This is a genomic window from Weissella sp. MSCH1 (assembly GCF_045799135.1).
Lineage (GTDB): Bacteria > Bacillota > Bacilli > Lactobacillales > Lactobacillaceae > Weissella.
Map to the genome: position 1 here is coordinate 1 of NZ_JBJMBA010000037.1, position 57671 is coordinate 57671.

Sequence of the window (57671 nt, forward strand, 5' to 3'; positions counted from 1 at the left end):
TGGTTAGGACGTTCGCCTGTCACGCGAAAGATCACGGGTTCGAATCCCGTTGTGACCGTTATAATGGCTCGGTAGCTCAGTTGGTAGAGCATACGATTGAAGCTCGTAGTGTCGGCGGTTCGATTCCGTCCCGCGCCATTGGAAGTGAATAACATTTACATCCAAAATAGGGGTATAGTTTAACGGTAGAACGACGGTCTCCAAAACCGTTGGTGGGGGTTCGATTCCCTCTACCCCTGCTTGACGATAATGGCGGTAGTGGTGAAGTGGTTAACACATCGGTTTGTGGTACCGACATGCGTGGGTTCGATTCCCATCTACCGCCCTTGAAAGTTATAACTTTCATATCATCAGATTAATATTAGATATGCCGTTGTGGCGGAATAGGCAGACGCGCTGGACTCAAAATCCAGTTCCCGCAAGGGAGTGTGGGTTCGACCCCCACCGACGGCATCGGAATCTTCGGGTTCCCATCAAGCTTAGGCTTTTATCTAATACTAATCATGCCGTTGTGGCGGAATAGGCAGACGCGCTGGACTCAAAATCCAGTTCCCGCAAGGGAGTGTGGGTTCGACCCCCACCGACGGCATCAAACATGAAAAACCTTGTGAAATTAAGGCGAGAGAAATGCTTCTCGATCCTTGAAATCACAGGGTTTTTCTTTTTTATCCTTGTGAAATTTCACAAACTTTTTGGCCCAAAATGGCCTATTTTAGTACTTTGTTGCAGCGTTGTTGCACAAAACGTGGTTATAAAGCCGTTCTTTTCGTAACTTTTGATTTTTAAAACGACTGTATCCGTTGGTACATAAGGGATTTGGCCATGTTCGACATACCCAAAAACCTCTGCAACACAAAATACAAAATAATTTGTATATGAAATGTATGTTTGATGACTCGTTCGGATTTGGTGGTTATATATGCAAATTTTTAGGATTGGTTTTGTGTTGCACGGTCATGCCTGAAAAACTATGCTTCACAAGCAATAACTGGTGTACGAGTGGTTTGTTATAATGTTCAGAAAAGGAGTTTTGAGAAAATGGTTGAATTAACAAATCGAAATGCAACTCCATCGGTTGTAGGTTTTCATTTTCAAGACTTGGTTGGTCTTATGCTGCTTCTCGATTTGGAAAAGGTTAAGAATATCAAAACAATCACAATTGAAGGCGAAGAAGATATAGAAATCAAAAATGTAGATTCCACGTTAGAATACTATCAATTAAAAGCTACGACAAAACCGTTTGAAGCGAAGATGACGAAGCCATTGAAGGATGCGCTTGTTTCGCTGAATGATGACTCAGTTCGTGCGACGGAGAATGGCCAAGACGTTGCGATGTTAGCTTACGTCTCAAATTCCAATAAACCATTAGGAATACAGAAAAATTCTGAGATATTTGCACAATCATATGGCAATTATCTTTTTGCAGATTTGCCAATTGAACAGCAAAAACAAATTACTAGATATTTACCAGATGGTTCAGTGATAGATTTAGATAAATTTCATGTTATGAAAGTCCATTTTGCAGGCTCCGATGAGCAAACAAGGCGAATAGAAGTGTCGAATAAGGTAACCGAGTTTGTAGGAGCGGCGGGACCGTCCGCTATTCATATGCGTGACCTGGAAAATGAATTGATTGCGCTAGTATCTCAGTCTGCAGAAGAAAAAAGAGCAGTCGTTTCTAAGGAAGACTTGCTTGCTCACGCGGTTGTGACTGAAATCTTTCAGACCCCTAATTGGGACGATTTTTTTGATCGATATGATGTTGATCCTGGTAACGAGGCGTATATAAAAGCAAAATACTCGGAGATGAATGAATTTATTTTGTCTAATTTCACTGTAGTATCGGTGATTAGACGGGACTACAATGATTTTATTAAGGTTAACCCGAACCTTCCCAGAAGAGAAAGGAAAATTAAATTTGTGAATGATCAAGTGGAATTGGTTAAATCTCGTCTGAGATTGACCGAAGAAAGAGACAACGATATCGCAAAATTGATTAGCGAAGTAGTAATTACAAGTGCTACTACTTATGACAAAGTGAAGGAGGTTGTTGGATTATGAGAATAGTAAAGCTACAAATTGATGATAAACAAGCAACCTTCGGGCAGAATACATTATTTCACAGCGGTAAGAACAGTTCTGGTAAGACAACGTTTATCCGACTGATTTTATTCGCGTTAGGTTTTACAATTCCAAGTACGAAAGGCTTGGACTTCACTAAGCTGGTGACTCGTATAGAATTAGTTGACGATGTTAAAAAAATTGTCCTGGTTCGCGAAGGTGTGAATGTGTCGCTATATGAGGGTGATGAAACTGTAAGAGAGTATAATGTACAGTATGAGCGACACGAACTATTGTCACATTTTACGGGTGTGACGAATGAAGCGCTATTGGATTCATTGTTAGGTACATTTTATTTTGATCAAGAAAAAGGCTGGACGCTGCTAAATCGTGGTGACACAATTGGACGAAATCATTTTAGCGTTGAAAAGTTTATTCAAGGCCTTCTGGACATTGATGAGTCGGAACTGAGAGATCGACTGACTCAAATTGAAACGGACTTACGAGGCTATCGACTTCTTGAAAAAAACATCCAGTTTAAAAATGATATTGCTGACAACCAAGATGATATTGATTGGACGTTGGTGGATGGATTGAATGACGATTTGCGCGCAATCGCCTTGCAAAAAGGTGTGTTTAAGAATGAAATTAATAGGCTTTCTGAAGCGAAGCGAAGTAATCAAAAATTGTTAGACATGATTGACGGCTTTGGACTTCAAGTGAATCATAAAGGTGAAGTGTTTTATCTGAGAAAAGATGAAATCGTTGGCGTTGAAGAAAACAACGGGTTGATTAATGCAAGAATCACAATGTTGAATCGACAATTGAGTGATTTGTTAGCACGAGAAGCAGAAACAAAGAAAAGGTTGAACTTGCAGACAGCCTTGTTTGATGTAACGACACAACTTGATAGGTTCAAAAATTCAGTTGCCAATTTAAATGTCGATGAAGCAACGATAAAGGGCATTATTAAGAGCTTGATGCAATCTCGAAAGAAGATAAAGGAGAAAATGCGGACAACATTACGGGATAATGGTGAAGTGAATAAGTTGTATTCACTGATTATTCGATATACAAGTTTTTTGGGAGTTGACGCTTACGTGGATCAAACGAAGGATTTTGTATTTACCGATAATTTGAAAGCATATAGTGGCGCTGTTCTGCACTTGTTAGTATTTTCATTTCGCCTAAGCTATTTGAAGTTAATGCAGGAAAAAACAGGAATAGTTTTACCGATAATTTTGGATTCTCCTTTTGGTAAAGAGGTTACCAAAGAGAATGTAACACTGATGTACAAATTGATTGCACAAGAATTTCCAGAGAATCAGGTAATTACTGCATCTATTGAAGATATTGAAGACATTACAATGGTCGATAAAAAATACTTCTTTAAAGACACCATGTTTAAATCATTGGATGATACTACTAAGTAGTATAAAATAACCCCTGACTCTAAGCCGTTTTTACGGTCAGAATCAGGGGTTATTTAGGTTAATCAAAGATAGACATTGCGAGTGCATCTTCGGCCTCTAGTTGGCTGTTGACATACACTTCCATAAACATTTGACCATTGCCTATAAGCACGTCCGCGGGCGCAAACTGTGAGTTCCCTACTGATGGTATGTCGCAAACAATACAAAATGAACCGTTTGAAACGTGGTATTCTCAGTTCAAGCGGATAATAATCTCGTGACGAGTGGATTTGATTAAGTGACAACAGAATAGGTAAGCAAATTACCGTAATTTCCACGCTCTGTCATGTGGTAGTTACGTGTTTCGATGTAGTCACGTACTAAGCTAAATTTTTAACTTTAGAAATCACGTAGTTAAGAGTGATTAGTACCAAATCCATAATTATGAAAATACTAATTCCAATCATAAAGTTTTTCGGAATAGACATTGTGTACATGGTAAACCGAATATTCCATGTAATTGGAATAAACAACATTGTTGTATCAAAGAGAGGTGTTCTAGCAATCAGAGAAATAACGATTGCTGCTAAACTAATAATGTAAGCAAATACCTCAGAAAAGTTTCTCGTTAAAATATACGAAATGGCTGATACCATGAACAAATTCAAAATATTAAAAGCAATTAAGTAAGAAAATGATTTATTAAATATCAAACCTAAGAATAAAATCATTAATGTGGTAATGAAAACATGGTATATCCAATTAAAAACTATTTGAGCGCTTCCCCACTCAAAGTAGGGATTTGAAAGGTGGTTAGTAATTAAGAAATTACCAGCTTTTTTATCTTGCCGAACTGACTGAATAACTGAATTTGATAACAGAAAAGGCGCAACAATTCCAGAAAAAAAGTCGATTACTAAGTATCCTTTCGTATAGTCAAGCATTGTAGATCCTGTAATAAGACGATACAATACGAGCATAATTCCTACTAAGAAATACGTACCGATAGTTACTGGTAGAATAAAATTTTTTTGTTTAAAAAATTCTACAGAAAAAATATTTTTTAACATTTACTTTTACCTATTCCTGTTATCTAAAAATTTAAGAACTATCTCGTAAATTAAAATAAATACAGTAAAAACTAGCAAACAGAATATCCATAACATAGAGTCATACTCATTTGTGGGCATTCCGTTACGGGATACTCCTGAGATATTAGCAATGGTCGATGAAAACAATGACCAAGGAGAATATAATGTTGGCAGCATTACAGAAAGTATGCCAAACGAAATTTGTAAAAGTCCTGCGATTAATACCCCAGCTACATGTATAGACATAAAGACTAAAGGAATCATCCAAAAAGCATATATCATAATGAATATAACAGGAATGAGAATAAGTTTGACATATCCGAAACCAGATGTGAGGGGTCCAAACAACAAATACAACAGAGCATAGCTCACTACTTCATAGATAATTAACGTTTTAAAAAACATCCAATATAAAGTTATAGTTAGAGCATGTGCGTATTTATAAATATTAAGAATTGATGTTCGAACGTGGAAACCATCACCTGCTTGTCGCTCTTGAACTATCTTTTCGTACACCAGTGCAAATGTTAATACAAAAATCCAAATAGTTGAAAAATTGTTTTGTACAGTAGCGAGCATTGTGGATGGTAATACAGAGTTGCTCCCCACAAACCAAATAACAGTAAATAAGGCTGCCAATAGGCCACCAAAAATTAAGGTCCGTTGCAAGCGTGCATGCCGTACTTTCAAGAGTTCCATGGAAATATAGTTGTACATAAACCCTCCCAGTAAGTTATCGATTGTATTGCTGATAGATTGATCGTAATTCTTCGGGAGAAGATACACCATTATCACTAGAAAATACTACATTACCTTTTTTAAGAATTGCAAATGAGTCGAATAGTGAAGATAACTCCGTAATTTGGTGTGTTGTAATCATTATCGTCATGCCTTCTTTTTTTAACCTAGCGATGATTTCTTTAAACTCTTCAACCCCATTAATATCTAACCCATTGGTTGGTTCATCTAGAATTAGAAATGATGGATTATGAATAATTGCCATTGCAATGCCTAGTCGCTGGCGCATGCCCAAAGAAAAGTTCTTAACTTTCTTTTTATGATTAGTATCATTAAGACCAACTTTTACAAGGGTTGCATCAATAGAGACATATGGTAAATCGTACAGCTTAACCATAATCATCAAATTTTCTCTAGCTGTCAAATTGGGATATAAAGCAGGTGATTCAATTAAAGCCCCAAAATCTTTTGAGACCTGCCGACTTAGTGGTTTTCCGTTGTATAGAAGTGACCCACTGAAATTTTTGTTCATTAAAAGAATACTTTTTAATAGGGTTGTTTTTCCGGCACCGTTATCTCCAAGCAATCCAAAAATTTGATTGGAGGGGATATTAAGTGAAACACCATTCAATATATTATTATGATGTTTTGAGACGTATATATTATCCAGTTGTAGTAAATTATCCATGTAAAATTCCTTGCGTATAAAGTAAAAAAAGGCAGTAAAGTGTTTATACTTTGCTGCCTTTTTTATCTATGACTGCTTATTAACATTAAACTAATGTTGAATCATAGTCTGCACATCTTCGCACATCACGACAATAATAGATATTCATTAATACAGGCTAAGGTATAAGTTCAACAATATATTATTGAATATGTAAGTGAGTGACGAGTAATTTTTGAATATGCTAATCCATCAGTCCTGTGTGACGAATACATAATCAACGAGTGTATTCATCACATACCTTCTACCTAGACAGCTGAAGATGAACTGATTACGCAATTGCAAGATGCAGTTTTGTTTTGGCAACCTTCCAACCAACCGGTCTTGCATCCAGGTGTGCAAAGAAAGTGACTAGTGATTTTTGACTCTTCCAAGCCAGTGGCGTTGTTCGTTGAGTCAACAAGACCCAAATCAAAATCAGTGAATTCAGACATTTTGAATTCCTCCTAAAAATTTATTGTGTCCGTAGTAAGATTCGAATTAAATATCGCTCTCCCTTTCGACAAATTCATACTAGCACTTGTAAAGATTACGTCAATATGTATTTTTTGACGAATTGATAATAAAAATATAAATAAAAGAATGAAAATAACAACATTTGTCATACTTACGTAACTTTGTTAAATTACCAAACAGTAAGTTAAAAAGAGGTAACCAATAGTGAAAGTATCGTTTCAAAAAGAAAATCAATTGATTAGAACCCATGTAAATGATGGATATGTATATATTAACAATGAGTTTGATGAGAAGATCATTACATATTATCAAAATCACAAAATATTGATGGAACAGTTACGAGTAGCAAATAAAAGTTTATTTAATAGTGTTACTGGGTATGACAAAACTAAAGTGAAACCGAAAAAAACTACCAAGATTGTAAATTCGTTGTCGAAATATTATCTGCGTTCGTTAACGAGAAGTACACCATTTGGACTTTTTAGTGGTGTTTACAGTTCAAAGTGGCCAACGAATTATCAGAGAAAAGAAATTTCCATCAGCTTCGAATGGTTATATAAATATCTAGAACAGTTTGTAAAAAAACATCCGGAAGAATTTTATTTTTCGACTAGTAGTTTTATTACTGAGGACAGTGAAAGAGTGATTTTGAATTATGGAGAGACTGGTAATGTTACACTCAAAAATTCAAGAGCTTTGAAATTATTACAGGAATTCACACTTGAATCACCGAAAAAATATAAAGAATTGATTACCTGGTTAGAATATAAATATGATTCAGAGGATTCTGAATTCTTTGATGGGTACCTGAGAAAGTTAATTGATAACGGTGTTCTCATTGTTGAAAAAATTATTTCAAAGGAGTCGACGATATTTGATTTAGAAAATAACCTTAAATCAATTAGTAACTGGAATGAAGAAAATTCAAAATTAAAAGAGTTGACGACGTTAATTCGATTATATGAACAATCTAAACTAGGTGAAGGTGTCAATCTATTCAATGATATCGATGACCTAATGCAGTCGATGGTACCTGTTGCAAAAGACGATTTGACCGTTAATCTTTACGGAAAGTATGGACAGGTAAATGAACTCAATGATGAGGTGATTTCTAATCTTAATCGTTTATTCACACATTTAATTAATGGAAGTCAGCCATACGATGAACTGTACGAATATCGGATGAAATTTTTAGAAAAATTTGGAGTCGATGCTGAAATTAAACTGGTGGACTTAATTAATCCCGTTTACGGTCTGGGAATGCCGGAGTATAAGGTAGATTTAGAGTCTTTTAGTAAGAAACAAACAAATCTTGTTCGAAACTTGTTTGATAGAGCTAAGCACAATAACAATAAAATCATTTTGACTGATAAACAATTAGATCAATTTGAAAATCCGAAAAATGTTCAAAACGTTTACCCCGGGGAGGTACTGTTTGAGCAATCAGGAAAAGATCATACCCTAACTCTAGGTGGAATCTTTGGATCAAAAACACAGCGTTCGTTATGGAGTAGATTTCATAATTTAGATGACATTAATATCCCTGAAAAAAGTACAACAGATAGGTTATTAGTAGGAGCAAACGCAGCACCAAAGAGAAAAGGGTTAATGGGAATTACAACAAATAAAAACTTTTTCGATTATGAATTAACCTTGAATATGCCCAAAACAATGGGGAAAAAACAGATCAACATAGATGATCTTCTAGTTGGATTTAATCAAAATAGTGGTGAACTATATTTGAAGCATTCTACCTCAGAGAAATTAATAGAATTAAAAGATTTGAACATGCTAAATCCTGATTTGAAAAATCCCATAATTAAATTATTAGGGCGCTTAGCCGAACAGAATTCGAACTGGTTCTTTAACCATCCGTTATTTCAACTTGCGGAAACAGAGACAATTGTTCCAGAAGTTTGGTACGAAGGTATACGACTAATCCGCAAGACGTGGCGATTACCATTTTATTTAGCATCTGGACAAACACCTGAATTATCAGAGTGGAAAAAAGAGTTTAAAAATCAGATTCAAGAATTGGGTATATCAAGGTTTGTAAGATCTGGCAATTCAGATGCGGTGTTCATTGTGGACACAACGAACGATAATTCCCTAGAGGTTTTGTATAAATCTTTAGTTGGTAGAAGTGAAGAAATGTATACTTTAAGTGCTTATTCAGAAGATGAGTGTATTAATAATGGGGAAATAATCGTTGAATATAATATCGATGATTATAATTTTGATTCCAAACATAATATTATTCGCCAAAAACCGGTGTTTTCTAAAGATGAACTGACCACGCCAAAAACAATTGAAGACGGATGGGTCTTTATGGATTTGGAGTTTATAACTGTTGAAAAACGAGATTACTTCGTAGAAAAAGAGTTAAAAAACTTGTTCAACATAATGTCAGACGATGGAGATAAACAATTTTTTATCAGATATCAAAATGGTGCTACACCAAGCGTGCGTTATAGAGTAAAAACATCAAACGGTTATCAAGCATTTAAAAAGATATATCCCGAAATTTTGAAATTACATTCTGATGCCAAAATTTCTAGTCATTCATTGCTTCCGTATTATCCTGAAACGCATCGTTACGGTTCAGACGCCAATATCTCTACTATCGAATATGCATTTTCAAGCGAGTCAAAATATATTTTGGAAAAGATAGACAACGATGAACAGTCTAAAATGATTGTTTTACTTACTCTAATGAAACAGGTTGTACATGCGCTTGGATATACAGCAACTGAAATGAAAAGTGCGATGGAAAAGTTTTTTGATTTAAAGCCTGCAAACAATGAATTTGGTAAACGATGGTTGCAAGATAATAAGACACTTGTAAACAAATTTGTTTCAGAATGGGAAACAGTTCAGAATTTTGATAGTGATAATATCAAAGAACGGGAGCTCAACCTAAAAAAAATTAATCTAACTGTTCTGGATATTGATCAGAAAATGAATTTAATTTCTGGGATTTGGCACATGACTTTCAATAGACTAATCGCTATAGACCGCGAAAAAGAGAATAACACGTTATTTGTTTTTTATAAGATATTATGCTCAGTTGTTTATATGGAGAATAAGTAATGTTGAGATTATTTATTAAATCGTATTTTGAGATACTTAAAGTTAACTGGTTTGCTAGTGGATGTGTTCTTTTTTTAAATATAACAATGGGCTTATACCCGGTAGTATCGGCCATTCTAATTCAATCGATTATTAATAATTTGGTAAGTCATTCCAACGAAACAGGTAGTTGGGTTAGCTTTCTGATAGCGTACATCGTTCTAATTATCGTGATGAATGCAGCGGAAGGCATACTGATGTATGCAAATGGATATTTATCAAATAACGCAGCGTTTGTTGTTGAGCAAAAAATTCTTACAAGGACACGTGGATTATCACTAAATGATTTTGAATCGAATAGTACGTACTCAACGATTGAAAAATTAGTTAATGAAAGTGTTGCTAAACCCTTTTCAGCCTTTCAAGACATTAATTCAATGATTAAATCAATTGTGGCCTTATTTTCGGGTGCAACATTTTTGTTGTCTGTTAACAGTATCTACATGGTTGCCATTATTGCGATCAATATTGTAGCTTTGCCGATATTAATAAATCTTGCTAAGCGAGGATTTAAAATTCAATGGGATCGAGCAGAAGATGAACGTAAGGCTTGGTATTTTAAATATTTGTTAACGCATGAATTTTCAATTAAAGAAGTAAAAATGCAAAATTTATTTCCTTATTTTTTTTCTAGGTATAAGGAATTGAAAACAATGTTCATCAGACAAAATTTGAAAATATTGAAAAATCTCAGTGTTTTCAATTTGGTCTATGAAACGATGATTTCTGCTGTAACTCTAGTAATAATAACTTCAGTAATTATAAGTATTGCATCAGGTAAAATACTTATAGGTTACTTAACTAGTGTAAGTCAGGTTACAACAAGTTTTAGTAGCAATGTTAAATCAATGGTTAATACTGTATATACTATGACTTTCGACGTTGCGACATTAAAAAAATTATACGATTTCATCGAAACTGATATCCAAGTTACTACAGAAATTTTAGATACGATTGAAAGTATCAGTACTATTGAATTCAAAGACGTTAGCTATAAATACGGAGACTCGTTAGTGCTGGATAACATAAATTTTGAAATCAAGCCAAACCAGGTTGTTGCATTAGTTGGGGAAAACGGTTCGGGTAAAAGTACATTAGTTAAGTTGGCAGCTGGGTTGTATAAAACTCAAGAAGATGCTGGAGAAATTTTGGTTAATGGATCGTCACTGAACAAATACGACTTTAACTCGTACAGAGCCCGGGTCAGTGTTTTGTTTCAGGATTTTGTTAAGTATGAACTCACACTGAAAGAAAATATCGCTTTAGGCGATGTTAATGAAATTGACAATGATAGCAAAGTAGAAGACAAAGTAGAAAAACTACAAAAATATCTGGGACCTACAAAATCTGACCAACAACTAGGAGTGTGGTTTGAAAATGGTAGACAACTTTCAGGAGGTCAATGGCAGTCTGTAGCCTTAAGTAGAGCCTATATGCCTGATAATGCAAACTTGTTCATACTTGATGAGCCAAATTCCGCCATGGATAAAATTAAAGAGGATGCACTGTTTGATGAATTCAACAAATTTATCAAATCAAATTATGGAAAGATGGGGCTGTTCGTATCGCACACACTAAAATTTGCCCAACACGCAGATACTATTATTGTTTTGAATAACGGGAAAATCGATGGTGTTGGCGACCACGATGAATTGTTAAAATCCAGCCTGACATACAGGAAAATGTGGGAGGTTGAATATGGCGTTGCAGCGCAGTAAACAAGAAATCATCGACGATTTATCATCAAAATTAGTGCATTTAGATGTCGAAAAGGACTTAACAAAATTAGCGCAGCACGGTTTAAAAATTCAGTACGATCATACTGAGTATGATGTCTGGCAAGAAAATAGTTTAATGGGAGGTAGATTTGGTATTCTTTCAATGATGCTGAGAATCGATGAATTTGATGAAGCAATTTTTAAATATCAATTCAATAACGCTTTAAAGAGTGTTAACCCTAAACAGGGACTTTCAATTTTTGATGGACTTGCTGGCGTGGGAAATACGATGATCGGTACAAAAAAATATGACTTTACCAATGTCGTTAGTCAAATAGAATTATATATAGATAAAATTATTAACGATCTGTCAAACGATATACCTGATTCAATGATCGAACATGGATACGGGCTAGCAGGTATTGGGCAATTTTACTTACAAAGATATGATGTTGGGGAGAATGTGGTAAAACAGATAATTTCTCTTCAAAATTATTATATTTCGAGATTTGGTGATGATACTAATTCAGACAATCTTATAAAAGATTGGGCATTTTCGACACTTGGACAAGAAACTAGAGATATCAATTTATCGGTGTCCCATGGATTGGCTGGGGTTATGATTTTCTTAATTGATTCCACTATTAGAGTCGGTAGTAATCAAAAATTGGACAATCTAATAACCAAAATTGGGGAATTGATAAGCAAATATTCGATCTGGGATGAGACTAATAATTTTAGACTGTATGCCACTAACTTGTCGAATGACACAGATATCCATAATGTTGTACGAAATGATAGTTGGTGTTACGGCACATCAGGATTTGAAATTGCGATGTTAAAATATGCCATCTTTAATAAGGATACTGTTGCTGCTGAAAAATGCTTACAATCTCTAAAATACGTTATTGAACATTCAGCCTACGTAAGAAGTTTTTCTATATGCCACGGGTTAGCAGGCCTAGTGTTTATCGGCAACATCGTGAATAACGCCTTAGGGTACCCATATATAGATGTTTCTGAGGCAGAAGAGAGAATTATTGCAGGTTACACCGACGATGATTACTTCGGATACGCTGATCACAAACTTGGAGTGGTTGGCGATGAAGATAATCTCACAACCGATTTAGGCATGCTGACGGGAGTGTCAGGTATTCTATATGCGTTGTCCGAGCCTAATTATTACAATGCCTTTGAGTACGCGATGGGTATGAATATGACTGGTTATGAATTTTTGGTGTAAATAAAAGTTAATTATTTTAGATTCGTTTCTGCATTGTGAAATTCCACAAACTTTTTGATCCAGTTATTGCAAAAAAGTAGTTATAAAATGGTACGAGTATTGGTGGCGGAGTAGTATGACATGAATGGCAAATATATGTGGATTATGAATGTAATAGGGGGAAGTTATGGAAAAGGCGAACGCGATTAGGAAAACAGCGAATCATGATATTTTAGTATTAGCGGCGGTGGTGATGCCGAGCTTAATCTTTCCGCGGACGTTTCGCGGATTTGTGATTGTAGCACTATGTTATCTGGCGTTTTGTATCTTTATTTACGCCGTGTACTTTGTATTTTTAAAATATACCAAAATGGGGTTGTCTCGAGTTGAAAAGTATTATCGATTAGATGAATAGGGTTAGATAATTACCTCACGAAAAGTATCAATAAACAATTAAAACAATGTCATAAAGTGCCCGATACCGTATCCGAAAGCGATTAAAATGCTGGTGAGGGGGTATTTAACAATGGCAAAAGATGAATTTACTAAGAGGTACCGACCTGGTACAACGACCTCGGGCTATCTAGATGATCGGGCTAAAGCCGAAATCAGCGCGGCGGGACCAAGTTTTGATCATCAACCAACACCGGATGAAATTCGCGCGGTGATGGGGTGGCCTGCTGCTCATCATGAAGCGGTCAATGAATTGACAGTACGGGCCCATAAAATTGTCGGGGTGTCAGTGACTGAATTTGTGCAACAACGATATGATGACCGAGTTTTACCGACTGTTGTTTTCATTCACGGGGGCGCTTTTGTTGGCGGAAGCGTTGCGAATGTGACGCCAATTCTGCAGCAAATGGCGGATGCCGGGGCGCTACGAGTTTTTGCGCTTGATTATAGCTTGGCGCCGGAGCAACCATTCCCGGCAGGATTGTTAGATGTATATCGCGTAGTTGTGGCATTGCATCAAACGGCAAAACAATATGGGATTGATGAAACGCAATTATCATTAGCGGGCGATTCAGCCGGTGGTAACCTAACCTATACGGTAGCCTTGCTTGACCAGAAGTTACAGTTGAATTATTTGCATAAATTAGTCGCGCTGTATCCGGCTGTTTACAATGGCCATGATGCCGAAAAGGAAATGGATTTTTCGAATATCCAGGCATATGGTGCCCAAGCTGACCAAGCGTTGATTGCGCAGTACATTGCGTCATTTAGGGAAAGTACGTTAATTTCAGATTGGTATCTCCAAGGCGTTGATGATGAGCAAATGGCGGTTTCGCCGATCAATGCGCCAGCGGCAATGCTTGCTGAGTTACCGGCATCATTGCTAATCATCGGTGAGTTTGATCCGCTCCGTTTAGAGGGGGAGGCTTTCTTCGAACGGGTACGTGATGCGGGTGGGACTATCGCTTACATCCGTTACGATGGCATGGTACATGCATTTGTAGACAAAATTGGCGACTATCCGCAAGCCAATCAAGCGGTGTTAGACTTGGTAGATTTTGTTTTAGCTGAATCGTGATTGTGTTAAAAGTTATATATACTGGATATGAGGCATTCGAGAGATTGAATGTCTTTTTCATTGCAAAAAATTGGTGTTAAATTAGTAATTAATGGTTTTCGGATCGAAAAATAAGGGAGGCCAAGAAAATGGCAAAGCGACCAGAAACGATTGCGCTTGAAAATTGGTTATTCGCGCGCCTTAATCCGCGAGGTAAGGGTCGAGTTAGTGCTTACGGGGCGACTGAAGTGACCTTGTCAACGGATGCCTCGGCAAACAAATTGGGCAAAGGTCGCAAGAAGGCTGGCTATCAAGGTCGGGTTGATTTCATCAGTATCGATACACAACGAATAGTGCGAGCTTACGAAATTAAGGTATCGATACAAGATTTTCGCACACAAGCAATGAAATCATGGGTGGGCCATTATAATTATTTGGTGACAACCGACGAATTAGCCGACAAACATCGTGATGAAATTCTGGCGACGTTACCAGATGGCATTGGCTGGTTAACACCCACACAGACAGTGCGTCGGCCAAAACGACACGCTTTGCAAATTGATGAGACGTGGTTGGTGTGGTTAATGATGCGCCGCAATGCGATGGTGGTCCGTGATAGTCGGTTACAGGACTGAGCCGGAGAAGCGAAAAATTTGATACAATAACAGGAATACATATAATGAATGGGAGCGCGAAGGAATCATGGGACGGCAACGGAATGAAGAGACAATTAAACAGATTCGTCGCGCTGTTTGGCAACTCTTTCTGGCGAAGGGATATGGGAAAACGTCTTTCTCTGACGTTGCCCAGACTGCACAACTGAATCGTTCGATTGTCCAATATTACTTTGCGAAAAAAGAAGATTTCTCAAATATGTTAATGGCCCAAGTTTCGGAACAGGTACTAGTCGTAGTCGATCAACACTTTCCAGATGCGAGTCGACTTGAGCGCTATTATTTAGCTAGTCAGTTGTATTTTGCTGTTTTTTGGCACCCAGAATTGCGTCATTTACTTAAAGAAATTCTCGAAAACCGCAAATTGGCGGATGAGTCGATGTACAACCAGGTGATTTGGTCAGTAAATATATTGACTGATGCAGTTGATGAAGCTAAATTCGAGGCCGCTTATATTGATGTGGTGGATGCCTGGGGTGGCTTTGCAGAAGTGATGTACTATTCATTGCAACATGATCGTCAAGTTGATTTGGCGCGTGGCCTTAAACGATTGGTACCCTTAATTGCGATGGTTGCGGGTTACGAAGCGACCGTGTGTGACCAAGTTGTTGCGACACATACCTTAACGGCCGAACAGCGGGATGAATTGCGCGATCGTATTTTACAACAAATAAACCAAGAGAATAATTAAGGAAAACCCTTTGGCTGTTACTTGGCAGCTGAAGGGTTTTTGTTTGACCTGCTAAAAAGTTAGTGATAAAGTTATCAATAAGCATTACTTGGTATGCGTACAGGAAAAAGAAAGTTGGGGTATTAATCATGAAATACGACGTTATTTTTATTGGTAGTGGTCATGCTGCTTGGCACGGTGCACAAGAATTGGCACGTGCAGGTAAGCGCGTTGCGTTAATCGAGCAGGAGAAAGTGTCTGGTACATGTACCAATTTTGGCTGCAATGCTAAAATTTTGCTCGATGGACCGGCGGAATTGTTACATCACTTGCACAATTACCACGGTATTGGGATGAACGATGCGGTGAACATTGTTTGGCCTGAATTGATGGCCTACAAGCACCAAGTTATTGATCCAATGGATGAAGCGATGGCGCAAATTTTGGCAGTCGATGGCATTGATATTATTTTTGGGCACGCATCATTTGTTGATGAACACACGATTACGGTTAATGACGACATGTACACGGCTGATAATTTTGTGTTGGCGATGGGGCAACGACCAGCCAAGCTGCCAGTTGCGGGTACTGAATTAACGCATGACAGCAAGGATTTCTTAGATTTGCCAGAAATGCCTAAGTCAATGATTATGATTGGAGCTGGCTTTATCGGGATGGAGTTTGCGTCGATTGCGCAAGCTGCCGGTAGCGATGTCACGATTGTTGAATATGCTGACCGGGCATTGGCTAATTTTGATGCAGACTACACCAACCGAGTAGTTGAATTGATGACGGCTAAAGGCATTAAATTTGCGTTTAATAATGCGGTTGAACAGATTTCACAAGACGGTGACGTGTTCAGTGTGAAAACGGCACAAGGCAACACCTTCCAAGCGGACATGGTCTTTGATACAACTGGCCGCGTACCAAATACCGACGATATGAATTTAGCGTCAATTGGCGTTGAGACTAATCGTGGCGGTGTCGTTGTGAATGATCACATGCAAACGACGGTGACGCATATTTACGCCAGTGGTGATGTCGTTGCGAAGACAACGCCACGTTTGACGCCAACGGCTACATTTGAGTCATTGTATATTGCGGACGTTTTGTTAGGTCAAACAACCGCAGCGATTGCATATCCAGCAGTGCCATCAGTGACGTTTACGTTGCCACGAATGGCGCAAATTGGGGTATCAACTGCTGAAGCGGCTGACTCAGATGAGTATAATGTCTATGATATTAACTTTGCACAATTGGGAATGTTTGCCAGCCATCACGACACGGAAGCCAAAGTGAAGATTGTGTTGAACCAACAAAAACAGTTGGTCGGGGCTGCATTGATTGGGGATGCAGCGCCGGAACTTGTGAATACGTTGGTGCCAATTATCAACCATAAGTACACGAAGGCGGACTTGAATAAGACGATTTATGCCTTTCCAACACCGTCAGCGATGTTGCCGATGTTGTTGGCTAATTTCTTAGCATAATAAGTTTACATAGAAAGCTCGGTGAGAACCGGGCTTTTTAATTTGAGAATAACTATTTTTTAACGAGCGGTTAAGTATATGTTATTAAGTGAATTAGTATACATAAGTATGATTAACGAGATGCATAAATGTCGGTTAAAAAATGGAAGGAATGAAGTAGGGATGCTAGAAAAGATTATGGCAGTGTGTAAGTCAAAGTGGGTGTTGGGGTTATTGGTAGTTGGCGTGTCGGCTTCAGCTGCCGTAGCGGCTTCGGCTGCGGTTTCCGGTTGGAATGGTGCAACTAATATGAATACGGTTAATCAGGTGCTTGGCCAATTGGATGGTATGTTGACGAACCGTGAGAATCAGGTAAAGCAACTTAAAGCAGACCTGAAGGATGCGGACGCAACGATTGCAACGTTGACGCAACAACGCGACGCTGCGAATGCGAAGTTAGCGACGGCACAACAGGATTTGTCAGCAGCACAACAAGCCGTGGCATCATTAACAAGTCAATTGAATCAGGCTAAAACTGAAAATGACAGCTTACGTGGTCAATTGGATGAAAAGATAAAAGAAATTCAACAAAAAATTGCGGATGGTAACCGTCAAGTTGAATTGAAGCAACAAGAAGTTGATCGTTTAAGTGCGCAGGTTGGCAGTTTAAATGGGCAATTGGGTAATTTGCAGAACCAATTGACGAACGTCACGAATCAATATAATGATTTGCAACATGCATCACACGCGCAAATTAGTTCGCTATCATCAGAAGTTGATGATTTACGTAATCAATTACGGGCGGCTGAACAAGATGCGCAAAATACAGCGGATAATGCACAGAATATTTTGGCAAAGCACAACAATACGAACGTCTAAAATGGACATTTTGGATGCAGTTCCTCGCAGATTTTGGGTTAAGTAGTAAACTGATGCTAAGGGGGATGCCAAATGAAAAAATGGATGAGTACAATCATTGCGTTAGTGGCGATAGTTGGCGTTGCATTTGGGCTACATCAGTCGCTGAAATTGAAGCGTGATACAGCAAAGTATACCTATTCTAATGTGCCAACACTCTTCATTCACGGGTATGGTGGCACTTTGAATTCGACGAAAGACTTAGTCCGTGCAGCGGAAAAAGCAGGCGCGGCAAAGAAAATGTTAACGGCGCGTGTTACGAAGGATGGTCAAGTGAAGTTGTCGGGCCATTGGGATAAGAATAAGTACAATCCAATGGTTCAAGTTGTTTTTTCGGACAATCGTAATGCAGATTTTCATACGGATGCGAAATGGATCAAACACGTCATTGTGGCCTTGCAACAGCGCTATGGTATTAAGTCGTTTAATGCGGTCGCCCATTCAATGGGGAATTTGGGGTTGCTGACGTATGAAATGACATATGGTCAGGATAAATCGTTACCGCAATTGCGCAGACAAGTGAATATTGCGGGGCATTTTGATGGCATTCTCGGTTTGGATAAAGAGGTTGCCGATAATACGCTGGATGCACAAGGCAAGCCAACGAAAATGGTATCGTATTATGAATGGTTATTGGCTCATCGGGATAATTATCCTGACCAACAAGTGGCGGTTTTGAATATGTATGGTGATTTACATAATGGTAGCCACTCAGATGGACGTGTCACGACAACGTCAGCGAAGTCGCTGCGTTATCTGTTAGGAAATCGGCCAAAATCGTATCGTGAGAAAGAAATTGTTGGGCCAAATGCACAACATAGTAAGCTACACGAGAATAATCAAGTTGTTAATCGGGAAATGATTAATTTCTTGTGGGGTAAATAAGGGAAAGGGTGGCGTATAAACGTCGCCTTTTTTTACACGTTAAATTAGCACTTATCGATTATGAGTGCTAAAATAATGGTATCGAGGAAATTGCTTTGAAGAATAGTCATGAGGGAGGCTGTTTATTATGGCACAAGAACCATTTGGTTTTTCAAATATTGATGATATTTTTAGGATGATGAATAACGAAGCGGCACGTAATCAAGCTGCACAAATGCGTCAAGGACAGGATCCGCGCGCACAACGGTCGGGTAACGGCGGTAATGGTAAGCGTGGCATGTTAGACCAATACGGGATTAACATGACCGAATTAGCGCGCCAAGGAAAGATTGATCCGGTTATCGGTCGTGATAAAGAAATTGCCCGGGTCATTGAGATTTTGAACCGGCGCACGAAGAATAATCCCGTGTTAATTGGTGAGGCTGGTGTTGGAAAGACTGCCGTTGTCGAAGGACTAGCACAAGCCATCGTTAATGCAAAAGTACCAGCTAAGTTGCAAGGCAAGGAAGTCATTCGTTTGGATATGGTTTCTTTGGTACAAGGGACGAGTATGCGTGGTCAATTTGAAGAGCGCATGCAACAATTAATGACGGAAGTATCTGAACGAGATGATGTCATTATTTTCATTGATGAAATTCACGAAATCATGGGAGCTGGTACGACTGGGGATGGCTCAATGGATGCCGGCAATATTTTAAAGCCGGCATTGGCCCGCGGTGAATTCCAATTAGTTGGTTCAACGACGCTAAACGAGTATCGTAAAATCGAGAAGGATGCGGCGGTCGCCCGTCGTTTCCAAACGGTTCAGGTTAATGAACCGTCAGCGGATGAAGCACTACAAATTTTGCAGGGTATTCGTGGCCGCTATGAAGATTATCACAAGATTAAGTATACGGACGACGCGTTGGCGGCAGCAGTTGACCTTTCAAATCGTTACATTAATGACCGTTTCTTGCCTGATAAGGCCATTGATTTGATTGATGAAGCTGGTTCGCGTAAGAATTTGACGGTGAAGGTTGCTGATCCAGCTGAAATTGAAAAGCAAATGGCAAATGCTGAAAAGCAAAAGCAACGCGCCGTTGATAACGAAGATTTTGAAAAAGCCGGTTACTGGCGTGATCAGGTCAACCAGTTGACGTTGCAACTTGAGGCTGTTAAGCAACAAGCGCCGCAAAATGAGCGGGCGCAACAAGTCACCGTAGCAGATATTCAGCAAATTGTTGAAGAACGGACTGGTATTCCCGTGGGTGAATTGGCCGAGTCTGAGCAAAATCAATTGCGTAATCTTGGGGAACACTTAGCTGCCCATGTTATTGGCCAAAAGGAAGCCACAGATAAGATTGCCCGTGCAATTCGTCGTAATCGTGTCGGATTTAATAAGACTGGTCGACCAATTGGTAGTTTCTTATTTGTTGGACCAACTGGTGTTGGAAAGACGGAAACAGCCAAGCAACTAGCCAAGGAACTATTTGGTTCGTCAGATAATATGATTCGCTTTGATATGTCAGAGTACATGGAAAAACAGTCGGTTTCAAAGCTGATTGGAGCGCCAGCTGGTTACGTCGGATATGAAGAGGCTGGATTACTAACCGAAGCAGTACGCCGCCAACCATATTCATTGGTTTTGCTAGATGAGGTTGAAAAGGCGCACCCAGATGTAATGAATATGTTCTTACAGGTGTTGGATGACGGCCGTTTGACGGACTCGCAAGGTCACGTGGTATCGTTTAAGGATACGATTATCATCATGACATCAAATGCCGGCACGGGTGATAAGACAACGACGGTTGGATTTGGGGCCAGTGCTGGGCAGGCAACGGCTGATTTGCAAGCCAAGTTAGCGCCGTACTTTAAGCCAGAATTCTTGAATCGCTTTGACGACATTGTGTCGTTCAATGCGTTGACCAAGGATGACTTGACGCAAATTGTTGATTTGATGTTGGCTGATATGAATACAGCGATTGCAGTTCAAGGATTACACCTTGATGTCTCACCGGAAGCAACGGAGAAGTTGGTAACGTTAGGCTATAACCCAACGATGGGGGCTCGGCCATTGCGCCGTGTCATCCAAGAGCAATTGGAAGATCGGGTAGCTGATTTCTATTTGGATAATCCAGATGTTAAGCAACTCCAAGCAACCGTTGTTGATGATGCCATTACAGTGACTGCCGAATCGGTAGCGCCCGCAACGGTAACAACAGAAGAGTAAAGAAAAATACCTGATCGGTTATGCCGGTCAGGTATTTTTTGCTTATTTTTTAGTTAAATCAGCGCCGAAGTACTTCTCTGAAAGCTGCTTCATGGTGCCATCTTTTTCTAACTTGCGTTGTGCTTGCGAAATCCGCTTAGCCAATTGCTTATTGTGCTTATTTAGCATTGGTGCAGCCGTTGTTTGGCCTAGCGCATTTGTTACCGTTGCTTGCAAATTGGTCTCAGGGTGGACTTTCTTGTAGGCAGTCCACGAATCTTGTGAATTAAGGACCACATCGGCTTTACCGTTGGCAACTAATTCTAGTTGTTCAGCGAAGCCAGGGGCAGCAACAATTTGAGCACCCGCTTTTTTGGCCGCCTGACTAAAGTTGGAAGAAGTCGTCTCAGCAGCTCGCTTTCCCTTTAAATCAGCGTAAGTTTTGATATCAGACCCCTTCTTGGTAATCAAAACCGACTTCGTGAATAAGTATTCGCGCCCGAATGTGTAGGCTTTTTGTCGCTCAGGTGTAATCGACATATCGTTGTATACGACGTCATATTTCTTAGTATCCAGGCCGGAAATCAAAGAATCAAATTTAGTTTGCACAAAGACGGGCTTCAGTTTGAGCTGCTTTGCCACGTCTTTTGCTAACGCTACTTCAAAGCCAGAAAGTTTACCTGACTTTGTGCGGAATGAAAATGGGGCGAAACCGCCCTCCAAACCGACTGTTAGTTGTCCCTTATGAATAACGTTAAGGTGACCGACTGTTGCAGCACTAGCGTTTACAAACGCTGGCGCTGAACAATGTCCCTGCAGCTAAGCCAACAAGTGCTAATTTGTAATAATGCTTGTACATGTGTTCGACACGCCCTTTCAAAAGTATGCCGTCATTCTAGTCTTGTAATATTACCGGTGTCAAAAAAATAAAAACAGTCTGGTTTAGGGGAGAAATTAACCGCTAGTTGCCTGTTAAGACGCCGGCGATTTCTGCAATGTCGGCAGGTGCTGTGCGGCAGCAACCGCCAATGATGGTAGCCCCCTTTGCTTGCCAAAGTGGCACCAAATTTGTGAATGACGTGGCGTGTTCGTTTTCTTGCCAAGTTTTTGTGGCTGGGTCATAAATATCCCCATTGTTAGGGTAGATGATAATGGGTTTATCGGTGTACTCCTTAATCAACGCAACTGCATCGGCAATGTTTTCCATGGCGGTACAGTTGATACCGATGGCACTAATTTGATCGACGTCGCTAAATGCTTGGACAGCTTCTGACAATGGTGTGCCATCCCAAAGCTCGCGACCGTTATCGTTAATGCTAAATGAAATCCAAGCATGTTGCGTCGGAAACTCAGTTTGTAGTAAATCGACTAGCGCTTGTACTTCCGTAAATCTAGGTTGGGTCTCAAAAGCAAAACCGTCAACCCCGGCGGCGTCCAGTAGTTGCATGCGACGACGGTGGAAATCTTTGAAGGCTGTCTGCGATAAGTCGTACTTGCCGGTGTATTCGCTACCATCAGCCAGATAAGCGCCGTACGGACCGATACTACCGATGACTAGGGGATGTGCAGCGCGTCGTGATCGTTCAGTGATTGAGAGACCAGCATAGTACGCTTGGCGCGCTGTAATAGCTAATGTCGCGCTAGCCGTGATCATTGCCTCAGCTTCGTCAGTTGTATAGCCCGCTGCTTCAAATGCAGGCACGTTTGCTTGATACGAGTTAGTGATTGCAACATCAGCCCCTGCCTTGAAATAACTAGTGTGCACGTCAATGATGGCCTGTGGATTATCACGTAGGGCTGTTGCCGACCAAAGTGCAGTGTTTGTTGCAATGCCACGCTTTTCAAGTTCTGTGGCCATTGCGCCATCAAGAACCAGATAACCGTTCTGCTGAATGTTTTCTGAAATAAGATCTGTCATGAATTTTACCGTCCGTATTGCTTATTTGTTAGTAATATTGCATTATATATGAGTTAATTCTAATTCTTTTGTAATTTAAATACAATAAAACGTTGGAGGTAGGTAATATGTCGGAAAATCATACAGGTTTGCATCGAGAAATGTCCGCCCGGCACTTATTGATGATTTCTCTAGGAGGTGTCATCGGAACGGGATTATTCTTGAGTTCAGGTTACACAATTCACCAGGCAGGGCCAATTGGCACTATTTTAGCGTATGGGCTGGGAGCACTCGTGGTGTATTTGGTGATGTTATGTTTGGGCGAATTATCTGTTGCAATGCCCGAAACCGGCTCATTTCACGTTTATGCAACGCGTTTTATTGGCCCAGCAACGGGATTTACTGTCGCAATTTTATACTGGTTAACCTGGACGGTTGCGTTAGGTTCTGAGTTTACAGCAGCCGGGTTAATTATGCAGACTTGGTTTAAAGGGACACCAGTCTGGTTATGGAGTTTAATTTTCATGGCTGTGATTTTTGTGACTAATGCCTTGTCAGTCCGCGTTTTTGCCGAAGCGGAGTTTTGGTTTTCGAGCGTTAAGGTCATTGCGATTATTGGCTTCATTGTGATCGGCTTATTAGCAATTTGTGGTATTATGCCAATTCATGGTTATTCACACGCGCCTGGGTTAACTAATTTAACGAAGGATGGCTGGTTTCCCAAAGGTATCGCCGGCGTTTTCACGACGATGCTGACCGTTAATTTTGCGTTCTCGGGAACTGAGTTGATTGGGGTAACCGCGGGTGAAACAAAGAATCCGGCGCATACAATTCCTAAAGCGATTCACACAACCTTGGCCCGGTTAATGATTTTCTTTATTGGCAGTATTACGGTCATGGCGGCATTGATTCCCTGGCAAAAGGCCGGGGTTAGTCAAAGCCCGTTTGTTTTAGTATTTAATCAAATCGGTTTGCCGTTCGCCGGTGATATCATGAATTTTGTTGTATTGACCGCGATTTTATCAGCTGCTAATTCAGGCCTTTACGCATCGACACGCATGTTATGGTCATTAGGAAATGAAGGTATGATTTCTAAAAAAGTGGCCCAGACGAATCGTCGTGGGACGCCGTTAATCGCGTTGTCGCTGTCGATGATGGGTGGAATCTTAGCGCTGCTATCAAGTGTGGTTGCAGCCTCAACTGTTTATTTGGTTCTTGTTTCTATTTCTGGTTTAGCGGTGGTCGTGGTCTGGATGGCGATTGCATACTCACAAATTCGCTTCCGACAGGACTGGTTGGCGACGGGGCATACAGCTGATGAGTTGACGTTTAAGACACCTTGGTATCCAATCGTGCCGTGGGCTGCCTTCATTATGAGTTTCTTATCGTGTGTGCTGATTATATTTGATCCAACTCAACGGATGGCGCTGTTTTATATGGTGCCATTCATAGGTCTCTGCTATTTGGCGTACTACGTTAAAGCAAAGCACCGGCGTCTATACGCAGATATTTAAGTTAACTAGGTGTGATGGCAATTTAGTGGTGATTGTCCCCTTTATTAATCGCTTTTGACAAGGCGGGGTTAGAATAAACTTGACCATTGACTTTAATGAGAAAAGTTCTAATATTTATGTAACAAAGAACAAAATAAAGATGTGTGCTTAGGGAGTTAATATGACAGCAGAAAATGAACACTTTTACGAAACTTTCCAACCTTCACATTATGATTTATATCTTGATGTGAACCGCGGTTCAAAATTAATTACCGGACGCACGACAATTTCTGGTGAGGCCAAAGCGTTGGCAATTGCCATTCACCAAAAATATTTAACGATTGACGCGGTTACCGATGAGGCGGGGGAAGCCCTGGCGTACACCGTTGATAATGAACACGAAGCAATCCGGGTGCAACTACGTGAAGTCGGTCCGACGGCACTAACCATTACGTACACGGCGCCACTAACTGATACGATGATGGGTATTTATCCGTCATACTATGAGGTTCAGGGCGAAAAGAAGCAGATTGTTGGTACCCAATTTGAGACGACATTTGCCCGCCAAGCTTTTCCATCAATCGATGAGCCTGAAGCAAAGGCGACGTTTGATTTGGCGTTAAAGTTTGACGAGCAACCAGGGGAAACCGTCCTTGCGAACATGCCAGAAATTCGTGAAGCCGATGGCGTTCACTATTTTGCGACAACGGTTCGCATGTCAACGTATCTTGTGGCGTTTGCCTTTGGTGATTTGCAAAGCAAGACAACGCGCACAACAAGTGGCGTTGAAGTTGGTGTGTTTGCCACTAAGGCGCACAAGGCCAATGAACTCGACTTTGCCCTTGATATTGCGAAGCGATCAATTGAATTTTATGAAGATTTCTACCAAACACCATATCCATTGCCACACTCATGGCAGTTGGCGTTACCTGATTTTTCAGCTGGTGCCATGGAAAACTGGGGCTTGGTGACTTACCGCGAAGCCTACCTAACAGTTGATCCAGATAATACACCATTGCGTCGTAAGCAAGTTGTTGCGACTGTGATTGCACACGAATTGGCCCACCAGTGGTTTGGTGATTTGGTGACAATGAAGTGGTGGGACGACTTGTGGTTGAACGAAAGTTTTGCCAATATGATGGAGTACGTGGCCATTGATGCGATTGAACCAGATTGGCACATCTGGGAGCTTTTCCAAACGTCAGATGCGCCAGCTGCCTTGAGTCGTGATGCGACGGATGGGGTTCAATCAGTACACGTGCAAGTTGAAGATCCTGCTGAAATTGATTCACTCTTTGATGGGGCGATTGTCTATGCAAAGGGTGCCCGTATGTTGGTCATGGTGCGTGCATTGCTTGGGGATGAAGCGTTGCGTAATGGCTTGAAGGCCTACTTTGATGCACACAAGTACGGCAACGCAACAGGTTCGGACTTGTGGCAAGCGTTGGGTGAGGCGTCTGGCTTAGAAGTTGGTGCCATTATGAACTCATGGTTGGAGCAACCTGGTTACCCCGTTGTGACAGCGACGGTTGTTGATGGTCAGTTGACATTATCACAGCAGCAATTCTTTATTGGTGCTGGTGAGGATAAGGGGCGCCAGTGGCAAATTCCGTTAAACAGTAACTATGCTGCAGTATCAGAATTGTTTACTGACCAACAGATTGTAGTGGGTGACTATCAACAACTACGAGCTGAAAACGGTCAACCGTTCCAATTGAATGTTGGGAATAATTCGCACTTTATTGTGAAGTACGATGAGACTTTGTTGGCAGATATTCTACAAGATGCCAACAACCTAAGCACGATTTCACAGTTGCAATTGTTGCAAGATCAACGCTTGTTGTCTGAAGGCGGCTTAACGTCATATGCGACGGTTGTGCCATTGTTGCAGACGTTTGCGAATAGTGAACATGTGGTTGTGACGACAGCGCTTTATCAAGTTGCAAATAATTTGAAGAAGTTTGTGACACCTGATTCTGAAGAAGAACGTCAATTGCAAGTCTTCTTCGATGGTTTGAGTCGTCAGCAGGTCGCTCGACTAGGTTGGCAAGCGCAAGTCGGTGAAACAAGTGATGACGCCATTACGCGACCACTTGTGTTGCGTGCAGCGCTGTATGCCCAAAACGCGGATGCGATTGCAACGGCCCATCAGTTGTTTGTTGATCACCAAGCTGATTTAGCGGTTTTGCCAGCTGAAGTGCGTGGCTTGGTTTTGCAGAATGAGGTGCAAAACTTCGGTAACGAAGCATTGTTTGACCAATTATTGCAAGCGTACGTTGCTTCGTCGGACGCTAACTATAAGTCGGATATTCAGGTGGCACTAACTCAAACAACTGACCCCGCTTTGATTACGAAGTTGGTTGGCAAGTTTGAAGACGCCGATATCATTAAGCCACAAGACTTACGGGCGTGGTATCGTGGTGTTTTGGCAAATGACCATGGCCAACAAGCGGCTTGGGATTGGATTCGGGCTGAGTGGCAGTGGTTGGATGATACCGTCGGTGGCGACATGGAATTTACCACATACATTACAGTGACGGCTGGTATTTTCCAAACGGCTGAACGGTTAGCTGAATTTAAAGCTTTCTTTGAGCCTAAGTTGCCAACACCGGGTTTGACGCGTGAAATTACGATGGACATCAAGGTTATTGAAACCCGTGTCGCGTTGGTCGCAGCTGAAAAAGAGGCGGTTAATGCCGCTATTCAAGCAGCAAATCAGTAATGAATTTGACAGAGTATCCGGTTATGAAATCGGGTACTCTTTTTTATAGCTAATTTGTAAGCGCTTACTAAATCTGATATAGTCAACTTAGCAGAGGTTCGTGTGATTTTTGGGGGACGATTATGTACGAATATGAAAATGTCAGTGTTGAGTGGGCGGATAATACAGTTCGCTTCGATTATGTTGATCGGGCGGATGAACGGGTGCCATTAGATATTCCGGAACATTGGCACGAAGAATTAGAGATTAACTATACGATTACCGGGGGCAATCGTGAATATGTTATTGACGGGGAGACTGAACAGATGGCAGCCGGCGATTTTGTGGTGGTTAATCCATTTGAGGTGCATGGTGTTCATCGGGCAAGCCGCGATACAAAAAGCTTATTATTGCTGATATCCCGCCAGTTTATTGAGAAATTTGGTCCACGTCTTGGTAATATCCGATTTATCTTGAAACCATCAATTTTCATGTCGGCGGAGCAACAACAGGCGAAAGCAAAATTAGCCGATTTGATGTTATCGGTGTGGCAAATCACGAAAACGAATCATGAGTTTCGTGATGATGAATTAATCGGGGTCATCTTACAAATACTGTCGGTGATGGCCAGTCATTTCGGCATTGAAAACAAACATACGGTAACCGATAACGTGGCAGACACGATAGCGTATGTCCAACGGATGTACGCGTCAGAATTGAGTTTGGAATTGCTGGCAGATCGGGTACATCTGAGTACGGCATATTTTGATCGGTGTTTTAAGAAGCAAACCGGTTATTCAGTCATGCAGTATGTCAATAAGGTGCGGTCGATGCATGCCTATCAATTATTGACGGTACATCATAAAGGGGCGACATTTACCGCGACGGCCGTTGGTTTTCCATCGACGCAGGCCTTGAATCGAGGGCTGAAGAACAATTTCGGTCTAACCGCGACGGCGCTGAAAAATAGTTAAGTAACAGAGAGTGAGCCTTTCGGAATACGTTTAAAAGCCACCAATCCTCCGATTTTAAATCGGGAGATTGGTGGCTTTTGAGGCTGAGACAGAGATTTCTGCCCCAGCCTTGTTTTTTGCTTTTTGGCGAATGTGTCAATATTGTGGTTGACCCCATAATAGGGGGCGATTTTGACTTTTTAACTGGTTAAATACGACCTTGGGCTGCAGACAGCTTGTACGTGGACATGGAAGTTGCCATAATCAAAAACGTAGTAATGTAAACGCTTGCATTGCAGAGAAATAATCAGGTATTAACCATGCAAAATGGAGGGACATCGTCATGGATAACAAAATGCCGAATCAAGTGGGGTGGGGCGAACGAGTCGCCTACGCCATGTCGGACTTTGGGTGTAACACAATTTTTCAAATCGTTGGAACGTACTTCTTGGTTTTCTGTACGGATACTTTAGGAGTTGCTGCGGCAGCCGTTACAGGACTTTTCGCGATTACAGCAATTATTGATTCAATTGATGGGGTGATTTGGGGACAGTTCATCGATCGAACGCATACGAAGTGGGGAAAGTCACGACCATACTGGTTGTGGTTTGCCATTCCATTTGCCATCTTCTGTGTGATGGCCTTTACGGCGCCACCACTATCAGAAACGGGTAAGGTGGTTTGGATTTATATCGCCTACATTGGTGCTAAGATTTTGTACTCAGGTATCAACATCCCCGTGACATCAATCTTGCCAGCGTTGACTTCAAATCCACAAGAACGTGTGACACTGTCAACGGTACGTCAATTCTTCGGTAATATGGGCGCTGCCATTTTCTTGCCATTGACATTGCCGGCAGTTGGACTTATCGCAGGTATCTTCGATAAAGGCGCTAAGGATCCTTCAACGTCAGCAACTGGTTGGTTCATCTGGGCCGTTATCTTGGGTGTTATCACGGCTGCCTGCTTGTTGGTTGCCTTCGCCGGCACTCGTGAGCGTGTGGTCACGAAGGACTCTAACCGTTCAATTCCAATGCGTGAATCAGTGAAGGCCTTGAAGGGTAACTACCCATGGGTCATCATCATTTTCATCAACTTTATCTACTGGGGTGGCTTTGCGGTTCGTTCAAGTTCATTGCCTTACTACTTCAAGTACGTTTTGCATAACGAAGCGTTGGGAAGTTTGGTCTTGGCCGGAACGGTTATCACATTGGCCTCAACAGCAATGGTGCCGTTCGTTGCCCGTCGTTTGGGAAAGCGAAACACAATGTTGCTTGGAATGGTCGGCACGGCCTTGTCACAATTGGTGCTTTACCTGGCGGACATCATGAATGGAAACGTGGCGATTATCTTGACGGGTATTATCTTGTACTTCATCAGTTACGGTTTGACGGGCGCGCTAATCGCCGTTATGTTGTCAGACGCCGTTGACTTCGGTGAGTGGAAGAACGATGTGCGTGCCGAAGGGTTCGTGACATCATTTAGTTCATTCTCAGCCAAGTTGGGAATGGGAATCGGTGGTATGGTCTTAGCCGCCGTTCTGGCAGCTGGTGGTTACGCTGCTTCAGCTGACGGTACGCAGACTGCATCAGCATTGGATGCAATTCGGATGGGATTCATCTGGATTCCATTTATCGGGTATGCTGCCTCAGCAATCGCCTTGTTGTTCAACAACATCGACAAACTTGAGCCACAAATGGTCGCCGATTTGACGGCTAAGCACGAACGTGAAGCTGCTGCGGTTGCAGAAACTGAAGCTTAAGCAGATAGGTATTTCAAACATAATTAAACGGGGAATAAAAACATGAAGTTTACTAATGGATACTGGCTAAATCGTGATGAGTATATTGTTAACTCACCATTGGAGGCCTTCGACGCAATGGTCGTGGAGAAGGATGACGACAACTACGCGAGTGATGCCTTGCGTGTTTACTCAGCTTACCACCGGATCAACTCTCGCAGTGACATGTTGGATGTCGGTGCAACGACGATGACGGTGTTCTCACCAGCTGAAGATGTTATCGGTGTTGAGTTGAAGCATTTTGATCGTGATGATAAGAATCCACTATACGAGTTGCAAAACAACAACGTGACGCCGGCAATCGAAATTGCAGATTCTGTTGCAACGTTGACGAGTGGTGATTTGCAATTGGCTGTCTCAATGCACGACAAGTTCAATATTGATTTCAACTACAAGGGTAAGCGCATTACGGGTTCTGAATATAAGGCGCAAGCGTCAATCGATGATCTGTCAGGTAAGCAATTGGGTCAAGTGATGCACGCCAACACGGTTACTGGTGCGCAAAACTTGGGTCCACAAGGATCAGTTACAGCAACTGACCACTTTATGCGTGAGCAATTGAGCCTATTGCCAGGGACGAATGTTTACGGATTCGGTGAGCGTTTTGGGGCCTTCGTCAAGAACGGTCAAAGCATTGACACCATTAATATGGATGGTGGAACTGGTTCAGAGCAGAGCTACAAGTCAATTCCGTTCTACATGACGGGTAAGGCTGGCGTTTACTATGGCGTCTTTGTTAACGAAAGCCAACCGACGAGTTTTGAAGTTGGTAGCGAAGTGGTTGATCGCGTCAGCTTCTCAACGCGCGGCGAGTCATTGGAATACTACGTAATTGCGGGTGACTCACCAAAGTCAGTGATTTCAAAGTACAACAAGTTGACTGGTGGTTCTGTTTTGCCACCAGAATGGACATTCGGCTTGTGGCTATCAACGTCATTTACAACGGACTACTCAGAAGAAACGGTGATGAGTTTTATCGACGGCATGTTCGAGCGTGATATTCCGGTCTCGGTATTCCACTTCGATTGCTTCTGGATGAAGGGCTTCGAGTGGTCAAACATGGAATGGGATAAGGAACAATTCCCAGATCCAGTTGGTTTGTTGCAGCGTTTGCACGACAAGGGCTTGAAGGTCTGCGTTTGGATCAACCCATACATCTCGCAAAAGTCACCACTCTTCAAGATTGGTAAGGAAAAGGGTTACTTCATCAAACACACTGATGGTAGTGTTTGGCAATGGGATTTGTGGCAACCAGGTAATGCCGTGGTTGACTTTACGAACCCAGAAGCCCGTGCTTGGTACCAAGGCTTGTTGAAGAATTTGTTGGACATGGGTGTTGATTGCTTCAAGACGGACTTTGGTGAGCGAATTCCAATGCACGACGCTGTCTTCTTTAATGGCGGCAACCCTGAAGGTGAGCACAACTACTACACGCACCGTTACAACGACGCTGTGTTTGAGTTGTTGCAACAAGAAAAGGGCGAAGATGAAGCGGTTGTCTTTGCACGTTCTGGTACGGTTGGTGGTCAACAATACCCAGTTCACTGGGGTGGTGACAACTTGAGCCAATTCCACTCAATGGCCGATAGTCTACGTGGTGGTTTGAGCTTGATGTCATCAGGTTACACATTCTGGAGTCACGATATTGGTGGTTTCGAAGAGAATGCGAGCCCAGCAATCTACAAGCGCTGGACACAATTTGGCTTGCTTTCAAGTCACTCACGTTACCACGGTAACATTGAGTACCGAGTGCCTTGGTTGTTTGACGAAGAAGCCGTTGACGTAACGCGTAAGTTCACACAATTGAAGTTGGACATGATGCCATATATTTACGGCCAAGCTAAGGAATCAGTTGAAGCGGGTATTCCGTTGATGCGACCAATGTATTTGGAGTTTCCTGAAGATCAAAATACGGCAACGCTAGATCGGCAATATATGCTTGGTAGCGATGTTTTGGTGGCACCGGTCATGACGGAAGAAGGGGATGCTGATTATTACTTGCCAGCTGGTAAGTGGGAGCACATCTTGGATGGTCGCGTCGTTGAGGTAACTGAAAACGGTCGTTGGATGACAGAAAATTACGACTTTATGAGTTTGCCTTTGTGGCGGAAAATCGGCTAAACTAGACCTATACTTTTATTTCAACCAGTCGGGGGCGGTTGAGTAAGATTATGGGGAGAGAATGAATGAATCAGGAAGTCAAACAGCACGAAATATTTGCTGTTAACTCAGATGTCGGAGTCCGCGTTTTTTTATCCGAAGAACCACTGGGCTTTAAGCCGCTGCATTAGCATACGCATATTGAAATTGTATTGGTTTTAACTGGTGAAGTGACGTTTCGATATGAACAGCATGATATTACGTTACATGAAAACGAATTCGTGGTAATTGGATCGGGGATTTTGCATGCCACGACTAATTTGGCGAATCAAGCACTTGTTCTGCAGGTGCCTATCTACTATCTCAATCAATATTGGGAAAATAGTGAGTTGTTGCGATTTGATTTGTGGCAACATCATAGTTTGCATGACGACACGTATAATAAAATTGTTGGCATGTTACAGCAGATGACTCAGATTTACATCCAAAAGCAGGCCGGTTATCGCCTGCGCTTTGGTAGTGTGTTGATGCAATTGCTTTACGAATTAATCATGAATTATGCTGTTGAATTGACGCCAACGGATTTAACTGAAGATGACCGTTTGAAGGCAGTACTCATGTATATTCATAAACAATATCAAACAAAAATTTCGTTACGCGAAGTTGCTGAACGGTTTCACTACAATCCAGACTATCTCAGTCGCATTTTTAAGCGACGAGTAGGCGTTACGTTTGTTAGTTACATTTACCAGGTCCGTCTGGACGCGATTTACCAAGATGTTCTGGGGACCAATCAGCCGATTAAGACGATTTTTGCGCGACACGGTGCCAATAACGTTAAATTAGCAATGAAGTGTTTTAAAGAACTGTATGGGAAAACGCCTAATCAGCTGCGTCATCTGACTGCTGACGGTGGTATTTCTGATAATCATCAATAAGTATTGAAAAGGGCGTAAGTGCTTCGGTTTTTAGTCGAAGCACTTACGCCCTTTTTCATGTGATAAAAGATCATTGTGGTTCCGGTTAGGCCCGTTCAGCGTCTAGTGCCGCGTGCAAAATATTTGCGCCACGCATCATGCCGTAATCCATCATGTTGATGTCGACAACAGGGTAATCCTTACCATAGTCAGCTTCATAGCGTTGGTGCATGTACTTCACTTGTGGTGCAATCATAATTACAATTGGTTGATCTGTGGCGATTTGGTCACGGGCGGCGCTATCAGAAACGCCAATCGTGGTCACGTCTAGATTTTCTGCTTGAGCGGCTTCGTTCATCTTGTTGGCTAGCATTGAAATTGACATGCCAGCAGCATCTACTAAAACAATTCGCTTTGTCATGTGTATTACCCCCAAAGTTGAAAGTGCCGATAGTTCAACTTATTTATAGTAAGCGCTTTCATTAATATCTATCATAACCCTATTTTTGGAATATGCAACGAAATAGGGTTATGTCTAAACGGTAATGAAAGCGCTTTTATGTTAAACTATCGGTAGGATAACTTGTTGTCATGACAACTTGAAGGGGGATTAATCATGAAAGATATTTTGCCAGGCATGACCGTGCATTTAACAGTTGGCAACTTCACTAAGGGAACAATTACGGTGAATGGTCACATTCTGAAGTATCAGAGTGTGTACGAATTGGCACTTGGCGATACGGTATGCATGTTTGATGCAGACACAGAAAATCAGACGGTGCGCTTGCGTAAGATTCCAGTGCACACGTATTAATGTAAAAGAGCGACAAGGCTGCCTTGTCGCTCTTTTACATTATGTCCTATCTGACCAATATTTCTTCTGGTAGGCCTTACGAGGCATCATCATCATGTATTCGCGTAAGGGGTTCTTCTTATAGAACTGTTGGTGTTCTTCTTCGGCGTCGTAGAAAGGTTTTGCATCTTCAATGCTTGTCACAATTGGGTCAGTAAAACGGCCTGATGTGGCTAATGCCTGCTTGGAAGCTTCGGCCACTTGGCGTTGTTGCTCATCGGCAACAAAAATAACGGGCCGGTATGAGTCACCACGGTCGGCAAATTGGCCCATCGCATCAGTTGGGTCGGCTAGTTGCCAGTAGAGATCAACCAGGTCTTGGTACGACACTTGTTGATCATCAAACCAAACTTTGACGGCTTCGGTGTGGCCGGTTTGGTGAGCGGCAACTTGTTCATACGTAGGATTTGCCACGAAACCGCCAGTATAGCCAGAACGCACCTTTTCAATACCGGCCATGGTTTCAAATGGTTCGACCATGCACCAGAAACATCCCCCAGCAAAGGTTGCAGTTTGTGTTGTCATCATTAATACCTCCCTTTTGTCCTTATTCTACCGCGCCAAAATTAAATGAAAAGCAAATCTTTTCGAAGATACAAGTCAGATACAAATTTTACTTATGATAGACTGACGGTAAGTGATGAAAAGTAGGTGATGAATATGAAACGTACGTTGCTGATCGTGGATGATAGTGTCCGCATTAATCAATTGGTGAAAATGAGTCTGCAATCTCTGTATGATATTCGTCAGGCGTATACCGGTGAGGAAGCGGTCGCGATATTAGCTGCCGACAAAATTGATTTAGTGTTACTAGATATTACCTTACCTAAAATGAGCGGTTATGATGTTTTGCCATATGTCATCGATGCACAGGTACCAGTCATTTTCTTGACAGCAAAGACCGAGGTCGATGATGTTGTGCAAGGCCTGCAATTAGGCGCGGATGACTATATTACGAAACCGTTCCATTTGGAAGTGCTAAAGGCACGAGTTGAAACCGTATTACGACGAACAGATGGTCAAACGGATGAGATTTTGCATTATGGTGAGTTAACGGTCAATGTTCCCCAGCAAACCGTGCAGCATGGTGAACAAATCATCGACTTGACTCATAAGGAATTCGAACTATTGGTGTACTTTATCCGTAACCAAGGGGTTAATTTGACCCGTGATGCACTTTACCAAGCGTTGTGGGACTTCGCAGATGACGCGAATGACACACGCACGGTCGATTTACATGTGCAACGACTTCGCAAAAAGTTACAGCTGGCCGATGATATTGTCACGGTATTTAAAGTTGGGTATCGGATGGTTGCGCGATGAAAATATCAGTTAAATTATTTTTATCATTCATTGTGATTATCGTTGCCTCATTAGCGATTAACAGCGTGCTGGTGTTGCACCGGAGTTTTCAGAGTGGCTTGCAAGAAAAAGAGAACAGTACCACCATGCTGAATAAATTAACGGCGCGCCAGGTTCAACAACTAGACTATCAGCAAGTTAAGGGAATCAAGCAGGATCAAGTGGTCAAGTTTGTCGGTGCTACACAAGATAATGTTTTGATTTGGAACCAGCACCGTGACCTAATTTATCATGAAGATGTTGCGACCAATACGGCCAAGCAGATCAAGGTCACCACGTCGAATAACCAGCAAGTACAGTACTTGTTGCAAGGTAAAGAAAAAATCGTTGTGGCGACGATTAAGGTCCGCTTATTACGTAAGACCTATTACATTAGCTCGTTTACTAACTTGCATACGGTTTATGTGGCTCAGAAGCGCTTGTTACATGATGTTCAGGTCAATCTACTCGTGATTTTTATTATTGCAGCCGGTGTGGTTTATGTGTTGACGAAACAGATTCTGGTACCGGTGCATAAGTTACGTGGCGCAAGTCGGGCTTTTCAGGAAGAACCAATGGCGTACCAGCCACTACAGCCAGTGCGACATGATGAGCTAACTGAGTTGATGATTGATTTCAATCAGATGGCCCAGCAAATTCAGGCGATGGTGGCTACGGAACGGCATAATGCGGCTTTTCAAAAAGAATTTGCTAGTCATTTGACACATGAAATTAATACGCCACTGACGATTATCTTAGGGTATGCCGAATTGATTGCGGAACCAACCGTTGATGAGACCACCAAGGCAGAAGCGGTGCGTTATATCGTTGAAGAAAGTACCCGATTAAAGGAGTTTGGTAGTCGGATTAGCCAGCTTATTCAATATGATCACGTGACGTTGGATACGGCTTGGGCATCAAGCGATGAGGTGCACGCCAAGGTGACGGACATTATTGTCGGCATCCGGCAACAAGTCACGCAACCAGTGGACTTTCGTTATGAGACGCCGCAATCGTATCAACTCAACACTGATATGAGTTTATTTGCCGAAATGCTCGTGAACGTGTTGGATAATGCCATTAAGGCGTTGCCAGATGTTGATGGACGCATTGTCGTCAGTGAGTCGCTGACGCCAGCTGGGTTAGAAATGCAAATTCAGGACAATGGGCATGGGATTGCAACCGAAAAATTAGGCGATGTGTTTGCCCCATTCGTCACGGGAAGTCAAACAGGATCAGATGACCATCTTGGGTTGGGGCTATCAATTGTACAGCGCATTAGCGAAGCCCTAAATTGGCAAATCACATTACAGAATAACAGTGAAGGAGCAGGCGCAACGGTCATCATTCAGATACCGCGAGCGGCCATTAAATTATGAAGCAAAAGCAAAATTTATTAGTGATCATCCTGTCGATGTTGATATTTGCTGGTGTGGTCAGTGGATTGCAATGGTTTGTTGCCTGGCAGGACACTCACTATACGAAACGGTTATCACATGAAGTTGATTACACGTTGCCAAATGCAAAAAATAGTAAACTGACCAATGCCCAAACGTTAGCGGTTATTTTAGATTATCCAAGTGCCATTAAATTCAAAAGCGATGTCCTTGAAGCGGGTGGGATTAACGTTGCGGGAATTACGCAGCAGGTGACGGGGACTGCGTTGCCAACAATTAAGGTAAAATCCGTTGAGAAGCGGGTCTATCATTCTGAAAATGGTCAGGTGGTAACGGCCTTTGCTGTCACAGCAACTGATGCTGATAATGATATTGAGTTTGAATATGTACCGAATAATCAGTTGATTGTTAGTTTTCAATGGATCGGCCAGCACGTTGCAATTGATGAGCAACAGGTCTTACAAAATTGGCAACGAAATATTAAGCTCCCAGTTAAGCATACGACTTACTTAGCAGATGGTGAGATTAGCCAGATGTATAGTCAAACGATTGATTATCGTTTGACACATTCGCAATCAAACTTATTACTAATGCCGGTTTAGTTGGTGTGATACAAGTTAGATACAACTGTTCGTTATGCTATCTCCTGAAAAAGAATTAAGGAGCAAATTCATGACAGAGCAGAAGCAAGAATCACGAACGACCCGCCAACGCAAACCACGCTGGGGTCGTATCATTGGGGTTGCCGCCTTGGTTGGTTTGGTGGTCGTTGGTGGTGGCGCGGCCGCGATGACATGGCGTGCTAAGACCGTGGTCGATCAGACGTATGCAGGAACGCATATGAAGAAAGCCCGGGATGTATCGGAAACCGTCAAAGCCGGTAAGCCAATTTCAATTTTGATGTTGGGGACAGATACAGGTGAACTTGGTCGTAATGATAAAGGCCGGACAGATTCGATGATGATTGTCACGGTTAATCCAACTAAGTCTGAAACAACAATCATGTCAATTCCCCGTGATGCATTGATGGCCATTCCGGGCTATGAAAGTACCTTCCCACAAAAAATCAATGCAGCCTACGAATTGGGTTCAGCCAAAACGGCGATTGAAACCGTACAAAATTGGCTGAATGTGCCGATTGATTATTATGCCTTAGTTAACATGGGCGGCCTTGAAAAGGTAGTTGATGAAATCGGTGGGGTGAAAGTGAAATCCCCACTGACCTTTGGTTATAATCCATACACGGCTCACGATACCCCAGGGTATACGTTCAACTTTACGGCGGGGACGACGAACTATTCCTTCAGCGGTCAGGATGGCGAAACTGTTAAGTACCACACGATGGACGGTAAGACGGCGTTGGCCTTTTCACGGATGCGTTATGACGATCCGCAGGGTGACTACGGACGCCAACAACGTCAACGCATGGTCTTAGAAGCGGTTGTGCAAAAGGCAAAAAAGAATCCGGCTCGCTTGCTCACGAATGGCTTTATGAATTCCTTGTCAAAATCGGTTAAAACTGATTTGACATTTGGCGATATGACGACGATTGGGACACATTACCTGTCAGCGACGAAAACAATTAAGTCAGATTACATCCGTGGTACCGGGTATAACTTAACCTCTGGTTCAACCGAAGTTGTTTCGCGCGACGAAGAGCAACGGGCAACCAACGTGCTACGACGTTCATTGGGGTTGCAACATAAAGAAACGGGTAACTTGTATGGGGGTGACATTTCAGATGCTGAGATTGCCGCCATTGGGGTGCCAACACTAGCGACACAGACACAAAACTAGCCCTTTATTTCCCGCTTGCGAACTAACTTACCGTATAATGCGAATATAAGTTAGTGAAAAGAGGCTATAACCATGGGAATTACCATTCAAATTGACGATGCTGCAGTGACAAAGATTGCGGGCGCTATCCGGACGAACATTCCACGTGTTGCACGGACCAATGAAGCAATGATTTTGGCGAACCCTGAATTGTCAGAACGTTTGCCAAAGTTGGCAGCGTTGGCTGATGACGAATTGGTTCGTGGTTACTTGCAGGTCTTTCTAATGTCAGCCAACGACACAAATTTGTTGTTGGATAAGGCGTGGATTGACCAATTCTTGACGATGCAATTGGCAACGGTTGTTGGATAAAAATGATTTTAATCTCTCGCATGAAGGCTGAATTTTAATGGCGTTCATGCGAGATTTTTTAATATGATGCACATTTAGTACGGAAAAACAGTTACAATGAAATGACTATAGATTAGAAAAGAGATTATGCATGATTACATTAAAGTCACCTCGTGAAATCGAAGGCATGCGCCAATCTGGTGCGATTATTGCCGGTATGCATCAAGGACTACGCGATATTATTAAGCCGGGCATTTCAACTTGGGAAATTGAAACATTCAGCCGTGATTATATTGAAAGTCACGGTGGTCGCGCGGCGCAGATTGGCTTTGAAGGCTATGAATACGCCACGACCGTTTCAGTTAATAATGAAGTCGCGCACGCATTTCCCCGCAAGCAATTATTCTTAAAAGAAGGTGATATTGTCACTGTAGATACAGTCGTTGATCTGAATGGTTATTATTCAGATTCAGCTTGGACGTATGCAGTTGGTGAAGTGTCACCAGAAGTGCAACGATTGATGGACGTTGCCAAGCGGGCCATGTACATCGGTATCGAGCAAGCGCAAGTTGGTAATCGTTTGGGCGATGTTGGGGCTGCGATTAATGCGTATGTCGAAGACGAAAATGGCTTCGGCAATGTTCGCGACTATGTTGGCCACGGTATTCAACCCACGATGCACGAAGATCCAAGTGTGTTCCACTATGGTGAAGCTGGCCACGGGTTGCGCTTGAAGCCGGGCATGACTATCACCATCGAACCGATGGTTAACATGGGAACGTGGGAAGTTGAAACGTCTGAAGAAGACGGCTGGACAGTGACGACGTTGGACGGTTCATGGTCCGCTCAGTACGAACACGTGATTGCCATTACGGAAGACGGTCCTAAGATTTTGACCAGTCAAGATCCGGAATTTGATGCAAAATATCTTTAAAAAATTAACGGCATTTCCTGAGTGGGAATGCCGTTTTTCTTATACCTAAAAATAGGTTGTGCTGGCGTTAAAAATCAGATAGAGTAGTCGCAGAAGTGTTAATGCATGCGTTTAGAAATAAGAAGCGCGATAATCTAACTAATTGGTTCGACCGAGCGAAGACTGCCTGTTTCAGGATTGGGGGTTTCCATGAAAATAGACAAAAAGCGACTTAAAAAGAGAATCAACGATCAAGATGAGCCAAAAAATAAAGGCAAGTTGCATGATGACTTGCAAGAACTACATCATTTTATTTTGGCGGTGCAGAAAAAAGATAATGTCCTGACGCCGAGTTTTCTATCACGGGTTAATTTGCGGTTACCACAAATTATGTATCGTCTAGAAAAGGTGGTACATCCGCATTTATCACCAGAGCAAGCCGTGCCGCTTCATGACTACGAATTCGTTTTGGGTGAAACGCGTCAGTTGCTATACCAAACCGATCAAGGTGTGCTACTTGAGGTGACAGAATTCGAAGACGTGACGAACAAGTTGTTGTGGCAGCGGCTGTCAGGGGATGAATATTTGGCAGCCTTAGCCACACCATGGGTGGCGCCGGAAGATGAAACGCCAACCGTTGATGCCACGACGGAATTAACGATGACCTTAGAACGCGCGAATAAAACGTTGAAACGCCAAGCGGTTGAGGCGATGGAGCGGGCTTTGAAGGCGGAAGACGACTTGCGGCGGTTACAACGCGAGTGTGATGCAAAAGAAAAAGCGATAACGGACCAAAAATATCAGCTACAAGCTTCCGAACAAGAACAAGGGAATACGGTGGAACAATTGCTCAGTTTGCGCCATCAAAATCAGACACAGGCGACTGAGTTAACGACATTGCGCCAAACGTTGCGTGAGGCACAGACGACGGTTCGGTCGCAACAAGATTCCCTGACCACGAGTGAGCAGACGGAGGTGCAACTGACAGATGAAATCGCGACGCTGAAGGCCACAGTGCAAGCGCAACAAGACCAGCTACATCAAGCTCAGCAAGCCACAGTCGCCCCACTTTCTGATCATAACGTGCAAACGATTTTAAATGCCTTGGCTACCCGGATTACGGAGTTAGAACAGGCTAAACTGGCGGCGCGCCCGGAAGTTGGTGAAGGGGCACCGGCTTTGGCTGAAACAGAACTAGTTGAGATTGCGGCACAACCGGCGCCTCTAACGAACGCTGAATTGCTGCGTCAGTTAATTGCAAATTTAACGGCCGATTCATTGGCGGAATACCATCCTATTGAACGGCTTGTGCAAAAATATAACGATCTGGTTGAGGGGGATGAGCTGACATTATGGACGAAACTGCAGGGACATTTTGTTACTGAAGATGATGAACGGTATTTTGTGGATAACAGTTTCGCGTATCATGAACTCTCAGACGTTGATTGCAACGGCCTTGACGTGACTGATATTGCAGATGGGGAACTGTATTCCGCACGGCAACGGATTGATAGTGACCGAATTGTCTTGATTCGATCACTCCATAAACAATATGAGCGACCAGCCAGTGTTTATAATGACGCTGATTTGCAGCGCTTTGAAGATGCAACTGTTTTGGCGGGTAAGAACGTGCTTATTGTCAGTTGGTGGGGTGAGACAGCCAATCACGCGAAACGTAAACTGGAGAAGATGGGGGCAAATGTGAAGTGGCTCGACACGTCAACCGTTGCCAACAATAAAGTGGCTGATGAAATGCGGAAAGAGTTGTACGATGTCCGGATTGTTGTGTTACGAGGTGCCCATCATGAGACCGTCAACGAAGCCCATCAGTTGCGACGCGAGGGGATGAACATCTTTATTTTAGGGAACCCAGGCACGAGTACACTGGTGAAAGTTACACTGCATGCCACGGCATCATAAACGATTAGAAAATTTCTAACTTGCTAATTTTATGTAAAAACCGTAAACTAGTTGGAGTATTAAAAAGTAAATAAATTCGACTTTCCTATCGAGAGTTCAGGGAGGGACTAGACCCTTTGATCTGACGCCAACTTACCCGTTTCGGGCGATGTGGTACTTTCTAGCAGATAGGCGCATATCGATTCAACCCGACATGCCGCCTACGAGTGGTATGTCGGGTTTTTAGTTTTTGAGAGATATTAAGTTTAGGAGATTTTTTACACATGACAGAAAAGCGTTTGTTTACGTCAGAATCAGTTTCAGAAGGCCACCCCGATAAGGTTTCAGACCAAATCTCAGATGCCATCTTGGATGCTGTTTTGGCACAAGACCCACAAGCCCGTACCGCCGTTGAAACATCAGTAACGACAGGTTACGTGAACATCTTTGGTGAGATGTCAACGAAGGCCTATGTAAACATCAACGATATCGTACGCCAAACATTGAAGCGTATTGGTTACGATGATAAGGATGCTGGTTTCTTGGCTGATGATATCCACGTTGGGATTACGTTGGATGAGCAATCACCAGATATCGCCCAAGGTGTTGATTCAGCAATTGAGCAACGTGAAGACGGTGGGGTTGATCCATTGGACCAAATTGGTGCCGGTGATCAAGGCTTGATGTTTGGTTTTGCAACGAACGAAACCGATGAGTACTTGCCATTGTCAGTTGTTTTGTCACACAAGTTGGTGAAGAAGCAAGCTGAAGTCCGTCGTAACGGTGAGTTGTCATACTTGTTGCCTGATGCCAAGGCGCAAGTGACAGTTGAATTGGACGAAAACGACAAGCCAACGCGTATCGACGCCGTTGTTTTGTCAACGCAACACCGTGATTCAGTGACATTGGATCAATTGCGTGCTGACGTGCGTAAGTTCATCCTTGACCCTGTGTTGCCAGCCGACATGGTCGATGACGACACACGTTACTACATCAACCCAACTGGTCGTTTCGTTATCGGTGGACCTAAGGGTGATGCTGGTATGACGGGTCGTAAGATTATTGTTGACACGTACGGCGGATACGCACGTCACGGTGGTGGTGCCTTCTCAGGTAAGGACGCAACCAAGGTTGACCGTTCAGCTGCCTACGCAACGCGTCACATCGCCAAGAACATCGTTGCAGCTGGTTTGGCCGAAAAGGTTGAAATCCAAGTTGCCTACGCTATCGGTGTGGCTGCCCCAGTTTCAGTTAACGTGAACACGTTCGGTACAGGTAAGGTTTCTGATGATGAATTGGTCGCCGCAATCCGTGACTTGTTCGAGTTGCGTCCAGCCGGAATCATCGAGGACTTGGACTTGCGCAAGCCTCGTTACGAAGCAACTGCCGCATACGGTCACTTCGGTCGTCCTGAATTGGACTTGCCATGGGAGCGTTTGGATAAGGTTGACGAGTTGAAGGCATACTTTAACAAGTAAAAGAAATTATGGAAGCATTGTGAGTCTTTGGGCTCACGATGCTTCTTTTTTGATATAGGCAAGATTGCTTTGATAGAATGAACGGATAATTCTATGTAAAAACCGAGGTGATGCAGAATGACAGTGTACGTAGCCCTGTTACGCGCGATAAATGTAGGCGGTAAAAACAAAGTGCCGATGAGCGACTTGCGTTTGGTGTTTGAGTCACTCGGCTTGACGGATGTTAAGACAATGCTTAATTCCGGCAACGTCATCTTTACTGCGAATGAAGCAGCGGTGTCTGTGGATAAAATAACAGTGACGTTAGCAAAAACGTTTGGTTTTGACATTCCGGTATTTGTCATGTCCCGTGAGGAGGTAATTAGCACGGTCGATGATGCGCCAACGTGGTGGGGTATAGATGACGGTGGCCGTCATGACACCATTGTTGCCGTTTCTGCAGCAGAAGCCAATCGAATCTTCGTAACGTTTAGCAAATTTGCCGGGCCAGGTGATTACATTGCTGTAAAAGGCCGAGTGGTCTACATCAGTGTCATCCCGGAGTTACGCAACAAGAGCGGAATTTTAAAAATTAGTCGAACGCCTGAGTTTGGTCAAGTGACAGTGCGAGGTGCGAATACATTTAAAAAACTTGCGGCAAAGTTGATGAGTTGAAGGTTTGTTTTAATTGAGAAGCATTGTGAGTCTTTGGATTTACGATGCTTCTTTTTAATCCAGTTTGAACCGCAACACCCAGAAAACACGGGATATCTTGCTATAATAGCTTCAATAAAAAACGAACGAGGCAAAGAATTATGAAACGACTTTGGGAGTTAACATGGGGGCGATTTTGGCAATCGCGTTGGGCTTTTAGTCGCGTCTACCTAGCCGTTACCATCGTCATTACGGCATTGGCGATTCCAGTGTTGAAGGGGCTGGTGTACGTCGGACAGTGGCTGGATAATGTGCCATTTTTATCACTGTCGAATTTTAAGCAGATGCTTTTACAAAATCCGGCTTTCACGGTGATTTTGATTATTGCGATTGCGGCGCTGTTAGCAGTGTTCGCCTGGCAGGCGGTGAGTTATGTGCTTGGCTTTTCAGCGATTCATGCGGGGCAAAAGCCGACCGCACTGAGTGCCATGAAGCAAGCTGGCTACCAGATCCGACGAATGGGATTCGGTCGTAGTGTATTAATTGTGGCGTATGGGTTGTTAGCACTGCCGTTTCCGATGCTGACCTTTCATTCAGCGTTATTGACGGATGTGAAAATTCCAGAATTTGTCTGGCCGACGATTATGGCGACTACCTGGATGTGGGGAACGCTGGCAATATTGTTTGTGGGCGCATTGTTTTTGGCGATTCGGTTCTTCTATGTGTTGCCGGAACTGGTTCTACATCAGCAATCGGCCAAAACCGCGCTACATAATAGCTGGCAAAAAACGGCTGGCCGGTCAGGTTGGCGTTTGGTGTTCAAGTTATTTTTGGGATCGTTGCTAATTGGTGCGATGACGTTACTTGCATTTGGGGCGACGTACTTGTTGCAACTTGGTATCGATCAACTGGGTAACCTTGATGTAAGTGCGCTAGGTGCGGTACTGACGTTCATTTTGGCAACGCTAAGTGACATCTTATTCAGTATTGTGGGTCTGCAATTTGTATTCGGCCTGATGACGCGTGATTATCAGGTAGTAGAGTTAACTGATTTTGTCAGCAAACCAAAGCGTTCAAAACGCTGGATTGGGGCGTTCTTGATTTTGAATTTGATTGTGCAAGGCGCGACGCCATCGTTTTGGTTTGTGGTCAATACGGCTAATCGGCACATGAAAATCATTTCTCACCGTGGTGTTGACGGCGGTAATGGGGTGCAAAACACGATTCCGGCATTACGAGATACAGTAGCGAAGGCACATCCAGACTATGTTGAAATGGATATTCGTCAAACTAAGGATGGCAAATGGGTCTTGATGCACGATCCAACCTTAACGACCTTAACAAAAGGGGCGTCAAACAAGTCAATTTCGGACTTAACGCTACAACAAGCCACAGCGTTAACGGTTTATGAGAATGGTCATACAGCAAAAATTCCGAGTTTTGCGGCTTATGCAAAGGCGGCTGAGCAGGCTCATGTGAAGTTGCTCGTCGAAATTAAGACTGAGCGACAAACAGCACCAGATTTGGCAGATTCATTTTTGAAACAATTTAAAACGGTGATGGATCAAAATGGTTGGGAAATGCATAGTTTGAATTATTCAGTTGTGCAACGTCTCAAAAAGTTGGACCCTAAATTGCCGGTTGGTATGATTTTACCGGGTGATTTTGTGGGCAATCCGGTGACGAGCGCGGACTTCTACACAATGGAGTATTCGTTTTTAACACGTGAGCAGGTTGAAAGTTTGAATGAACTGCGGAAGGGTGTCTATGCCTGGACTGTTAACGATGAGACGGGGATGGTTGCGGCATATTCACAAGGTGTACAGGGCGAAATCACGGATGATGCCACGACATTGCATGCGGTGATGCAGGATTCGGACAAAGCCCGCTTGATGCATCAGAAATTAGGTCGATATATAGTTAATATCCTGGCAGAATAGTGGGAGGTCATGAGATGTTAATCATTATTATTGTGATTATTGCAATTCTCGGAATGATTGCTAGTTTTGCGTCTGATTCAAATGATAGCGGACCAACCCAAGAAGATTTGGATCGCTGGGATGAAGAACGGCGGACAATCAAGCGCCATGAACGACATCGTTGGTGATAATAGATAAAGAGCCATGTTTCTGTGAAGCATGGCTTTTCGTTTTATATAAAGTTAACTTTATATAAAACGAAAAATCGCAAAAATATAAAGTTAACTTTATATCGATTGGCATTAGAAAGCTGACAAATTTGCCGAAATCAAAAATTTAAAAAACGACGGTGTACAGATTTTTTGTAAGGAATTTTCTATACTAAAAGGAATGACTAGTTTACAAATAGTTATTTGGAGAAAGAATAGGAAGAGAAAATGGCATTACGGGGCAAAGAATTTTTATGGGGTGCATCAATTGCAAACTATCAAACGGATGGCGCAGAAAATACGCAGTGGCATGAGTGGGAGCTTGCGAATGCTGACCGCTTAGCAAGTGACTATAATACGGCATTCAAGGATGTCCCAACGGTTGATGATTTCCGTGCAGCTGGGAACGATCCGCAAAACTATATCAGTGGGATGGGGATTCATCATCGGGAGCGTTATGATAGCGATTTTGATAAACTACAAGCACTAAACTTCAACGCTTTTCGATTCAGCGTGGAATGGGCCCGCGTTGAACCGGAAGAAGGGGTTTATGATGAAAGCGAAATTGCATTTTTAAAGGATTATATTGCCTCAATCAAGTCACACGGGATGACACCGGTCTTGACGTTATGGCATTGGACGATGCCGGTGTGGTTTACGGAAAAAGGTGGCTTTGAAAAGCGTGAAAATGAACGGTACTTCGAAGAGTTCGCGGCATACGTCTTGCAGAAATTACAAGATGACATTGATATTGTCTTAACTTTTAATGAGTGGAATGTCTATACATTTGCTGGCTATATAGCAGGTGAATGGGCCCCAATGCAGACGTCATTTTTGACAGCGTTTAAGGTGGCACTGCACTTAACGGAAACGCACAATCGCGTCTACGATATTGCCAAAATGATTAAACCAGCATTCAAAGTGTCGGTGGCTCACAATACGGCCGATTTTATCGCGTTAAACCGGAAGGTAACAACGAAGCTCGGTTTGGCTTGGAATCGGTGGCAACGTGACGGATTTTTCTTAGATCGGACGTATCAAAAAATGGATTTCTTGGGTCTGAATTGGTATAACGCCGATAGTTATGATGGTTTTGCAGTTAAAAATCCTAACGAAAAGGTCAATGACATGGGATGGGATATGCGACCAATTCGCATTGAAAAGACCTTGGTTCGCTTGTACAATCGTTATCAGTTGCCAATTTTAATTACGGAAAATGGCTTAGCTGATGGTGATGATTCCGATCGTGAATGGTGGATTTCGGAGACGTTGCAGGCATTAGAAAATGCTGAAGCGACCGGCGTTGATTTAATGGGGTATCTACACTGGTCGGCGTTTGATAACTTTGAATGGGATAAGGGGTATTGGCCCCGATTTGGCTTAATTGCCGTTGATTATGAGAACGACTATCAGCGTGACATTCGCCCATCAGCCCGTTATTATGCAACGCGAATTTTAGAGTATCGAGGTAAGTAGAGAGAATGAATAAGCAACCAATCTCGCGTCAATTTTTCTTAATGTACGCCTTGGCATTCGTTGGGGTATGGATGGCCTTTATTGCCCCTACGATGTCAGGACTGCAGCTTCGAATTGGGCAAATTGATCCGGCGCATAAAGCGAGTGGTTTAGCGCTCGTGTTGGGGGTTGGGGCTTTACTAGCATTGGTTAGTAATCCAATTTGGGGACAATTATCAGATCGGCATATGGGGCGTTGGGGACGCCGTAAGCCGTTCATGTTCTTTGGTGCATTGGCGGGGACGGTAGCGTTATTTGTGTTGCCCCTTATGCAGACAGTTATGGGCGTTGTGATTGCTTGGAGCGTGGTTCAGTTAGTGTTTAATGCAGCAATTGCAGCATTACATGCCATCACATCAGATGTTTTTCCAGAGTCAGAACGTGGCAAGGCCAGCGTGTCGGTTGGTGTCGGTGGTGGTATTGGCACAGTATTAGGCATTGGACTTAGTGCAGCGTTAGTTAAAACGCCACTCTTAATGTTTGGTGTACCAGCACTACTGGGCTTTATTATCTTGCTGGTTTTTTTATTGTGGTATCAGGATGCACCGCTGCAGGTAGCGCCAGCTAGAGCCAGTGTACTAAAAACAGTGCTTGAGAGTTATACCTTTAATTGGCGACAAACGCCGGATTTTGGCAAGCTCTTAACGGGAAATTTCTTCATCTTAATTGGGTTGAACATTATTACGACCTATCAAGTGTATGTGATGTCCGATCGATTGGGGTGGTCAGACGCCAAAGTGGCCAGCATGATTACAGTGATTTACCTGATATCAGGGGCATCGTCGATGGTAGCAAATTACATCGCGGGATGGTTGTCAGATAAATATGCCCGATATCGCGCTTGGATTATTGGTAGCGCTCTATTGTTAGCGGGGACGGCCACGATGTTTGGTTTTCGACCGGACTTGCTCATGTTAGCGGCCGTTTTGGCTGGCTTAGCGCAAGGCGCTGAAAATAATGTGGCCTATGCGGCATTATCATTAACGATGCCGGACCAGGAAAATGGCGGTAAATGGTTGGGTATCGGTAATATGTCGATGGTCTTACCGCAATCAATCGCGCCGGCGGTGGCGCCGATTTTGTTGGCAATTGGTAATCAATCAGTTAATTATGTGTCGCTGTATTTGGGCGCCGCAATCATTGCGGTTATTGGTGCCGGTGTCATCATGACCATCAAAAAATTACAATAAAAATGAAGACCTTTTAATTTGACCTGTTGATTTTTTGTGCTACGTCGTATAGACTTATATTTTGTAAGTGAAATGTAGCACACAGACAGTTAGGAGATTTATTCATGACAAAGTACGGTGTAATTGTTGGATCAATTCGTAAGAACTCATACTCACTTGGTGTGGCTGAGGCCCTTGTTGCTGGTTTGCCAGCTGATGCAGAAGTAACGTACTTCGACATCGCAAGCTTGCCTTTGTACAACCAAGACTTGGATGCAAACTCTCCTAAGGAATATGAAGACTTCCGCAAGTTGGTTGCTGAACAAGACGCATTCATTATCGTAACGCCTGAGCACAACCGTTCAGTGCCTGCTGCATTGAAGAACGCTTTGGACATTGCTTCACGTCCATGGGGTCAAAACGTATGGGCTGGTAAGCCAGTTTTGCCTGCATCACAATCAATCGCCGGTCTTGGCGGTGTTGTGGCGCACCACGTATTGCGTAACACGTTGGACTTCTTGGACATGGCTGTTATGCACCAACCAGAACTTTACATTGGTAACACGATGGACTTGGCTGACGAAGGTGGCAAGATCACTAACGAAGGTACAAAGAAGTTCTTGGCTGAATCAGCTGCTAAGTACAACGACTTCGTTTTGAAGGTTCTTGGCTAAAATATAGACTAATGAAATGACGACTCGCAAATCTGCTAGTCGTCATTTTTGTTTGACCTGATAATTAGCCATAAGGGCCTAATTGCTGTTATGATTATTAACAATAATTAAGTACAGTTTGGAATGGTGATACATGTTATTAAATGAAATGTTTGATGATTATGGTGAGCTGATTTTATCACCGACTGATTTTGTGAGCCTTGAAGTGTATCACGAACTCATTGATTTAATCACCGCTAAAGATGCTGAAGGTGCCACGACACTTTTGCAAGATATGCGCGCTGTTAATATATTCTCAACTCGCACGGTGGGGATGTTATTTGAAGATGCCGCCAAGAAATTTGATGTAACGATTAACCAAGTTGATGGGTTAATTATTATGACGTTAGGCACTTTGGTGGCGCCGTTTGTTTCTGAACGGGCAATGCAAAATGCCGGCCTAGAGTGGTCGGTGGCTGACGGTGAAGCACGTATTACGGTGGCGTTGGATGATTTAGTTGCCCAACAAGTAAGTGTCTATACAGTTTTTGCGGAATTAGCTGATCCGGTGACCCGCCCTAAAAAATTACTGCCAAAGTTTTTCAAGGCGGTTGTTGATGAAGTGCCAATTAGTTACCAGGCTGCATTGATAGATTTGCAGGAAATGAAATTTGAGTTGATTGGGCAGTTGCCAGCAGAACGGCAGACAACGGTCACATCACAACCAGACGAAATTGATTATCGTGAGGACGCACGGCCATTTAAATTTGTTGATTATGATCACATGATTGACTATTCGTTCCTACTCAATGATGCGGGCCAACGGGTGGCTTTGTACCGGTTAGATAGTGGCGAATTTGTGGCGATGGTCCCAACGCAGGATGAGACCGCGCGAGCATTAGCCGTTGAATATAAGGGGCAAATGATGCCGGTTGCGGCAGCTTATGTTGAAGAACACGGACGCCGTATTAACTAACAAAAAAGCAGATCTTTCGATGACGAAAGGTCTACTTTTTGTTAACCATGTTGCTTAAAAACGTTTCTATACAGGCGTTTATGGCTGATTGTTTTGTTGCAAAACGAAAAATTATCAGATATGATGAAATTGTGTTGTGGAAGTAATCAATGGGGGACATGTCATGAATCAAGGGATTTTATTACCAGAATCAACGGTACAATTTGTTACGAAACAAGAATTTGAATCATTCAAGCAACGAGAATTTACGAAGCTACAACAGGATGTAACAGAACTACAACGTGATGTGCATGATGTTCAGAAGGACCTGCACGATGTTAAAGATGATGTCGCAGCCATACAGACGAAAATGAACGGTTTCGGCGAAGATATGGCAGTACTGCGCTCCGATAACCGTGCGATTAAATGGTTACTTGGTCTTGGTGTTGTACTGCCTGGTTTGACGTTTACTGTTCGGCAGCTTGTCGAAATGGTAACGTACTAAGGCTAACCGACTACGTGATGAATATTCCACCGTGCATTCAGGTATAATGGATAGTGGAAATTAATTTGAGAATCACGAGATAAAAAATATGAGTAATACAGTTATTCCGGTAAAGCTCGGCGAACAGTACGAAGGCACTGTTGTCGACGTGCTTTACACGGGGGTTGGGGTCATCATGGTGGATGATTACCCAATCCATTTGGAGAACGCCTTTGAAGGCGAGAAAATTCGATTTGAAGTGACACAAGTTAATCGTAAGTTCGGGCGTGCCAAGGTCGTTGAAATTGAAGTTGCCTCGCCAGATCGTGTCGATTCAGGCAAAGATTACCTGCTTGAAGCCGGCATTGCACCTTATGTTAACTTGGCTTACGATGCCCAACTTCGTTTGAAGCAACAACAAGTGCAGAAGTTATACAAGGCAGTCGGCATTGATGTTGACGTGGCACCCACAATTGGGATGGATAACCCTACACACTACCGCAATAAGACGGTTGTGCCAGTGAAGTATGTCGATGGCAAATTAACGACGGGGTTCATTAAGAAGCGTACGCCTGGCGACATTGTGCCATTGGATGACTACTTCGTTAATGACGAAAAAATTGATCAAATCATTGGCATTGTCAGGGACATTCTCGATGCGCATAAAGTGTCAGTCTTTGATGACGACACACAAGAAGGTGAAATGCGATACATCATGGTTCGCCGTGGCTACTATAGTCATGAGGTGATGGTGGTGCTAGTCACGCAAACACCAACTTTGACCGATGAAGACGCAATTGCTTCTGATATCGCTGCTGCCGTTGCAGGCGTTAAGAGCATTATTTTAAACCACAATCCGCGTAGTTTACACGTGTTGACTTCAGGTGATAATCGCACATTGTGGGGAGCGGATGCCATCCACGATAAGTTGTTGGACATTGATTTTGAAATCGGCCCAAACTCGTTCTACCAGGTTAACCCACAAACGACTGAAGTGTTGTATGACATGGCAGCCACAAAGGGTGAGTTGAAAGAATCGGATACGGTTATCGACGCATACTCAGGTATTGGTACCATTGGATTAACAGTGGCCGACCGTGTCGACAAAGTTTTAGGTGTGGAAGTTATCGAACGTGCCGTTATTGACGCGCAAAAGAACGTCGCAAACAACAACGTGCAAAATGCAGAGTTTGTGACAGCAGACGCACCCGAGCAAATGCAAAAGTGGAAAGATGGCGGTCTTAAGCCGGATGTCATCTTCGTTGATCCGCCTCGTCGCGGCTTGACGGAAGAATTACTTGATGCGGTGGCTGATATGAACCCCGACCGGTTTGTTTACGTCTCATGCAACCCCGAGACGATGGCGCGCGATGCCCGTTATCTAATCGATAAGGGCTTCCGTATTAAGGGAGATATCCAACCGTTGGACCAGTTCCCGCAAACTGCGCACGTTGAAGCAGTGGCGGTGTTTGAACCAATTGAAAAGTAAAAAATAACGCCTAGATTATCGAATCTAGGCGTTATTTTTTAACGACGTTGAACAAGCAAAGCAGTTTCGCCAGTCAAAATGTCTTCGTACTTGTGGACATTGTAAGAATCGGTTGGTAATTGTGCCACATATTCTTGTGCCGCAACTAAGTTAGCTGGGTTATCTGATAGCAACAAAACCAAACCGTTCGTCTTCAACACCATCAACAGCATTTTCACGGTGTTCGTTAGTGTTGTGGTATCCATGGTTTCATCGACTTGAAACAACGCAGCCGCAACGGGCGTTGTTGGTTCCAAGTAATTCGTAATAGCTGAAAAATCCTTGCTGATAAGTTCCACACGTTCATGCAAGCCACTCAAAAATAGTGAGGTTGCGACGTCATCAATTTCGGCTTTGACATCTGAAAAGGCCAATACCTTACCAGTGTCGCCAACACGGCTAGCCAAGAAACGCGTGATATCACCGTGACGAATGGTGGCGTCAATTGCCAAATCGCCGGGGACTAAGTATTCGTTAAGCGTGATTTGCGCTAGGTTCTGGGTTGATCGCATGTTCGAAAACCTCTCGTGTTCGATATTTAAAAATAAGTTCCTTAGACATAATCAAAAAGAAAACGCCTAAACTAAAGCCGGTTAAGACGTCGGACAAGTAGTGCACGCCTAAGTAGACACGGCTAATGGGGATAGCGAAAACCAACGCGCCAAAGAGTGTCATGAAGGCGTAGCGCAATTGGTCCTGCTTCTTTAGATAGTAGTGAACTAAAACTATCAATGAACCATATAGTAACACAGCATTTAGTGCATGCCCGGATGGGAAGGAATAGCCACCCTGTGCAATAACATGATAAATGTCAGGACGGGGCCGATGAAAGATATGTTTCATTAACATCATTACGCCAAGACCAAAGACACCAACATTGACGACCATAAAGACAGCAACGTCAATTTTACGGATTAGCAAGGCAATAATGGCGGTGATGGCCATGACCAAGGCGGTCCATTTTGTATTACCACCACGGGTGATGTTACGGAAAAACCAAGACCGTTCAGGGGTTAGGGGCTCACGAATGTGTTTGAACCCAAATTGGTCAATCCAATCGATATAGCCCAGGTGGTGTGTATAACCAAACGCTAAAAAGATAAACATCAGCAAACCCGCAATTGCGACACCAAGCTGCAGGTAGTCGAATTTACGCATTTGGGACATATGCGACAGCTCCTTTCACATTAAAAATTTCATAAACTCAGTCTATCACAAAATGACGTCTCGATTCGGCTTTATGTTCGAGTGGTTAAACCCGCTTGTTCATTGAAATAAGGCGGTTTTTTTGTTAAAGTTAGAACATTAAAGTGAGGTTATCGATAATGGCATATCAACACAAAGAAGTAGAAAAGAAGTGGCAACGCTTCTGGGAAGAAAATCAAACCTTTAAGACGTCAGCAGACCACTCAAAGGAAAAGTTCTTCGCAATGGACATGTTCCCATTCCCATCAGGACAAGGACTGCACGTTGGGCACCCAGAGGGTTACACAGCAACTGATATCGTTTCACGTATGAAGCGTATGCAAGGCTTTAACGTTTTGCACCCAATGGGATTCGACGCGTTTGGTTTGCCTACTGAAGAGTACGCAATTAAGACGGGTGAAGATCCTCGTGTGGTGACGGCAAAGAACGTTAAGAACTTCCGCCGCCAAATGAAGACGCTTGGGTTGTCATATGACTGGTCACGTGAGGTTAACACAACTGACCCTAAGTACTACAAGTGGACGCAATGGATCTTCGAACAATTGTACAAGAAGGGCTTGGCATACGAAGACGAAATCATGGTTAACTGGGCACCTGATTACAATGGTGGGACAGTTGTTGCCAATGAAGAAATCATCGATGGTAAGACGGAGCGTGGTGGCTTCCCAGTTTACCGTGTGCCAATGCGTCAATGGGCATTGAAGATTACGGCCTACGCTGATCGTTTGTTGGAAGATTTGGACGATGTGGATTGGCCAGATGCCATTAAGGAACAGCAACGTAACTGGATTGGTCGTTCAATCGGTGCTTCTGTGAACTTCAAGGTGAAGGGTTCAGATGCTGAAGTTGAAGTCTTCACGACGCGTGCTGATACGTTGTTCGGTGCAACTTACCTTGTTTTGTCACCAGAACACGCGTTGGTATCAGAAATTGTTTCTGATGACCAAAAGGAAGCCATCGAAGCCTTCAAGAAGTCAATTGCATCAAAGTCAGATTTGGAGCGTACGGACTTGAACAAGGACAAGGCCGGTGTCTTCACTGGGGCATATGCTATTAACCCAATGAATGGCGAAGAATTGCCAATCTGGATTGGTGACTATGTCTTGGCGTCATACGGAACGGGTGCCATTATGGCGGTTCCTGCGCACGATACGCGTGACTACGAATTTGCGAAGAAGTACGACTTGCCAATGCGCCAAGTATTGGCTGGAGGTGATATTGCCGACGAAGCCTACACAGGTGACGGCGAGCACATCAACTCAGGCTTCTTGGACGGCATGGGTAAGCAAGAAGCTATCGACAAGGCAATTGCTTGGTTGGAAGAGCAAGGTGTTGGTCACAAGCAAGTTAACTACCGCTTGCGTGACTGGATCTTCTCACGTCAACGTTACTGGGGTGAGCCAATTCCTGTCATCCACTGGGAAGATGGTGAAAAGACGCTTGTACCGGAAGACCAATTGCCATTGCGTTTGCCAGAAGTTGATAACATCATGCCTTCAGGTACTGGTGAGTCACCATTGGTCAACGTTGACGACTGGGTAAACGTGGTTGACGAAAACGGCCGTAAGGGTAAGCGCGAGACGAACACGATGCCACAATGGGCTGGTTCATCATGGTACTACTTGCGTTACATGGATCCACACAATGATAAGGAAATTGTTTCACCAGAGGCGGAGGCTTACTGGCAGAACGTTGACTTATACATTGGTGGTGCTGAGCACGCCGTATTGCACTTGTTGTACGCCCGCTTCTGGCACAAGGTGTTGTACGACTTGGGTGTTGTGCACACTAAGGAGCCATTCCAAAAGTTGGCTAACCAAGGTATGATCTTGGGTGAAAACCACGAGAAGATGTCTAAGTCAAAGGGCAATGTTGTGAACCCTGATGACGTGGTTGAACAATACGGTGCTGACACCTTGCGTTTGTACGAAATGTTCATGGGACCTTTGGAACAATCAATTGCTTGGTCTGAAGACGGCTTGGCTGGTTCACGTCGTTGGTTGGATCGTGTTTGGCGTTTGTTCATTGATGATGATGACAAGTTGCGTGATCACATTACAACGGTTAACGACCACAAGTTGGACAAGATTTACAATGAGACGGTCAAGAAGGTAACGGACGACTATGAAGGTCTTCGTTTCAACACAGCTATTTCACAAATGATGATTTTCATCAACGAAGCTTACAAGGCTGAAAACTTGCCAGTTGAATATGTTGAAGGCTTCATCAAGTTGTTGAACCCAATTGCGCCACACATGACGGAAGAATTGTGGAGCTACTTGCACAAGGATGAATCTGTGACGTACGCTGCTTGGCCAACGTTTGATGAATCTGCTTTGGTTGAAGATGAAATTGAAATCGTCTTGCAAGTTAACGGTAAGGTGCGTGGTCGTCTGACGATTCCAGCCGATGCTGACCGTGACAAGATGACAGAACTAGCGCTTGCTGATGAAGCAGTGCAAAAGCAACTCGATGGTGGCCAACCTAAGAAGGTGATCGCGGTCCCTGGTAAGTTGGTTAACGTCGTCTTGTAAAAAATAACATGTCAGGTTTCAGGACATGACATGATACTTTTTATTCAGAAGTGACTATACTTAAGAGGAACACTCAAATTGTGGGTGTTCCTCTTTTTTTATGCCTTTGGTAGAGGGGAGGGTGCAGTATGAAGCGTGTACTCATGGCGATAGAAAATTTGGGACTTGGCGGCATGAAACGAGCTGCTACAGTGGTTGGTAATGCGATGACGGCATTTGCGGATGTACAGTACTATCAACTGGCAGATGTGCCTTCTTATTATGAGTTACAAGGCCGTTTAGTCCCGGCCAAGCATCCAGTGATGCCCGAAAATGGGGCCGCGCCATTAACCCGTTATGCGGTGCAAATGGCCGATTTGGGGGATGTTTTAATAACTGAAAAAATTGATGTGTTAATTGTAAATGCGGGGATTTTAACAAGCTTTATTCCGTATCTTAAGACGCGGGCGCCGCATGTGCAGATGATTGCTTGGATGCATAATAATATTGATACGTACTTTAATCAGTATTATCGTGAGATGCAATCTGAATTTGTGGCCGGTGTGAAGGCAGCTGACGCGGTCGTTGCTTTAACAGAATCAGATTTAGCTGGCTTTCAAACAGTCACTGATCGGGTGATTAAAATTTGGAATCCGGTTACGATGCCCATTGTGGGTCAGGCTGATGTGACGAGCCACAAAATTGCGTTCACGGGTCGCATTGCCATCCAACATAAAGGTATTGATATCATGTTAGCCGTCGCACAATACTTGCCTGACGATTGGCAGATTATCATTGCTGGTGATGGTACGCCAACGGATGTCGCGGAGTTCAAGCGGTTGATTCATGCTAATCATGCTGAAAATAAAGTCGTGTATCGTGGTGCGCTCCATGATGAGGCGTTGGCCGAGCATTATCGGCAGGCATCTATCTTTTTGGCAACATCACGATGGGAAGGACTGCCGCTGGTTTTGGTTGAGGCAATGAGCTTTGGCTTGCCAATTGTGTCGACGGATAACACCGGGGCGGTTGAAATCCTTGAAGGTGGTGTGTACGGTGAGTTAGCTACGAAGGACGCAACAGCCATCTGGCACCGATTGGAACCATTGCTACACAGTACGGAAATGCGGCGTGTGTTGGCATCGAAGTCATTAGCCCGCGCGAAAGACTTTGCAACGGGACCGATTATGGCGAAATGGCAACAATTAATTGAATAGAAAATCATGCCCGTTGTTTCGGATTTACTTTGACTCTACAAACAACGGGTTTTCTTGTGTATAATAGTAACTTAGGTAAGTTTTGGCGCTATAGTTCAACAGGATAGAACAAGGACCTCCTAAGTCTTAGATCACAGTTCGAGTCTGTGTAGCGTCATTGAAAGTAGTATCGATTATAGTAGTGACTACTGTGACAAACGAAAGGGGACGGTCAAGAAATGGCTGACGATAAATCATCCAATTACGAAGAATCACCATTCCGTCGTGACATCACGTTTGAGGAATTGGCGGCTTTATTAAACGGTGCAACAGTTGATGATATCTTCGAAGCCCGTGATGAGCAGAAAGAGGCACAACATGATTCAGCCTCGGCGAAGGTAGAGCCACGATCAGTGACCGAAGTTGTAACCCGTCCGGAAGGCGTCTCAACATTCAAAGTACATGAGGTACCTGACACATTTGCGCGTGAAGCGAGTGTGAAACCGGATTCAATTGAGGAAACCCATACGGATGAAGCTGCCGCTGTTCAGCCAGTGACGGCTAAGGCGGTGACACCGTCGGATATTATGACAGCTGAACCAGCCACCGTAGCTGAAGAGGTTACGCCAGTGCAACCACCAGTTACGAAAACTGTGACTCGTCCTGAACCTGCGTACACGGCAGAAAGTGTACCTGAAGAACCAACGCCAGCTATGGCTGATGAAATTGAAACCGTACCGGAGCTAGAAGCCGACTTCATTGATGATGAGAACGCGGCATCACGCATGTTGCGTGGCTCAGCATGGATGACCATTGGTAGCTTAGCTTCCCGTGTATTAGGGGCCTTGTACATCATCCCCTGGGTTGCAATGATTGGAAATTTGTATTTCACGTCAGCGAACTCATTGTTTGCTCAAGGTTATCAAATTTATAGTGTGGCCTTGCTAATTGCA

The 57671-nt window shown here is 43.0% G+C and carries 50 protein-coding genes and 6 tRNA genes (1 of these 56 running past the window's edge); 46 read left to right on the plus strand and 10 right to left on the minus strand.

From position 1 onward, the window contains the following. Positions 1-65: 65 nt before the first annotated feature. The 7 genes from ACJ28U_RS04775 (at position 66) to ACJ28U_RS04805 (ending at position 3494) form a co-directional block, all read left to right on the plus strand. A tRNA-Phe gene (locus tag ACJ28U_RS04775) sits at positions 66-138 on the plus strand. Between the two features lie 30 nt (positions 139-168). Beyond that, positions 169-239: transfer RNA gene (locus ACJ28U_RS04780), tRNA-Trp, on the plus strand. 13 nt (positions 240-252) lie between these two features. Further along, positions 253-325, plus strand: a tRNA-His gene (locus ACJ28U_RS04785). Positions 326-369: 44 nt separating this feature from the next. Next, a tRNA-Leu gene (locus ACJ28U_RS04790) sits at positions 370-453 on the plus strand. Positions 454-505: 52 nt separating this feature from the next. Then, positions 506-589, plus strand: a tRNA-Leu gene (locus ACJ28U_RS04795). Positions 590-1038: 449 nt separating this feature from the next. Continuing rightward, positions 1039-2061, plus strand: a complete 1023-nt coding sequence (locus ACJ28U_RS04800) for a dsDNA nuclease domain-containing protein (RefSeq protein WP_407618556.1) — start codon at positions 1039-1041, stop codon at positions 2059-2061. Beyond that, positions 2058-3494 carry a hypothetical protein gene (locus tag ACJ28U_RS04805; protein ID WP_407618557.1) on the plus strand — a complete coding sequence of 479 codons (1437 nt, stop codon included), beginning with the start codon at positions 2058-2060 and terminating at the stop codon, positions 3492-3494. Before ACJ28U_RS04800 ends, ACJ28U_RS04805 begins: the two co-directional genes overlap by 4 nt. A gap of 359 nt (positions 3495-3853) precedes the next feature. Here the strand turns inward: ACJ28U_RS04805 and ACJ28U_RS04810 are convergent, their stop codons facing one another. The 4 genes from ACJ28U_RS04810 to ACJ28U_RS04825 form a co-directional block, all read right to left on the minus strand. Next, positions 3854-4543 (minus strand): hypothetical protein, encoded by a 690-nt coding sequence (locus ACJ28U_RS04810; protein WP_407618558.1) that lies wholly within the window; start codon positions 4541-4543, stop codon positions 3854-3856. A gap of 6 nt (positions 4544-4549) precedes the next feature. After that, positions 4550-5281, minus strand: coding sequence for a hypothetical protein (locus ACJ28U_RS04815; RefSeq protein ID WP_407618559.1), 732 nt, complete (start codon positions 5279-5281; stop codon positions 4550-4552). A gap of 16 nt (positions 5282-5297) precedes the next feature. Continuing rightward, positions 5298-5990 (minus strand): ABC transporter ATP-binding protein, encoded by a 693-nt coding sequence (locus tag ACJ28U_RS04820; RefSeq protein WP_407618560.1) that lies wholly within the window; start codon positions 5988-5990, stop codon positions 5298-5300. 287 nt (positions 5991-6277) lie between these two features. After that, on the minus strand, positions 6278-6463 hold the full coding sequence (locus ACJ28U_RS04825; RefSeq protein ID WP_407618561.1) for a gallidermin/nisin family lantibiotic: 186 nt from the start codon (positions 6461-6463) through the stop codon (positions 6278-6280). A gap of 226 nt (positions 6464-6689) precedes the next feature. Between ACJ28U_RS04825 and ACJ28U_RS04830 the strand changes: the two genes are divergently transcribed. The 11 genes from ACJ28U_RS04830 (at position 6690) to ACJ28U_RS04880 (ending at position 20889) form a co-directional block, all read left to right on the plus strand. After that, the gene (locus ACJ28U_RS04830; RefSeq protein ID WP_407618562.1) at positions 6690-9575 is read left to right on the plus strand and encodes a thiopeptide-type bacteriocin biosynthesis protein; all 2886 of its coding nucleotides are present in this window, start codon (positions 6690-6692) and stop codon (positions 9573-9575) included. Continuing rightward, positions 9575-11332, plus strand: a complete 1758-nt coding sequence (locus ACJ28U_RS04835) for an ABC transporter ATP-binding protein (RefSeq protein ID WP_407618563.1) — start codon at positions 9575-9577, stop codon at positions 11330-11332. The genes ACJ28U_RS04830 and ACJ28U_RS04835 overlap by 1 nt, the downstream gene beginning before the upstream one ends. Next, the gene (locus ACJ28U_RS04840; RefSeq protein WP_407618564.1) at positions 11313-12575 is read left to right on the plus strand and encodes a lanthionine synthetase LanC family protein; all 1263 of its coding nucleotides are present in this window, start codon (positions 11313-11315) and stop codon (positions 12573-12575) included. Before ACJ28U_RS04835 ends, ACJ28U_RS04840 begins: the two co-directional genes overlap by 20 nt. A 166-nt stretch (positions 12576-12741) precedes the next feature. Beyond that, the gene (locus tag ACJ28U_RS04845) at positions 12742-12969 is read left to right on the plus strand and encodes a hypothetical protein (RefSeq protein ID WP_010375182.1); all 228 of its coding nucleotides are present in this window, start codon (positions 12742-12744) and stop codon (positions 12967-12969) included. 111 nt (positions 12970-13080) lie between these two features. Next, the gene (locus tag ACJ28U_RS04850; protein WP_407618565.1) at positions 13081-14085 is read left to right on the plus strand and encodes an alpha/beta hydrolase; all 1005 of its coding nucleotides are present in this window, start codon (positions 13081-13083) and stop codon (positions 14083-14085) included. 128 nt (positions 14086-14213) lie between these two features. Continuing rightward, a complete protein-coding gene (locus ACJ28U_RS04855; RefSeq protein WP_407618566.1) occupies positions 14214-14699 on the plus strand; it encodes a hypothetical protein in 486 nt (161 codons plus the stop codon). 67 nt (positions 14700-14766) lie between these two features. After that, positions 14767-15429, plus strand: a complete 663-nt coding sequence (locus ACJ28U_RS04860) for a TetR/AcrR family transcriptional regulator (RefSeq protein WP_407618567.1) — start codon at positions 14767-14769, stop codon at positions 15427-15429. Positions 15430-15557: 128 nt separating this feature from the next. Continuing rightward, positions 15558-16898 (plus strand): dihydrolipoyl dehydrogenase family protein, encoded by a 1341-nt coding sequence (locus ACJ28U_RS04865; protein WP_407618568.1) that lies wholly within the window; start codon positions 15558-15560, stop codon positions 16896-16898. 162 nt (positions 16899-17060) lie between these two features. Next, a complete protein-coding gene (locus ACJ28U_RS04870; protein WP_407618569.1) occupies positions 17061-17756 on the plus strand; it encodes a hypothetical protein in 696 nt (231 codons plus the stop codon). A 72-nt stretch (positions 17757-17828) separates the two neighbouring features. After that, the gene (locus tag ACJ28U_RS04875; RefSeq protein WP_407618570.1) at positions 17829-18680 is read left to right on the plus strand and encodes an alpha/beta hydrolase; all 852 of its coding nucleotides are present in this window, start codon (positions 17829-17831) and stop codon (positions 18678-18680) included. Between the two features lie 127 nt (positions 18681-18807). Then, positions 18808-20889, plus strand: coding sequence for an ATP-dependent Clp protease ATP-binding subunit (locus tag ACJ28U_RS04880; protein ID WP_043708072.1), 2082 nt, complete (start codon positions 18808-18810; stop codon positions 20887-20889). 42 nt (positions 20890-20931) lie between these two features. On the opposite strand, the gene ACJ28U_RS04885 is transcribed toward ACJ28U_RS04880, so the two are convergent. Both ACJ28U_RS04885 and mmuM read right to left on the minus strand, forming a co-directional pair. After that, entirely contained in the window at positions 20932-21591 is a 660-nt protein-coding gene (locus tag ACJ28U_RS04885) for a transporter substrate-binding domain-containing protein (protein ID WP_407618571.1), read from the minus strand. 238 nt (positions 21592-21829) lie between these two features. Then, positions 21830-22786, minus strand: a complete 957-nt coding sequence (gene mmuM, locus ACJ28U_RS04890) for a homocysteine S-methyltransferase (protein WP_407618572.1) — start codon at positions 22784-22786, stop codon at positions 21830-21832. A 107-nt stretch (positions 22787-22893) separates the two neighbouring features. On the opposite strand from mmuM, the gene ACJ28U_RS04895 reads away from it, so the two are divergent. The 6 genes from ACJ28U_RS04895 (at position 22894) to ACJ28U_RS04920 (ending at position 32751) form a co-directional block, all read left to right on the plus strand. After that, positions 22894-24279 carry an amino acid permease gene (locus tag ACJ28U_RS04895; protein WP_407618573.1) on the plus strand — a complete coding sequence of 462 codons (1386 nt, stop codon included), beginning with the start codon at positions 22894-22896 and terminating at the stop codon, positions 24277-24279. Positions 24280-24439: 160 nt separating this feature from the next. After that, the gene (locus ACJ28U_RS04900) at positions 24440-26980 is read left to right on the plus strand and encodes a M1 family metallopeptidase (RefSeq protein ID WP_407618574.1); all 2541 of its coding nucleotides are present in this window, start codon (positions 24440-24442) and stop codon (positions 26978-26980) included. Between the two features lie 122 nt (positions 26981-27102). Continuing rightward, entirely contained in the window at positions 27103-27933 is an 831-nt protein-coding gene (locus tag ACJ28U_RS04905) for an AraC family transcriptional regulator (RefSeq protein WP_010375146.1), read from the plus strand. A gap of 322 nt (positions 27934-28255) precedes the next feature. Continuing rightward, positions 28256-29674: a glycoside-pentoside-hexuronide (GPH):cation symporter gene (locus tag ACJ28U_RS04910; protein WP_407618575.1), complete on the plus strand. Its 1419-nt coding sequence runs from the start codon at positions 28256-28258 to the stop codon at positions 29672-29674. Between the two features lie 42 nt (positions 29675-29716). Then, positions 29717-31834 (plus strand): alpha-xylosidase, encoded by a 2118-nt coding sequence (gene yicI, locus ACJ28U_RS04915; RefSeq protein WP_407618576.1) that lies wholly within the window; start codon positions 29717-29719, stop codon positions 31832-31834. A 191-nt stretch (positions 31835-32025) separates the two neighbouring features. After that, positions 32026-32751 (plus strand): AraC family transcriptional regulator, encoded by a 726-nt coding sequence (locus ACJ28U_RS04920; RefSeq protein ID WP_407618577.1) that lies wholly within the window; start codon positions 32026-32028, stop codon positions 32749-32751. An 85-nt stretch (positions 32752-32836) separates the two neighbouring features. Here the strand turns inward: ACJ28U_RS04920 and ACJ28U_RS04925 are convergent, their stop codons facing one another. Next, on the minus strand, positions 32837-33151 hold the full coding sequence (locus ACJ28U_RS04925) for a PTS sugar transporter subunit IIB (RefSeq protein WP_099088655.1): 315 nt from the start codon (positions 33149-33151) through the stop codon (positions 32837-32839). Between the two features lie 195 nt (positions 33152-33346). Between ACJ28U_RS04925 and ACJ28U_RS04930 the strand changes: the two genes are divergently transcribed. Continuing rightward, entirely contained in the window at positions 33347-33544 is a 198-nt protein-coding gene (locus tag ACJ28U_RS04930; protein WP_010375137.1) for a hypothetical protein, read from the plus strand. Positions 33545-33583: 39 nt separating this feature from the next. Here ACJ28U_RS04930 and msrA read toward each other — a convergent pair whose 3' ends face one another. Further along, positions 33584-34108 (minus strand): peptide-methionine (S)-S-oxide reductase MsrA, encoded by a 525-nt coding sequence (gene msrA, locus ACJ28U_RS04935; RefSeq protein WP_099088656.1) that lies wholly within the window; start codon positions 34106-34108, stop codon positions 33584-33586. Between the two features lie 135 nt (positions 34109-34243). Here msrA and ACJ28U_RS04940 point away from each other — a divergent pair, with 135 nt between their 5' ends. From ACJ28U_RS04940 to rlmD, 17 genes are all read left to right on the plus strand, one after another. After that, entirely contained in the window at positions 34244-34906 is a 663-nt protein-coding gene (locus ACJ28U_RS04940) for a response regulator transcription factor (protein WP_407618578.1), read from the plus strand. Continuing rightward, a complete protein-coding gene (locus ACJ28U_RS04945) occupies positions 34903-36303 on the plus strand; it encodes an ATP-binding protein (RefSeq protein WP_407618579.1) in 1401 nt (466 codons plus the stop codon). Before ACJ28U_RS04940 ends, ACJ28U_RS04945 begins: the two co-directional genes overlap by 4 nt. Then, positions 36300-36923, plus strand: a complete 624-nt coding sequence (locus tag ACJ28U_RS04950) for a hypothetical protein (RefSeq protein WP_407618580.1) — start codon at positions 36300-36302, stop codon at positions 36921-36923. The genes ACJ28U_RS04945 and ACJ28U_RS04950 overlap by 4 nt, the downstream gene beginning before the upstream one ends. A 70-nt stretch (positions 36924-36993) precedes the next feature. Beyond that, the gene (locus tag ACJ28U_RS04955) at positions 36994-38118 is read left to right on the plus strand and encodes an LCP family protein (protein WP_407618581.1); all 1125 of its coding nucleotides are present in this window, start codon (positions 36994-36996) and stop codon (positions 38116-38118) included. Positions 38119-38190: 72 nt separating this feature from the next. Then, positions 38191-38469 carry a hypothetical protein gene (locus ACJ28U_RS04960; RefSeq protein ID WP_010375127.1) on the plus strand — a complete coding sequence of 93 codons (279 nt, stop codon included), beginning with the start codon at positions 38191-38193 and terminating at the stop codon, positions 38467-38469. A gap of 130 nt (positions 38470-38599) precedes the next feature. After that, positions 38600-39382 carry a type I methionyl aminopeptidase gene (gene map, locus ACJ28U_RS04965; protein WP_043708058.1) on the plus strand — a complete coding sequence of 261 codons (783 nt, stop codon included), beginning with the start codon at positions 38600-38602 and terminating at the stop codon, positions 39380-39382. A gap of 189 nt (positions 39383-39571) precedes the next feature. Further along, entirely contained in the window at positions 39572-41281 is a 1710-nt protein-coding gene (locus tag ACJ28U_RS04970; RefSeq protein ID WP_407618582.1) for a hypothetical protein, read from the plus strand. A gap of 263 nt (positions 41282-41544) precedes the next feature. Continuing rightward, complete coding sequence (metK, locus tag ACJ28U_RS04975; RefSeq protein WP_099088662.1) at positions 41545-42738, plus strand: methionine adenosyltransferase; 1194 nt, start codon at positions 41545-41547, stop codon at positions 42736-42738. Positions 42739-42855: 117 nt separating this feature from the next. Next, positions 42856-43392, plus strand: a complete 537-nt coding sequence (locus tag ACJ28U_RS04980) for a DUF1697 domain-containing protein (RefSeq protein ID WP_407618583.1) — start codon at positions 42856-42858, stop codon at positions 43390-43392. Positions 43393-43532: 140 nt separating this feature from the next. Continuing rightward, entirely contained in the window at positions 43533-45311 is a 1779-nt protein-coding gene (locus ACJ28U_RS04985) for a glycerophosphoryl diester phosphodiesterase membrane domain-containing protein (protein WP_407618584.1), read from the plus strand. Between the two features lie 14 nt (positions 45312-45325). After that, complete coding sequence (locus ACJ28U_RS04990; RefSeq protein WP_186433923.1) at positions 45326-45478, plus strand: hypothetical protein; 153 nt, start codon at positions 45326-45328, stop codon at positions 45476-45478. Between the two features lie 249 nt (positions 45479-45727). Next, complete coding sequence (locus ACJ28U_RS04995) at positions 45728-46975, plus strand: glycoside hydrolase family 1 protein (protein WP_407618585.1); 1248 nt, start codon at positions 45728-45730, stop codon at positions 46973-46975. Positions 46976-46980: 5 nt separating this feature from the next. After that, positions 46981-48204, plus strand: a complete 1224-nt coding sequence (locus ACJ28U_RS05000) for an MFS transporter (RefSeq protein WP_407618586.1) — start codon at positions 46981-46983, stop codon at positions 48202-48204. Between the two features lie 104 nt (positions 48205-48308). After that, the gene (locus ACJ28U_RS05005; RefSeq protein WP_099088667.1) at positions 48309-48857 is read left to right on the plus strand and encodes an NADPH-dependent FMN reductase; all 549 of its coding nucleotides are present in this window, start codon (positions 48309-48311) and stop codon (positions 48855-48857) included. Between the two features lie 133 nt (positions 48858-48990). Further along, positions 48991-49812 (plus strand): hypothetical protein, encoded by an 822-nt coding sequence (locus tag ACJ28U_RS05010; RefSeq protein ID WP_407618587.1) that lies wholly within the window; start codon positions 48991-48993, stop codon positions 49810-49812. A gap of 163 nt (positions 49813-49975) precedes the next feature. After that, positions 49976-50296: a hypothetical protein gene (locus tag ACJ28U_RS05015; RefSeq protein WP_085638704.1), complete on the plus strand. Its 321-nt coding sequence runs from the start codon at positions 49976-49978 to the stop codon at positions 50294-50296. Positions 50297-50384: 88 nt separating this feature from the next. Next, positions 50385-51764 carry a 23S rRNA (uracil(1939)-C(5))-methyltransferase RlmD gene (rlmD, locus tag ACJ28U_RS05020; RefSeq protein WP_407618588.1) on the plus strand — a complete coding sequence of 460 codons (1380 nt, stop codon included), beginning with the start codon at positions 50385-50387 and terminating at the stop codon, positions 51762-51764. Between the two features lie 38 nt (positions 51765-51802). Here rlmD and ACJ28U_RS05025 read toward each other — a convergent pair whose 3' ends face one another. Together ACJ28U_RS05025 and ACJ28U_RS05030 are read right to left on the minus strand one after the other, a co-directional pair. Continuing rightward, entirely contained in the window at positions 51803-52315 is a 513-nt protein-coding gene (locus ACJ28U_RS05025; protein WP_099088671.1) for an rRNA methyltransferase, read from the minus strand. Next, positions 52278-52970 (minus strand): phosphatase PAP2 family protein, encoded by a 693-nt coding sequence (locus ACJ28U_RS05030; RefSeq protein WP_407618589.1) that lies wholly within the window; start codon positions 52968-52970, stop codon positions 52278-52280. Before ACJ28U_RS05030 ends, ACJ28U_RS05025 begins: the two co-directional genes overlap by 38 nt. Positions 52971-53128: 158 nt before the next feature. Between ACJ28U_RS05030 and leuS the strand changes: the two genes are divergently transcribed. From leuS to ACJ28U_RS05050, 4 genes are all read left to right on the plus strand, one after another. Continuing rightward, the gene (leuS, locus tag ACJ28U_RS05035) at positions 53129-55543 is read left to right on the plus strand and encodes a leucine--tRNA ligase (protein WP_407618590.1); all 2415 of its coding nucleotides are present in this window, start codon (positions 53129-53131) and stop codon (positions 55541-55543) included. Positions 55544-55671: 128 nt separating this feature from the next. Next, positions 55672-56739 carry a glycosyltransferase gene (locus tag ACJ28U_RS05040; protein WP_407618591.1) on the plus strand — a complete coding sequence of 356 codons (1068 nt, stop codon included), beginning with the start codon at positions 55672-55674 and terminating at the stop codon, positions 56737-56739. A gap of 84 nt (positions 56740-56823) precedes the next feature. After that, positions 56824-56896, plus strand: a tRNA-Arg gene (locus ACJ28U_RS05045). 61 nt (positions 56897-56957) lie between these two features. Then, positions 56958-57671, plus strand: partial view of a polysaccharide biosynthesis C-terminal domain-containing protein gene (locus ACJ28U_RS05050; protein ID WP_407618592.1) — the start only. Its footprint extends 1425 nt past the window's final position; 714 of the gene's 2139 nt are visible here — the first part of the coding sequence; it begins with the start codon at positions 56958-56960; its stop codon lies beyond the right edge, outside the window.

Bases quoted from the DNA above. Each gene is read 5' to 3' on its own strand.
- ACJ28U_RS04800 (WP_407618556.1), top strand. From the start codon at position 1,039: ATGGTTGAATTAACAAATCGAAATGCAACTCCATCGGTTGTAGGTTTT.
- ACJ28U_RS04805 (WP_407618557.1), top strand. From the start codon at position 2,058: ATGAGAATAGTAAAGCTACAAATTGATGATAAACAAGCAACCTTCGGG.
- ACJ28U_RS04810 (WP_407618558.1), bottom strand. From the start codon at position 4,543: ATGTTAAAAAATATTTTTTCTGTAGAATTTTTTAAACAAAAAAATTTT.
- ACJ28U_RS04815 (WP_407618559.1), bottom strand. From the start codon at position 5,281: ATGTACAACTATATTTCCATGGAACTCTTGAAAGTACGGCATGCACGC.
- ACJ28U_RS04820 (WP_407618560.1), bottom strand. From the start codon at position 5,990: ATGGATAATTTACTACAACTGGATAATATATACGTCTCAAAACATCAT.
- ACJ28U_RS04825 (WP_407618561.1), bottom strand. From the start codon at position 6,463: ATGTCTGAATTCACTGATTTTGATTTGGGTCTTGTTGACTCAACGAAC.
- ACJ28U_RS04835 (WP_407618563.1), top strand. From the start codon at position 9,575: ATGTTGAGATTATTTATTAAATCGTATTTTGAGATACTTAAAGTTAAC.
- ACJ28U_RS04840 (WP_407618564.1), top strand. From the start codon at position 11,313: ATGGCGTTGCAGCGCAGTAAACAAGAAATCATCGACGATTTATCATCA.
- ACJ28U_RS04845 (WP_010375182.1), top strand. From the start codon at position 12,742: ATGGAAAAGGCGAACGCGATTAGGAAAACAGCGAATCATGATATTTTA.
- ACJ28U_RS04850 (WP_407618565.1), top strand. From the start codon at position 13,081: ATGGCAAAAGATGAATTTACTAAGAGGTACCGACCTGGTACAACGACC.
- ACJ28U_RS04855 (WP_407618566.1), top strand. From the start codon at position 14,214: ATGGCAAAGCGACCAGAAACGATTGCGCTTGAAAATTGGTTATTCGCG.
- ACJ28U_RS04860 (WP_407618567.1), top strand. From the start codon at position 14,767: ATGGGACGGCAACGGAATGAAGAGACAATTAAACAGATTCGTCGCGCT.
- ACJ28U_RS04865 (WP_407618568.1), top strand. From the start codon at position 15,558: ATGAAATACGACGTTATTTTTATTGGTAGTGGTCATGCTGCTTGGCAC.
- ACJ28U_RS04870 (WP_407618569.1), top strand. From the start codon at position 17,061: ATGCTAGAAAAGATTATGGCAGTGTGTAAGTCAAAGTGGGTGTTGGGG.
- ACJ28U_RS04875 (WP_407618570.1), top strand. From the start codon at position 17,829: ATGAAAAAATGGATGAGTACAATCATTGCGTTAGTGGCGATAGTTGGC.
- ACJ28U_RS04880 (WP_043708072.1), top strand. From the start codon at position 18,808: ATGGCACAAGAACCATTTGGTTTTTCAAATATTGATGATATTTTTAGG.
- mmuM (WP_407618572.1), bottom strand. From the start codon at position 22,786: ATGACAGATCTTATTTCAGAAAACATTCAGCAGAACGGTTATCTGGTT.
- ACJ28U_RS04895 (WP_407618573.1), top strand. From the start codon at position 22,894: ATGTCGGAAAATCATACAGGTTTGCATCGAGAAATGTCCGCCCGGCAC.
- ACJ28U_RS04900 (WP_407618574.1), top strand. From the start codon at position 24,440: ATGACAGCAGAAAATGAACACTTTTACGAAACTTTCCAACCTTCACAT.
- ACJ28U_RS04905 (WP_010375146.1), top strand. From the start codon at position 27,103: ATGTACGAATATGAAAATGTCAGTGTTGAGTGGGCGGATAATACAGTT.
- ACJ28U_RS04910 (WP_407618575.1), top strand. From the start codon at position 28,256: ATGGATAACAAAATGCCGAATCAAGTGGGGTGGGGCGAACGAGTCGCC.
- yicI (WP_407618576.1), top strand. From the start codon at position 29,717: ATGAAGTTTACTAATGGATACTGGCTAAATCGTGATGAGTATATTGTT.
- ACJ28U_RS04925 (WP_099088655.1), bottom strand. From the start codon at position 33,151: ATGACAAAGCGAATTGTTTTAGTAGATGCTGCTGGCATGTCAATTTCA.
- ACJ28U_RS04930 (WP_010375137.1), top strand. From the start codon at position 33,347: ATGAAAGATATTTTGCCAGGCATGACCGTGCATTTAACAGTTGGCAAC.
- msrA (WP_099088656.1), bottom strand. From the start codon at position 34,108: ATGACAACACAAACTGCAACCTTTGCTGGGGGATGTTTCTGGTGCATG.
- ACJ28U_RS04940 (WP_407618578.1), top strand. From the start codon at position 34,244: ATGAAACGTACGTTGCTGATCGTGGATGATAGTGTCCGCATTAATCAA.
- ACJ28U_RS04945 (WP_407618579.1), top strand. From the start codon at position 34,903: ATGAAAATATCAGTTAAATTATTTTTATCATTCATTGTGATTATCGTT.
- ACJ28U_RS04950 (WP_407618580.1), top strand. From the start codon at position 36,300: ATGAAGCAAAAGCAAAATTTATTAGTGATCATCCTGTCGATGTTGATA.
- ACJ28U_RS04955 (WP_407618581.1), top strand. From the start codon at position 36,994: ATGACAGAGCAGAAGCAAGAATCACGAACGACCCGCCAACGCAAACCA.
- ACJ28U_RS04960 (WP_010375127.1), top strand. From the start codon at position 38,191: ATGGGAATTACCATTCAAATTGACGATGCTGCAGTGACAAAGATTGCG.
- map (WP_043708058.1), top strand. From the start codon at position 38,600: ATGATTACATTAAAGTCACCTCGTGAAATCGAAGGCATGCGCCAATCT.
- ACJ28U_RS04970 (WP_407618582.1), top strand. From the start codon at position 39,572: ATGAAAATAGACAAAAAGCGACTTAAAAAGAGAATCAACGATCAAGAT.
- metK (WP_099088662.1), top strand. From the start codon at position 41,545: ATGACAGAAAAGCGTTTGTTTACGTCAGAATCAGTTTCAGAAGGCCAC.
- ACJ28U_RS04980 (WP_407618583.1), top strand. From the start codon at position 42,856: ATGACAGTGTACGTAGCCCTGTTACGCGCGATAAATGTAGGCGGTAAA.
- ACJ28U_RS04985 (WP_407618584.1), top strand. From the start codon at position 43,533: ATGAAACGACTTTGGGAGTTAACATGGGGGCGATTTTGGCAATCGCGT.
- ACJ28U_RS04990 (WP_186433923.1), top strand. From the start codon at position 45,326: ATGTTAATCATTATTATTGTGATTATTGCAATTCTCGGAATGATTGCT.
- ACJ28U_RS04995 (WP_407618585.1), top strand. From the start codon at position 45,728: ATGGCATTACGGGGCAAAGAATTTTTATGGGGTGCATCAATTGCAAAC.
- ACJ28U_RS05000 (WP_407618586.1), top strand. From the start codon at position 46,981: ATGAATAAGCAACCAATCTCGCGTCAATTTTTCTTAATGTACGCCTTG.
- ACJ28U_RS05005 (WP_099088667.1), top strand. From the start codon at position 48,309: ATGACAAAGTACGGTGTAATTGTTGGATCAATTCGTAAGAACTCATAC.
- ACJ28U_RS05010 (WP_407618587.1), top strand. From the start codon at position 48,991: ATGTTATTAAATGAAATGTTTGATGATTATGGTGAGCTGATTTTATCA.
- ACJ28U_RS05015 (WP_085638704.1), top strand. From the start codon at position 49,976: ATGAATCAAGGGATTTTATTACCAGAATCAACGGTACAATTTGTTACG.
- rlmD (WP_407618588.1), top strand. From the start codon at position 50,385: ATGAGTAATACAGTTATTCCGGTAAAGCTCGGCGAACAGTACGAAGGC.
- ACJ28U_RS05025 (WP_099088671.1), bottom strand. From the start codon at position 52,315: ATGCGATCAACCCAGAACCTAGCGCAAATCACGCTTAACGAATACTTA.
- ACJ28U_RS05030 (WP_407618589.1), bottom strand. From the start codon at position 52,970: ATGTCCCAAATGCGTAAATTCGACTACCTGCAGCTTGGTGTCGCAATT.
- leuS (WP_407618590.1), top strand. From the start codon at position 53,129: ATGGCATATCAACACAAAGAAGTAGAAAAGAAGTGGCAACGCTTCTGG.
- ACJ28U_RS05040 (WP_407618591.1), top strand. From the start codon at position 55,672: ATGAAGCGTGTACTCATGGCGATAGAAAATTTGGGACTTGGCGGCATG.